At 65.7% G+C, this 52,253-nt stretch carries 67 protein-coding genes (1 of these 67 running past the window's edge); 52 read left to right on the plus strand and 15 right to left on the minus strand.

Annotated features, from left to right (window positions below):
- Window position 1: 1 nt before the first annotated feature.
- From tuf to MWU52_RS00015, 3 genes are all read left to right on the plus strand, one after another.
- Window positions 2–1,177 carry an elongation factor Tu gene (tuf, locus tag MWU52_RS00005; protein ID WP_246947855.1) on the plus strand — a complete coding sequence of 392 codons (1,176 nt, stop codon included), beginning with the start codon at window positions 2–4 and terminating at the stop codon, window positions 1,175–1,177.
- 317 nt (window positions 1,178–1,494) lie between these two features.
- On the plus strand, window positions 1,495–1,665 hold the full coding sequence (locus MWU52_RS00010; RefSeq protein WP_246947857.1) for a hypothetical protein: 171 nt from the start codon (window positions 1,495–1,497) through the stop codon (window positions 1,663–1,665).
- Window positions 1,665–1,853: a hypothetical protein gene (locus MWU52_RS00015; protein WP_246947860.1), complete on the plus strand. Its 189-nt coding sequence runs from the start codon at window positions 1,665–1,667 to the stop codon at window positions 1,851–1,853. The genes MWU52_RS00010 and MWU52_RS00015 overlap by 1 nt, the downstream gene beginning before the upstream one ends.
- Window positions 1,854–2,005: 152 nt before the next feature.
- On the opposite strand, the gene MWU52_RS00020 is transcribed toward MWU52_RS00015, so the two are convergent.
- Both MWU52_RS00020 and MWU52_RS00025 read right to left on the minus strand, forming a co-directional pair.
- A complete protein-coding gene (locus tag MWU52_RS00020) occupies window positions 2,006–2,572 on the minus strand; it encodes a peptide-methionine (R)-S-oxide reductase (RefSeq protein ID WP_246947863.1) in 567 nt (188 codons plus the stop codon).
- Window positions 2,573–2,705: 133 nt separating this feature from the next.
- Entirely contained in the window at window positions 2,706–2,966 is a 261-nt protein-coding gene (locus MWU52_RS00025) for a hypothetical protein (RefSeq protein WP_246947865.1), read from the minus strand.
- A gap of 403 nt (window positions 2,967–3,369) precedes the next feature.
- Between MWU52_RS00025 and rpsJ the strand changes: the two genes are divergently transcribed.
- From rpsJ to MWU52_RS00045, 4 genes are read left to right on the plus strand one after another with little or no spacing between them, the layout of a single operon-like run.
- Window positions 3,370–3,678 carry a 30S ribosomal protein S10 gene (gene rpsJ, locus MWU52_RS00030; RefSeq protein WP_246947868.1) on the plus strand — a complete coding sequence of 103 codons (309 nt, stop codon included), beginning with the start codon at window positions 3,370–3,372 and terminating at the stop codon, window positions 3,676–3,678.
- Window positions 3,679–3,691: 13 nt separating this feature from the next.
- On the plus strand, window positions 3,692–4,564 hold the full coding sequence (rplC, locus tag MWU52_RS00035) for a 50S ribosomal protein L3 (protein WP_246947871.1): 873 nt from the start codon (window positions 3,692–3,694) through the stop codon (window positions 4,562–4,564).
- Window positions 4,561–5,181: a 50S ribosomal protein L4 gene (rplD, locus tag MWU52_RS00040; protein WP_246947874.1), complete on the plus strand. Its 621-nt coding sequence runs from the start codon at window positions 4,561–4,563 to the stop codon at window positions 5,179–5,181. The genes rplC and rplD overlap by 4 nt, the downstream gene beginning before the upstream one ends.
- Window positions 5,178–5,462, plus strand: coding sequence for a 50S ribosomal protein L23 (locus MWU52_RS00045; RefSeq protein WP_246947876.1), 285 nt, complete (start codon window positions 5,178–5,180; stop codon window positions 5,460–5,462). Before rplD ends, MWU52_RS00045 begins: the two co-directional genes overlap by 4 nt.
- 87 nt (window positions 5,463–5,549) lie before the next feature.
- On the opposite strand, the gene MWU52_RS00050 is transcribed toward MWU52_RS00045, so the two are convergent.
- The gene (locus MWU52_RS00050) at window positions 5,550–6,161 is read right to left on the minus strand and encodes a hypothetical protein (RefSeq protein ID WP_246947878.1); all 612 of its coding nucleotides are present in this window, start codon (window positions 6,159–6,161) and stop codon (window positions 5,550–5,552) included.
- 958 nt (window positions 6,162–7,119) lie between these two features.
- Here MWU52_RS00050 and rplB point away from each other — a divergent pair.
- From rplB to rpmD, 18 genes are all read left to right on the plus strand, one after another.
- Window positions 7,120–7,962 (plus strand): 50S ribosomal protein L2, encoded by an 843-nt coding sequence (gene rplB / locus MWU52_RS00055; protein WP_246947880.1) that lies wholly within the window; start codon window positions 7,120–7,122, stop codon window positions 7,960–7,962.
- A 1-nt stretch (window position 7,963) separates the two neighbouring features.
- Window positions 7,964–8,242 (plus strand): 30S ribosomal protein S19, encoded by a 279-nt coding sequence (gene rpsS / locus MWU52_RS00060; RefSeq protein ID WP_246947882.1) that lies wholly within the window; start codon window positions 7,964–7,966, stop codon window positions 8,240–8,242.
- 3 nt (window positions 8,243–8,245) lie between these two features.
- On the plus strand, window positions 8,246–8,626 hold the full coding sequence (rplV, locus tag MWU52_RS00065; RefSeq protein ID WP_246947893.1) for a 50S ribosomal protein L22: 381 nt from the start codon (window positions 8,246–8,248) through the stop codon (window positions 8,624–8,626).
- A complete protein-coding gene (gene rpsC, locus MWU52_RS00070; protein ID WP_246947895.1) occupies window positions 8,626–9,363 on the plus strand; it encodes a 30S ribosomal protein S3 in 738 nt (245 codons plus the stop codon). The genes rplV and rpsC overlap by 1 nt, the downstream gene beginning before the upstream one ends.
- A gap of 13 nt (window positions 9,364–9,376) precedes the next feature.
- Window positions 9,377–9,790 (plus strand): 50S ribosomal protein L16, encoded by a 414-nt coding sequence (gene rplP, locus MWU52_RS00075; RefSeq protein WP_246947898.1) that lies wholly within the window; start codon window positions 9,377–9,379, stop codon window positions 9,788–9,790.
- Between the two features lie 158 nt (window positions 9,791–9,948).
- Window positions 9,949–10,569, plus strand: a complete 621-nt coding sequence (locus MWU52_RS00080; RefSeq protein WP_246947901.1) for a TIGR02466 family protein — start codon at window positions 9,949–9,951, stop codon at window positions 10,567–10,569.
- A gap of 192 nt (window positions 10,570–10,761) precedes the next feature.
- Window positions 10,762–11,424, plus strand: coding sequence for a hypothetical protein (locus MWU52_RS00085; RefSeq protein ID WP_246947904.1), 663 nt, complete (start codon window positions 10,762–10,764; stop codon window positions 11,422–11,424).
- Window positions 11,425–11,599: 175 nt separating this feature from the next.
- Entirely contained in the window at window positions 11,600–11,809 is a 210-nt protein-coding gene (gene rpmC / locus MWU52_RS00090; RefSeq protein ID WP_246952695.1) for a 50S ribosomal protein L29, read from the plus strand.
- A gap of 4 nt (window positions 11,810–11,813) precedes the next feature.
- Entirely contained in the window at window positions 11,814–12,044 is a 231-nt protein-coding gene (rpsQ, locus tag MWU52_RS00095) for a 30S ribosomal protein S17 (RefSeq protein ID WP_246947906.1), read from the plus strand.
- 73 nt (window positions 12,045–12,117) lie between these two features.
- Window positions 12,118–12,486, plus strand: a complete 369-nt coding sequence (gene rplN / locus MWU52_RS00100) for a 50S ribosomal protein L14 (protein WP_013963207.1) — start codon at window positions 12,118–12,120, stop codon at window positions 12,484–12,486.
- Window positions 12,486–12,791 (plus strand): 50S ribosomal protein L24, encoded by a 306-nt coding sequence (gene rplX / locus MWU52_RS00105; protein WP_246947907.1) that lies wholly within the window; start codon window positions 12,486–12,488, stop codon window positions 12,789–12,791. Before rplN ends, rplX begins: the two co-directional genes overlap by 1 nt.
- Complete coding sequence (gene rplE / locus MWU52_RS00110; RefSeq protein WP_246947920.1) at window positions 12,791–13,354, plus strand: 50S ribosomal protein L5; 564 nt, start codon at window positions 12,791–12,793, stop codon at window positions 13,352–13,354. The genes rplX and rplE overlap by 1 nt, the downstream gene beginning before the upstream one ends.
- 10 nt (window positions 13,355–13,364) lie before the next feature.
- Window positions 13,365–13,670 carry a 30S ribosomal protein S14 gene (gene rpsN / locus MWU52_RS00115; RefSeq protein WP_246947926.1) on the plus strand — a complete coding sequence of 102 codons (306 nt, stop codon included), beginning with the start codon at window positions 13,365–13,367 and terminating at the stop codon, window positions 13,668–13,670.
- A gap of 14 nt (window positions 13,671–13,684) precedes the next feature.
- A complete protein-coding gene (rpsH, locus tag MWU52_RS00120) occupies window positions 13,685–14,077 on the plus strand; it encodes a 30S ribosomal protein S8 (RefSeq protein ID WP_246947927.1) in 393 nt (130 codons plus the stop codon).
- A gap of 10 nt (window positions 14,078–14,087) precedes the next feature.
- Window positions 14,088–14,621, plus strand: a complete 534-nt coding sequence (rplF, locus tag MWU52_RS00125; RefSeq protein WP_246947930.1) for a 50S ribosomal protein L6 — start codon at window positions 14,088–14,090, stop codon at window positions 14,619–14,621.
- 11 nt (window positions 14,622–14,632) lie between these two features.
- The gene (gene rplR / locus MWU52_RS00130; protein WP_246947933.1) at window positions 14,633–14,992 is read left to right on the plus strand and encodes a 50S ribosomal protein L18; all 360 of its coding nucleotides are present in this window, start codon (window positions 14,633–14,635) and stop codon (window positions 14,990–14,992) included.
- A gap of 101 nt (window positions 14,993–15,093) precedes the next feature.
- Window positions 15,094–15,684, plus strand: a complete 591-nt coding sequence (rpsE, locus tag MWU52_RS00135; protein WP_246947944.1) for a 30S ribosomal protein S5 — start codon at window positions 15,094–15,096, stop codon at window positions 15,682–15,684.
- 3 nt (window positions 15,685–15,687) lie between these two features.
- Window positions 15,688–15,876 carry a 50S ribosomal protein L30 gene (gene rpmD / locus MWU52_RS00140; RefSeq protein WP_246947946.1) on the plus strand — a complete coding sequence of 63 codons (189 nt, stop codon included), beginning with the start codon at window positions 15,688–15,690 and terminating at the stop codon, window positions 15,874–15,876.
- A gap of 29 nt (window positions 15,877–15,905) precedes the next feature.
- Here rpmD and MWU52_RS00145 read toward each other — a convergent pair whose 3' ends face one another.
- Window positions 15,906–16,691 (minus strand): vWA domain-containing protein, encoded by a 786-nt coding sequence (locus tag MWU52_RS00145; protein WP_246947948.1) that lies wholly within the window; start codon window positions 16,689–16,691, stop codon window positions 15,906–15,908.
- A gap of 168 nt (window positions 16,692–16,859) precedes the next feature.
- Here MWU52_RS00145 and rplO point away from each other — a divergent pair, with 168 nt between their 5' ends.
- The 18 genes from rplO (at window position 16,860) to MWU52_RS00235 (ending at window position 32,446) form a co-directional block, all read left to right on the plus strand.
- Window positions 16,860–17,327: a 50S ribosomal protein L15 gene (gene rplO / locus MWU52_RS00150; RefSeq protein ID WP_246947955.1), complete on the plus strand. Its 468-nt coding sequence runs from the start codon at window positions 16,860–16,862 to the stop codon at window positions 17,325–17,327.
- A gap of 107 nt (window positions 17,328–17,434) precedes the next feature.
- Window positions 17,435–18,793, plus strand: coding sequence for a preprotein translocase subunit SecY (gene secY / locus MWU52_RS00155; protein WP_246947958.1), 1,359 nt, complete (start codon window positions 17,435–17,437; stop codon window positions 18,791–18,793).
- On the plus strand, window positions 18,790–19,440 hold the full coding sequence (locus MWU52_RS00160; protein WP_246947963.1) for an adenylate kinase: 651 nt from the start codon (window positions 18,790–18,792) through the stop codon (window positions 19,438–19,440). The genes secY and MWU52_RS00160 overlap by 4 nt, the downstream gene beginning before the upstream one ends.
- Before the next feature lie 167 nt (window positions 19,441–19,607).
- A complete protein-coding gene (rpsM, locus tag MWU52_RS00165) occupies window positions 19,608–19,976 on the plus strand; it encodes a 30S ribosomal protein S13 (RefSeq protein WP_246952697.1) in 369 nt (122 codons plus the stop codon).
- 11 nt (window positions 19,977–19,987) lie between these two features.
- The gene (rpsK, locus tag MWU52_RS00170; protein WP_246947965.1) at window positions 19,988–20,380 is read left to right on the plus strand and encodes a 30S ribosomal protein S11; all 393 of its coding nucleotides are present in this window, start codon (window positions 19,988–19,990) and stop codon (window positions 20,378–20,380) included.
- 115 nt (window positions 20,381–20,495) lie between these two features.
- The gene (locus tag MWU52_RS00175) at window positions 20,496–21,512 is read left to right on the plus strand and encodes a DNA-directed RNA polymerase subunit alpha (protein ID WP_246947967.1); all 1,017 of its coding nucleotides are present in this window, start codon (window positions 20,496–20,498) and stop codon (window positions 21,510–21,512) included.
- Window positions 21,513–21,627: 115 nt separating this feature from the next.
- The gene (rplQ, locus tag MWU52_RS00180; RefSeq protein ID WP_246947968.1) at window positions 21,628–22,047 is read left to right on the plus strand and encodes a 50S ribosomal protein L17; all 420 of its coding nucleotides are present in this window, start codon (window positions 21,628–21,630) and stop codon (window positions 22,045–22,047) included.
- 195 nt (window positions 22,048–22,242) lie between these two features.
- Window positions 22,243–22,857, plus strand: coding sequence for an autoinducer binding domain-containing protein (locus MWU52_RS00185; RefSeq protein WP_246947969.1), 615 nt, complete (start codon window positions 22,243–22,245; stop codon window positions 22,855–22,857).
- 73 nt (window positions 22,858–22,930) lie between these two features.
- Complete coding sequence (locus tag MWU52_RS00190; protein ID WP_246947970.1) at window positions 22,931–23,518, plus strand: acyl-homoserine-lactone synthase; 588 nt, start codon at window positions 22,931–22,933, stop codon at window positions 23,516–23,518.
- A gap of 66 nt (window positions 23,519–23,584) precedes the next feature.
- On the plus strand, window positions 23,585–24,910 hold the full coding sequence (locus MWU52_RS00195; protein WP_246947971.1) for a replication-associated recombination protein A: 1,326 nt from the start codon (window positions 23,585–23,587) through the stop codon (window positions 24,908–24,910).
- 31 nt (window positions 24,911–24,941) lie between these two features.
- A complete protein-coding gene (crcB, locus tag MWU52_RS00200; protein ID WP_246947972.1) occupies window positions 24,942–25,307 on the plus strand; it encodes a fluoride efflux transporter CrcB in 366 nt (121 codons plus the stop codon).
- Window positions 25,304–26,347, plus strand: a complete 1,044-nt coding sequence (locus MWU52_RS00205; RefSeq protein ID WP_246947975.1) for an RluA family pseudouridine synthase — start codon at window positions 25,304–25,306, stop codon at window positions 26,345–26,347. Before crcB ends, MWU52_RS00205 begins: the two co-directional genes overlap by 4 nt.
- Window positions 26,340–27,002, plus strand: coding sequence for an HAD-IA family hydrolase (locus MWU52_RS00210; RefSeq protein WP_246947977.1), 663 nt, complete (start codon window positions 26,340–26,342; stop codon window positions 27,000–27,002). Before MWU52_RS00205 ends, MWU52_RS00210 begins: the two co-directional genes overlap by 8 nt.
- Complete coding sequence (locus tag MWU52_RS00215) at window positions 26,999–27,709, plus strand: ATP12 family protein (protein ID WP_246947978.1); 711 nt, start codon at window positions 26,999–27,001, stop codon at window positions 27,707–27,709. Before MWU52_RS00210 ends, MWU52_RS00215 begins: the two co-directional genes overlap by 4 nt.
- 232 nt (window positions 27,710–27,941) lie before the next feature.
- Window positions 27,942–28,961, plus strand: a complete 1,020-nt coding sequence (locus tag MWU52_RS00220; protein WP_246947979.1) for an amino acid ABC transporter substrate-binding protein — start codon at window positions 27,942–27,944, stop codon at window positions 28,959–28,961.
- A 162-nt stretch (window positions 28,962–29,123) separates the two neighbouring features.
- Entirely contained in the window at window positions 29,124–30,353 is a 1,230-nt protein-coding gene (locus MWU52_RS00225; RefSeq protein WP_246947980.1) for an ABC transporter permease subunit, read from the plus strand.
- A 2-nt stretch (window positions 30,354–30,355) separates the two neighbouring features.
- Window positions 30,356–31,654 (plus strand): amino acid ABC transporter permease, encoded by a 1,299-nt coding sequence (locus tag MWU52_RS00230; protein WP_246947981.1) that lies wholly within the window; start codon window positions 30,356–30,358, stop codon window positions 31,652–31,654.
- Window positions 31,655–31,696: 42 nt separating this feature from the next.
- Window positions 31,697–32,446 (plus strand): amino acid ABC transporter ATP-binding protein, encoded by a 750-nt coding sequence (locus MWU52_RS00235; RefSeq protein WP_246952699.1) that lies wholly within the window; start codon window positions 31,697–31,699, stop codon window positions 32,444–32,446.
- 423 nt (window positions 32,447–32,869) lie between these two features.
- Here MWU52_RS00235 and MWU52_RS00240 read toward each other — a convergent pair whose 3' ends face one another.
- The 3 genes from MWU52_RS00240 to phaZ all read right to left on the minus strand — a co-directional run bounded on the left by MWU52_RS00240 (window position 32,870) and on the right by phaZ (window position 36,194).
- Window positions 32,870–34,162 (minus strand): MFS transporter, encoded by a 1,293-nt coding sequence (locus tag MWU52_RS00240; RefSeq protein WP_281493965.1) that lies wholly within the window; start codon window positions 34,160–34,162, stop codon window positions 32,870–32,872.
- Between the two features lie 137 nt (window positions 34,163–34,299).
- A complete protein-coding gene (locus MWU52_RS00245; protein WP_246947984.1) occupies window positions 34,300–34,872 on the minus strand; it encodes a DUF6151 family protein in 573 nt (190 codons plus the stop codon).
- Window positions 34,872–36,194: a polyhydroxyalkanoate depolymerase gene (gene phaZ, locus MWU52_RS00250; protein WP_246947987.1), complete on the minus strand. Its 1,323-nt coding sequence runs from the start codon at window positions 36,192–36,194 to the stop codon at window positions 34,872–34,874. Before phaZ ends, MWU52_RS00245 begins: the two co-directional genes overlap by 1 nt.
- Window positions 36,195–36,318: 124 nt before the next feature.
- On the opposite strand from phaZ, the gene phaC reads away from it, so the two are divergent.
- The 3 genes from phaC (at window position 36,319) to phaR (ending at window position 39,427) form a co-directional block, all read left to right on the plus strand.
- Window positions 36,319–38,157: a class I poly(R)-hydroxyalkanoic acid synthase gene (gene phaC / locus MWU52_RS00255; RefSeq protein WP_246947994.1), complete on the plus strand. Its 1,839-nt coding sequence runs from the start codon at window positions 36,319–36,321 to the stop codon at window positions 38,155–38,157.
- A gap of 147 nt (window positions 38,158–38,304) precedes the next feature.
- Window positions 38,305–38,751 carry a Phasin gene (locus tag MWU52_RS00260; protein ID WP_246947997.1) on the plus strand — a complete coding sequence of 149 codons (447 nt, stop codon included), beginning with the start codon at window positions 38,305–38,307 and terminating at the stop codon, window positions 38,749–38,751.
- Between the two features lie 115 nt (window positions 38,752–38,866).
- Window positions 38,867–39,427 (plus strand): polyhydroxyalkanoate synthesis repressor PhaR, encoded by a 561-nt coding sequence (phaR, locus tag MWU52_RS00265; RefSeq protein ID WP_246948005.1) that lies wholly within the window; start codon window positions 38,867–38,869, stop codon window positions 39,425–39,427.
- A 1-nt stretch (window position 39,428) separates the two neighbouring features.
- Here phaR and MWU52_RS00270 read toward each other — a convergent pair whose 3' ends face one another.
- A complete protein-coding gene (locus MWU52_RS00270; RefSeq protein ID WP_246948012.1) occupies window positions 39,429–40,661 on the minus strand; it encodes a hypothetical protein in 1,233 nt (410 codons plus the stop codon).
- 71 nt (window positions 40,662–40,732) lie between these two features.
- Window positions 40,733–42,103 carry an aminotransferase gene (locus MWU52_RS00275; protein WP_246948013.1) on the minus strand — a complete coding sequence of 457 codons (1,371 nt, stop codon included), beginning with the start codon at window positions 42,101–42,103 and terminating at the stop codon, window positions 40,733–40,735.
- 166 nt (window positions 42,104–42,269) lie between these two features.
- Between MWU52_RS00275 and otnK the strand changes: the two genes are divergently transcribed.
- From otnK to MWU52_RS00305, 6 genes are read left to right on the plus strand one after another with little or no spacing between them, the layout of a single operon-like run.
- The gene (otnK, locus tag MWU52_RS00280; protein WP_246948014.1) at window positions 42,270–43,535 is read left to right on the plus strand and encodes a 3-oxo-tetronate kinase; all 1,266 of its coding nucleotides are present in this window, start codon (window positions 42,270–42,272) and stop codon (window positions 43,533–43,535) included.
- Between the two features lie 17 nt (window positions 43,536–43,552).
- Window positions 43,553–44,167 (plus strand): DUF4178 domain-containing protein, encoded by a 615-nt coding sequence (locus MWU52_RS00285; RefSeq protein ID WP_246948015.1) that lies wholly within the window; start codon window positions 43,553–43,555, stop codon window positions 44,165–44,167.
- A complete protein-coding gene (locus MWU52_RS00290) occupies window positions 44,164–45,450 on the plus strand; it encodes a DUF4178 domain-containing protein (protein WP_246948016.1) in 1,287 nt (428 codons plus the stop codon). Before MWU52_RS00285 ends, MWU52_RS00290 begins: the two co-directional genes overlap by 4 nt.
- Window positions 45,450–45,632 carry a hypothetical protein gene (locus MWU52_RS00295; protein WP_246948017.1) on the plus strand — a complete coding sequence of 61 codons (183 nt, stop codon included), beginning with the start codon at window positions 45,450–45,452 and terminating at the stop codon, window positions 45,630–45,632. The genes MWU52_RS00290 and MWU52_RS00295 overlap by 1 nt, the downstream gene beginning before the upstream one ends.
- Window positions 45,633–45,646: 14 nt before the next feature.
- Window positions 45,647–45,871 (plus strand): DUF350 domain-containing protein, encoded by a 225-nt coding sequence (locus MWU52_RS00300; protein ID WP_246948020.1) that lies wholly within the window; start codon window positions 45,647–45,649, stop codon window positions 45,869–45,871.
- Entirely contained in the window at window positions 45,871–47,379 is a 1,509-nt protein-coding gene (locus tag MWU52_RS00305; protein ID WP_246948026.1) for a polyamine aminopropyltransferase, read from the plus strand. The genes MWU52_RS00300 and MWU52_RS00305 overlap by 1 nt, the downstream gene beginning before the upstream one ends.
- On the opposite strand, the gene dtd is transcribed toward MWU52_RS00305, so the two are convergent.
- The 6 genes in view from dtd to MWU52_RS00335 are tightly spaced (at most 43 nt apart) and all read right to left on the minus strand, a layout consistent with a single transcriptional unit that may run on beyond the window.
- Window positions 47,376–47,813, minus strand: coding sequence for a D-aminoacyl-tRNA deacylase (gene dtd, locus MWU52_RS00310; protein WP_246948032.1), 438 nt, complete (start codon window positions 47,811–47,813; stop codon window positions 47,376–47,378). The two genes, MWU52_RS00305 and dtd, sit on opposite strands and share 4 nt — an antisense overlap.
- A complete protein-coding gene (locus MWU52_RS00315) occupies window positions 47,810–48,691 on the minus strand; it encodes a carbohydrate kinase (RefSeq protein WP_246948035.1) in 882 nt (293 codons plus the stop codon). The genes dtd and MWU52_RS00315 overlap by 4 nt, the downstream gene beginning before the upstream one ends.
- A 12-nt stretch (window positions 48,692–48,703) precedes the next feature.
- Complete coding sequence (locus tag MWU52_RS00320) at window positions 48,704–49,828, minus strand: TFIIB-type zinc finger domain-containing protein (RefSeq protein WP_246948038.1); 1,125 nt, start codon at window positions 49,826–49,828, stop codon at window positions 48,704–48,706.
- Window positions 49,825–50,361 (minus strand): cytochrome b/b6 domain-containing protein, encoded by a 537-nt coding sequence (locus MWU52_RS00325; RefSeq protein WP_246948041.1) that lies wholly within the window; start codon window positions 50,359–50,361, stop codon window positions 49,825–49,827. The genes MWU52_RS00320 and MWU52_RS00325 overlap by 4 nt, the downstream gene beginning before the upstream one ends.
- A 4-nt stretch (window positions 50,362–50,365) precedes the next feature.
- Complete coding sequence (locus MWU52_RS00330; protein WP_246948043.1) at window positions 50,366–51,469, minus strand: SPFH domain-containing protein; 1,104 nt, start codon at window positions 51,467–51,469, stop codon at window positions 50,366–50,368.
- Window positions 51,470–51,512: 43 nt separating this feature from the next.
- Window positions 51,513–52,253: the 3' portion of a DUF2927 domain-containing protein gene (locus MWU52_RS00335; protein WP_246948046.1), read on the minus strand. 210 nt of this gene lie beyond the right edge of the window; only the last 741 of its 951 coding nucleotides appear in the window; its start codon lies off the right edge, out of view; the stop codon is at window positions 51,513–51,515.

The following is a 52,253-nucleotide window of genomic DNA, read 5'->3' on the forward strand; positions in this document are numbered from 1 at the left end:
CATGGCGAAGGCAAAGTTCGAACGCACGAAACCGCATGTGAACATCGGGACGATTGGTCATGTCGATCACGGCAAGACGACGCTGACGGCGGCGATCACGAAGTATTTCGGTGATTTCCGGGCCTATGACCAGATCGACGGCGCGCCGGAGGAGAAGGCGCGCGGGATCACGATCTCGACGGCGCATGTGGAGTACGAGACCGAGAGCCGGCATTACGCGCATGTGGATTGCCCGGGCCATGCGGACTACGTCAAGAACATGATCACCGGGGCGGCGCAGATGGACGGCGCGATCCTGGTGGTGAACGCGGCCGACGGCCCGATGCCGCAGACGCGCGAGCACATCCTCTTGGGTCGTCAGGTCGGCATCCCGACGATGGTCGTGTACATGAACAAGGTCGACCAGGTCGACGACGAGGAGCTGCTGGAGCTCGTCGAGATGGAGATCCGCGAGCTTCTGTCGAGCTACGAGTATCCGGGCGACGACATTCCGGTGATCCCGGGCTCGGCGCTGGCGGCGATGGAGGGCAACAGCCCGGAGATCGGCGAGGAGTCGATCCGCAAGCTGATGGCGGCGGTCGACGAGTACATCCCGACGCCGGAGCGCGCGGTGGACCAGCCGTTCCTGATGCCGGTCGAGGACGTGTTCTCGATCTCGGGCCGGGGCACGGTGGTGACGGGTCGCGTGGAGCGCGGCGTGATCAACGTGGGCGACGAGATCGAGATCGTGGGCATTCGCGACACCAAGAAGACGACCTGCACGGGCGTCGAGATGTTCCGCAAGCTTCTGGATCGCGGCGAGGCGGGCGACAACATCGGCGCGCTGTTGCGCGGGATCGACCGCGAGGGCGTGGAGCGTGGGCAGGTTCTGTGCAAGCCCGGCTCGGTCAAGCCGCACACGAAGTTCGAGGCCGAGGCGTACATCCTGACGAAGGAGGAGGGCGGTCGCCACACGCCGTTCTTCGCGAACTACCGTCCGCAGTTCTATTTCCGCACGACGGACGTGACGGGGACGGTGAACCTGGCCGAGGGCACGGAGATGGTGATGCCGGGGGACAACGTGTCGTTCGGTGTTGAGCTGATCGCGCCGATCGCGATGGAGCAGGGGCTTCGCTTCGCGATCCGCGAGGGTGGCCGCACGGTCGGCGCGGGCGTGGTCAGCAAGATCGTGGAATGATCTTTCCGACACGCGACCGGGGCGTCCGCATCGCGGGCGCTTCCGAGAGCGTGGCGTCGAAGATCGTGGCGTAGGTCGAGGCCCGGCGGACGACGTCCGCCGCAGCCCCGGAGAAGCGAAGGCCCCCCAGCGGGGCCTTCGGCGTTCGGGGGGGTGGCAAAAACCACTGCTTCCCGCCAGCTGGATGGTCTTGCGAACGACCTGTGGCGGCCCATTTCCCGGGGCTGACCGTTACGGAAGCCCCCCGCATCCTGCGCGACCCCGTGGCGGTCTTACGGTGTCGCGCAATGGTTCACGACTCGCATAAGTTTCCGATCGTGCGGGTCGCGGCAGCCCTGCGCCGGAACGGCCTGCCGGGCAACGAGATGCCGGACGCCGATCCGCTGGATGGCGGGACAATGGCGCGGCTGCTGTTCCTGCTGGAGAATCCCGGACCCGGGAACGTCGCCCACGCGCGGTGGCGCGGGTTTCGTCAGCCGGAAAAATGATGATCCTACGGCCGAAGCTTCCCGGTATTTTTCTCCGGACAGCCGGGCTGGTGCGCGCCGACGTGATCTTCCGGAATACCGTCCCATGGGGGAACGGCACCATCGCCTTCACTGCCGCAGAGAGGGTGCGCGGGCTTCAGCACCTGCCGGCGTTCCTGAAACTGCTGCCCGGCTCGAAGCCGTCGTGATGCTCGGCGTCAACTCAAACGGGTTCGGCCACCTTCGGCGCAGCGGGGACTGCGACTGCATGTCCCGGCCCATCCCTCGCCGCCGGTTCGTACCGGGAGCGCCATGCGTTGGCGTGGAACCGCCAAGCGGTGGGCCGAAGCGGGCGCCGCACTCAGGCGAGCGTGAGCGATGTGCCGTTAATGCAGTGCAGCCACATGCCGGCTACCTTGATGTGATGGCCCAGGTGCGAGCCGCAGCGGCGGCAGTGCACCTCGGACATGGCGAAATTCTCGCCGGTCATGCCGGCCTGCCCATAGGCCCGGACCGCCCCATCGAGACCAAACATCACGCTGTTCGGCTCGGCGTGGTGAAAGAAGACCCATCCCTTGTCCAGCGGTTCGAACCATCCGGCGTCGTAGACCGGCAGGTCGCAGCCGCGGCAGAGATATCCGCCCGGATGCGCCTCGCGCCACATCTCGGTGGTCTTCGGCCATTCGGTATTGGCCTTCCGCAGGATGCCGTAGGCTTCCTCGTTCCCGTCGAGATGGTCCATCCATTCGGCCTCGGTGCGCTGGACCTCATAAGGGAAGTCCGACTCTTCGGGAACGTATTTGGTTATCGTCCGACCGGAGGGGGCGACAACTGTCTCGGCGCGGGCCGATCCGGCGAGGGCGGTCCCGGCGGCAAGCGTGGCAGCGGAGGTCAACAGGCCGCGGCGGGTGAAATCGGTCGGGGTCATGGTGATTCCTCGTGTAACTGATCCATTCAGTATCGAACCATAAGGCCGCCGTGCGCGACTGTCGCATCACGATCGCTCGCGCGCGGCGGAGCGGCTGCGCGGGCGAGGGTTGGTCCCGCCCGCGCCGGGCCGGTCAGTTGTTGTCGATGATGGCCTGGATCCGGTTCTTCTTCTGCGACTCGTTCTCGTTGCTGTCGATCACGGATTTGATCGAGGCGATTTCACCCAAGGTCAGGTCGTCGCCCATCGAGGATGGGTCGATACCCAGGCGCTCCAGGTCGTTCATCAGTGCGGTCTGCAACATATTGAAGCCCTGTCCGGCATGTCCGTCGGCAAGGGCTGCGCCCCCGAAGGCCATCGTTGCGGCAAGGACCACGGCGCTCAACTTGTTCATGGTAGTCTCCGTTCTTTTTCATTCGAGGCCGGGTCCGGTTCATCCGGGGCCCTTCGACCTCGAATGTCAGAAACACCGCTTCACCGATCACGGTCGCCCGACGAGGGTGTGAGCGCACGATTATATGATTTGCGCCCCGCAACGCGTGATCGGCCCCGTCGGAACTGTAACGAAGTGGCACTGCGGACGGGTGGATCGGCGGGTCCGGCGCGCGGTTCTGAAATGTCGCGTCAGGGGTTGCGACGCCGTCCGAGTCGGTCTAGACGCGCGCATCTGCGGACGGGGTCGCCACAAGCGGCCACGCTTCCGTTCGGGTTCGACGAGGGGGCGGGGTGGTCCTGTCTCCTCCTCTCAACTTGGGTCCTGACCCCGCGTCGCGGGGCAGGTAGTCATCGGACATGACATGAAAAGCCAGAATATCCGTATCCGGCTGAAGGCGTTCGATTACCGCGTTCTGGATGCCAGCACGCAGGAAATCGTCAACACCGCCAAGCGCACGGGTGCCCAGGTTCGCGGGCCGATCCCGCTTCCCAACAAGATCGAGCGTTTCACCGTCCTGCGCGGTCCGCACATCGACAAGAAGTCGCGCGACCAGTGGGAAATCCGCACGCACAAGCGGATGCTCGATATCGTCGACCCGACGCCGCAGACCGTGGACGCGCTCATGAAGCTCGACCTGGCCGCGGGCGTCGACGTCGAGATCAAGGTCTGAGGAGGGCACAGATATGCTGCGTTCCGGAGTGATCGCCAAGAAGGTGGGCATGACCCGCCTGTTCATGGAAGACGGCAAGCAGATTCCCGTCACCGTGCTGCAACTCGACGCGCTTCAGGTCGTCGGTCAGCGCACCGCAGACAAGCACGGCTACACCGCCGTCCAGCTGGGTGCCGGCACGGCCAAGGCCAAGCGCACGTCCCAGGCGATGCGCGGCGTCTTCAAGGCCGCCAATGTTGAGCCCAAGCGCAAGGTCGCCGAGTTCCGCGTGGACGAGGATGCCCTGATCGAAGTCGGCGAGGAAATTATCGCCGACCACTATTTCGAGGGTCAATTCGTCGATGTCAGCGGCACCTCGATCGGCAAGGGTTTCGCCGGCGCGATGAAGCGTTGGAACTTCGGCGGTTTGCGCGCCTCGCACGGCGTGTCGATCAGCCACCGCTCGCACGGCTCCACCGGTCAGTGTCAGGACCCCGGCAAGGTGTTCAAGGGCAAGAAGATGGCCGGTCACATGGGCGCCGCCCGCGTGACCACGCAAAACCTGCAGGTCGTCCGCACCGACACCGACCGTGGCCTGATCATGGTCAAGGGCGCCGTTCCCGGCTCCAAGGGCGGATGGGTCACGATCAAGGATGCGGTCAAGAAGCCGTTCCCCGAGAGTGCCATCGTTCCTGCCGCGCTGATGTCGGCGAAGCGCGAGGCCGCGAAGGCCGCCGAAGAGGCCGCCGCCGCCGCCGAGGCCGAGGCCAAGGCCGCCGCCGAGGCGCAGGCCGCCGAGCAGGCCGCCGCAGAGGAAGCCGCGCTGAAGGAAGCTGAGGCGCAGATCTCGGAAGAGAGCGCGTCGACGGACAATTCGGACGCCGAGAAGAAGGAAGGTGACGAATGAAACTCGATGTCATCACCCTGGACGGCGGCAAGGCCGGTTCGGTCGAGCTGAGCGACGACGTTTTCGGACAGGAACCGCGCCGCGACATCCTGTTCCGCGTTGTCCGCTGGCAGCGCAACAAGGCGCAGCAGGGCACGCACAAGGTCAAGACGCGCTCCGAGGTCAGCTATTCGACCAAGAAGATCGTCCGCCAGAAGGGCTCCGGCGGTGCGCGCCACGGCTCGCGCAAGGCGCCGATCTTCCGCAAGGGCGGCGTCTACAAGGGCCCCACGCCCCGCAGCCACGCCCACGACCTGACCAAGAAGGTCCGCGCCATGGGGCTGCGTCACGCGCTGTCGTCAAAGGCCGCGTCCGGCAATCTGGTCGTTGTCGACGACCTTGCCGCCGCGAACGCCAAGACGTCCGCGCTGGCCAAGCAGGTCGCGGATCTCGGCTGGAAGCGCGCGCTCGTCATCGACGGCGCCACGGTGAACGAGGACTTCGCGCAAGCCGCGCGCAACCTCGGCAACGTGGACGTCCTGCCGTCGATGGGCGCCAACGTCATGGACATCCTCAAGCGTGACACGCTCGTGCTCACGAAGGCGGGTGTCGAGGCCCTGGAGGCACGACTGAAATGAACACCTACGACGTGATCCGCAAACCGATCATCACCGAGAAGGCGACCATGGCGTCCGAAGCCAACGGCGTGGTCTTCGAGGTGGCGATCGACGCCAACAAGCCGCAGATCAAGTCCGCGGTCGAGGAACTGTTCGGCGTGAAGGTGAAGGCCGTGAACACGACCATCACCAAGGGCAAGGTCAAGCGCTTCCGCGGCCAGATGGGCCGCCGGAAGGACGTGAAGAAAGCCTACGTGACCCTTGAAGAGGGCAACACAATCGACATGACGACTGGGCTGTGAGCCGTAGGGTTGGTGAAACCCACCGCTCGTTGTGATATAAGCCCCGCCGGAGACGGCGGGGCTTTTCTTGTAGAGGTCAGGTTCTATCTAGATCCCGTGGGAGTCATAGACGCTGCACGAAATCCAGTCTTCCCGTTCAAAATCACCCTGGTCGATGGACACAATGAGATTGGAAACATCGCCGAAGCTCAATCCAAAAATCTTATTTGATGGCATCTCTAATAGCTTGATGCCGCGATCCTCGTAAGCCTCCATCACGTAGTTGGGTGATCCACCAATGTGTCCGAAAACGGTTTCGGCCGCCCTTTTCCAGATGCCCTCGTAGGCTTCCCTGACATCCGAACGTAATTTTGACGGCGTCTGAAGATAGGTTTGTCGAGCTAGGTATTCATGGAGATCCATGTACTCAAATAGATTCGCATGCCTCAACGTACTGATGGGCTCGACAGTTGGACCCGCGTAGAGGCGGGGATATGTGATCGCGGCAAGGTCCTCAACTTCGCGTGCCGCAACCTCACCTGGTATCAGGCCCGTATCACTATGGCGATTGCGGCGATCTCTTAGTTGTACGATGACCGATTGGCATTCGTCGATGCTACTCTGACGAGACAACTTCGATACGTCTTCGCTATCCTCTGCTCTCAAGTTTCTTATATTTCCTTCGATGGTCGATATTAGGCAATCAATCATCGCGTTCATTGTGTGAGTTTCGAACGGCTGCCATCGTGACTGAAGTATATCAAAGTTCCCATGAAGACCGTCTCCGATAACGTTACTACCAGATGGTGATTGCGGAGTGTTATCAGGAATAATTTGAATCGGCCATTTCGCAGGCTTAAAGAATTCTGTCTCTCCCTCCGTGCCTCGTCGATCGTATCGACATCCTAGACGTAGAGATGCCGGGTATTTCTTCGGGACCGGCCGCAGGGATCCTAGTTCTTTGGTGTGTAGAAGACGGACAAGCGGCCCACACTCTTCGTCCTCCTCTCGATAGAAGATGACGAACCATCCGTTCCTTGGGTGCAGGCCGCCCCAGGTGTCTCGCGGGACATCACGGAGATTGATTTGCGCAAGAAAAGTAAGGTGTTCACCTCGAAAAGTCGGCCAATCCACGCTGCTGGGAAGGCTTGGAGTGCCGGATAACCAGCTACCGGTTTCCTCCGGCGGAAATTTACACACTAAGCGACACGCGCCGCCATGGATCGGTCCGCTTGTGGTTCGCACCACAGGCTTCTCAGGACGTGGTTTGACCCTCCCTAGGCCAACGCGTTGAAATAGTTCTTCCAGAGACTTTGAAGTGTCGCTCATCGACTTTTTCTTCGATCCGTTCTAAAGGCATTACATGCAGAGAGAACGGGACATGATTGCGGCTATTTTGGTGCCGAAGTAGGTGGAGCAAGCGTGGGGTAGGTGATAACCCACCATCCCGGCAGGCCAAACCGGGTGCGGGCGGTGGGTTATCACCCATCCTACATTTCGGCGCGCCCAACCCTTGACCCCACCCCCCAACCCTTCTACACGCCCCCATCCCGACCACCCCGGACCCGTCCGGGGTGTCTCTTTTCGGGGTATCGAACCGGGGACCTTCGGGGCCCTTACATCCAGGGCGGGGCCGTCATGCGGGGCCGTCCGACACACAACGGAAGACAGGTAAACAATGGCACTCAAGTCGTACAAGCCGACGACGCCGGGCCAGCGTGGGCTGGTTCTGATCGACCGTTCGGAGCTGTGGAAAGGTCGCCCCGTCAAGGCGCTGACCGAAGGCCTGACCAAGAATGGCGGCCGGAACAACACCGGACGGATCACGATGCGCCGCAAGGGCGGGGGCGCCAAGCGCCTCTATCGGATCGTCGATTTCAAACGCAGCAAGCTGGACGTGCAGGCGAACGTCGAACGGATCGAGTACGATCCGAACCGGACCGCCTTCATCGCGCTCATCCGCTATACCGATGGCGAACAGGCCTATATCCTCGCCCCCCAGCGTCTCGCCGTCGGCGACCGCGTCGTGGCGAGCGCCAAGGCCGACATCAAGCCCGGCAACGCGATGCCTTTTCAGGGCATGCCCATCGGCACGATCGTTCACAACATCGAGCTGAAGCCCGGCAAGGGCGGCCAGATCGCGCGCGCGGCAGGCACGTATGCCCAGTTCGTCGGGCGTGACGGCGGCTACGCCCAGATCCGGCTCTCCTCGGGCGAGCTTCGCCTGGTGCGCCAGGAATGCATGGCGACCGTGGGCGCGGTCTCGAACCCCGACAACTCGAACCAGAACATCGGCAAGGCCGGCCGCAACCGGCACAAGGGCATCCGCCCGTCGGTCCGCGGCGTCGTGATGAACCCGATCGACCACCCGCATGGTGGCGGCGAAGGCCGCACCTCGGGCGGCCGTCACCCGGTCACGCCGTGGGGCAAGCCCACCAAGGGCGCCCGTACCCGCAACAAGAACAAGGCGTCCAGCCGACTGATCGTCCGGTCGCGTCACGCCAAGAAGAAAGGCCGCTGATATGAGCCGCTCCGTCTGGAAAGGCCCGTTCGTGGACGCCTTCGTGCTGAAGAAAGCCGAAGCCGCCCGCGAATCCGGCCGAAACGACGTGATCAAGATCTGGTCGCGCCGCTCCACCATCCTGCCGCAGTTCGTCGGCCTCACCTTCGGCGTCTACAACGGGCAGAAGCATATCCCCGTGAACGTGTCCGAAGACATGATCGGTCAGAAGTTCGGCGAATACTCCCCGACGCGCACCTATTACGGGCACGCGGCCGACAAGAAAGCCAAGAGGAAGTAAGTCATGGGCAAGGAAAAGAATCCCCGCCGCGTGGCTGACAACGAAGCCATGGCGAAGCTGCGGTCGCTGCGCACCAGCCCGCAGAAGCTGAACCTCGTGGCCGCGATGATCCGCGGCAAGAAGGTCGAGACCGCGCTGAGCGATCTGACGTTCTCGAAGAAGCGGATCGCGGTCGACGTCAAGAAGTGCCTGCAATCCGCGATCGCGAATGCCGAGAACAACCACAATCTCGATGTCGACGAACTGATCGTGGCCGAGGCGTGGGTCGGCAAGAACCTGACGATGAAGCGCGGACGCCCCCGGGCCCGCGGCCGTTTCGGGCGCATCACCAAGCCCTTCGCGGAACTGACGATCAAGGTGCGGCAAGTTGAGGAGCAAGCCTGATGGGTAACAAGGTCAACCCGATCGGCATGCGGCTCCAGGTCAATCGCACCTGGGACAGCCGCTGGTACGCCGATACGAAGGATTACGGCAATCTCCTGCTCGAGGACCTGCGCATGCGCGAGTTCATCGAGGAGGAGTGCAAACAGGCCGGCGTCAGCCGCGTCATCATCGAACGTCCGCACAAGAAGTGCCGCGTGACGATCCACACGGCCCGTCCGGGTGTGATTATCGGCAAGAAGGGTGCGGATATCGAGGTTCTGCGCAAGAAGCTGGCCGCGATGACGGATAGCGAGCTTCACCTGAACATCGTCGAGGTGCGCAAGCCCGAGCTCGATGCCGCGCTGGTCGGCGAGAGCATCGCCCAGCAGTTGGAGCGTCGCGTCTCGTTCCGTCGCGCGATGAAGCGTGCGGTCCAGAACGCCATGCGGATGGGTGCGCTCGGCATCCGGGTGAACCTGGCGGGCCGTCTCGGCGGCGCCGAGATCGCACGGACGGAGTGGTATCGCGAGGGCCGCGTGCCGCTGCATACGCTGCGCGCCGACATCGACTTCGCGAATATCGAGGCCAAGACGCCCTATGGGATCATCGGGATCAAGGTCTGGATCTTCAAGGGCGAGATCATGGAGCACGATCCGTCGGCCCGTGACCGCAAGGCCCAGGAACTTCAGGACGGCCCCGCCCCGCGCGGCGCGGGTGGACGTCGCGACGATCGCCCCCGCGGCGACCGTCGGCGCTGAGGAGGCATAGATCATGTTGCAACCGAAACGGACGAAGTTCCGCAAAGCCTTCAAGGGCCGCATCAAGGGCGACGCCAAGGGTGGCTCGGATCTGAACTTCGGCACTTATGGCCTGAAGGCGACGCAACCCGAGCGGGTCACCGCCCGTCAGATCGAGGCTGCCCGCCGTGCCATGACGCGCCACATGAAGCGTCAGGGCCGTGTCTGGATCCGGATTTTCCCGGACCTGCCGGTGACGTCCAAACCCACCGAAGTGCGGATGGGTAAGGGCAAGGGTTCGGTCGATTACTGGGCTTGCAAGGTCAAACCGGGCCGCGTGATGTTCGAGATCGACGGCGTCAACGAGACCGTCGCGCGCGAGGCGCTGCGCCTGGCCGCGATGAAGCTGCCGATCAAGACGCGCACGGTGGTCCGAGAGGATTGGTGACGCAAACATCGCCTTGGGCGATCCCCCGCAGTTGGGCATAGGCGGTTTGCCTGCAAACCGTCCGGGCTCCACCCGGTAGAGAGCAGATGGAACCCCCGCCGAACCGGCGGGGGTTTTTCGTTTTGACAATGGATGTCCACGCGGATCAAACCGGCGGCATGTCCGACATCCGATCCCTCTTCGCGACCCGCCTGTATCGCGCGCCTCTCTCGGCCCATTCCCCCGCCATCGACGCGGCCGAACTGGAAGGCTCCTGCTATTCGATCGCCGAGGATGACGAGGCCGGGAAGCGCTGGTGCGAGGAGAATAGCTATCCGGGCTATACCAGCTATGCCTCGCTGACGGATTTGCCTTGGCGCTTTCCCATCTTCGCGGACTTGGTGAAATCGCTGGACCGGCACGTGTCGGCCTTCGCCGGGGATCTGGCCTTTGACCTGGAGGACAAGCGGCTTGCGCTGGAGGATATCTGGATCAACATCCTGCCCGAAGGCGGTGCGCATTCCGGCCACCTTCACCCGCATTCGGTGATCTCGGGCACGACCTACATAGCCATGCCCGAGGGGACGAGCGCCATCCGTTTCGAAGACCCGCGCCTGCCGATGATGATGGCCGCCCCCATCCGCCGCAAGGATGCACCGGCCGACCTGCGGATGTTCCACTATGAGGCGCCCGAGGTCGGCGACGTGCTGCTCTGGGAAAGCTGGCTGCGCCATGAGGTGCCGATGAACATGGCTGAGACGGAACGCGTCTCGGTCAGCTTCAACTATGCCTTGAACTGAACCGGCATACATGGCCCCCCGCGTCGAAACTTTTGACGCATATCGAATTTTCTGGAATCGTTAACGGCTAGGGCCCGCGGCCTCCCGGTTCGGGGGCCACGGGGGCGGGTCCATGGTTTGATTCTTTGGGGGCAGTTCATGGACGACGAGGGGCCGGATGACCGGATAACGATGTGCGCGACGCGGATTCCGATGATCTTGTCCGGATGGGTCCTGGTCATCGTAGCCAGCTACCTGGTGGTCGAGTGGCTGGACGGCGAATGCCAGGAAGGGCCCTGCGCGGCGGTTTCGCGGTTCTTCGACCTCGACGGAGAGGCCAACCTGCCGGCCTGGTTCTCCAGCATGATCTGGCTCGGCGCCGGGGCCTTGGCCGCGCTCCTGAGCCATAGCGATGTGCCGGATCGCCGACGCTGGCGGCTTCACTGGATCGGCATCGCGGTAATCAGCGTGTTCTTGTCGCTGGATGAGGCCGCGTTGTTTCACGAGCGGTTCGGCTCGACCCTGGGCGGACTCGTCGGGGCCGAACGCGTCCTGTTCTACAACTGGATCTTCTACGGCCTGGCGATGGTGGCGCTGGTGGCCCTGATCTACCTCCCGTTCCTGCTGCGGATCGACCGCGGCACGGCGCTTCGCATGATCCTGGCCGGCATCGTCTTCGTTTCCGGGTCGCTCGGGCTCGAGATGCTGGGGGCGGCATCGCGCGTGGGCGCGATCTCTCTCATCGAGGGGCGCATGTGGCTCGTGGAGATCACGCTGGAGGAGACGCTGGAGATGCTGGGCGTCATCCTGTTCATCCACGCGCTGTTGTTCGAGTTCCAGCGCGGCGGCCGGGCGATCCGTATCTCCACGCGCTAGCCGCCGTCGGATCCGTATGGCACGTCGGGCGACGGGGCCGCGCGAAGGCCCTTGCGCCCGAGTCGATCCTCGTCTATGCGGCGCCCTCTACCGTTGATCTCCACCGGAATCAGCCGTCACTCGCGGGCCCATGGCCCTGCCGAAGCGGCCCGGTGATGTTGCAAAGGAAAAGGCGATGAACGCCAGCGAACTCAGAGACAAGACGCCGGACGAGCTCCGTACCAAGCTGACCGACCTCAAGAAGGAGGCGTTCAACCTGCGCTTCCAAGCGGCGACGAGCCAGCTCGAGAACACCGCGCGGATGCGCAGCGTCCGCCGTGACGTGGCCCGTGTGATGACCATTTTGAACCAGAAAGCCGCCGACGCGGCCAAGTCGGAGGCCTGAGCCCATGCCCAAGCGCATCCTCACCGGTGTCGTGACGTCGAACCAGAACGCGCAGACCGTTACCGTCAGCATCGAGCGTCGCTTCAAGCACCCGCTGCTGCAGAAGACGGTTCGGAAGTCCAAGAAGTACCGTGCCCACGACGAGGCCAACCAGTTCAAGGTCGGCGACACCGTGCGCATCCAGGAATGCCCGCCCAAGTCCAAGACCAAGCGGTGGGAGGTCATCGCCGAATAGTCGGCGCTGACCAGCAATTCGAAACCCTGGGGAGATCGGCAAGCATCGCCGCCCCAAAGGTCGGGAGAAACCAATGATCCAGATGCAAACCAACCTGGATGTTGCTGACAACAGCGGCGCACGCCGTGTTCAGTGCATCAAGGTCCTGGGCGGGTCCAAGCGGAAGTATGCCTCCGTCGGCGACATCATCGTGGTGTCGGTGAAGGAGGCCATTCCGCGGGGCCGCGTCAAGAAGGGCGACGTCCGCAAGGCCGTGGTCGTGCGCACCGCCAAGGAAGTGCGTCGCGACGACGGCACCGCGATCCGCTTCGACCGGAACGCCGCCGTGATCCTCAACAACAACAACGAGCCGATCGGCACCCGTATCTTCGGGCCGGTGGTTCGCGAACTGCGCGCGAAGAACTTCATGAAGATCATCTCGCTCGCGCCGGAGGTGCTGTGATGGCTGCCAAACTCCGCAAGGGTGATACGGTCGTTGTTCTGTCCGGCCGCGATGCCAGCAAGCAGGGCGAGATCGTCTCGGTCGATCCCAAGGCCGGCAAGGCGGTCGTGGAGGGGGTCAACATGGCCATCCGCCACACCCGTCAGAGCCAGGCCAGCCAGGGTGGCCGCATTCCCAAGGCGCTGCCGATCGATCTGTCGAACCTGGCGCTGGTGGACGCGAACGGCAAGGCCACGCGCGTCGGCTTCCGCATGGAAGACGGCAAGAAGGTGCGCTTCGCCAAGACCACGGGAGACGTGATCTGATGCTCGACCAAGCGAACTACACGCCCCGGCTCCTCACCGTCTATCGCGACACCATCAAGGGCGCGATGAAGGAGGAGTTCGGCTACAAGAACGACATGATGATCCCGCGTCTGGACAAGATCGTCCTGAACATCGGGTGCGGCGCCGAGGCGGTCCGTGACAGCAAGAAGGCCAAGACGGCGCAGGAAGACCTGTCGACCATCGCCGGCCAGAAAGCGGTCGTGACCAACGCGAAGAAGTCGATCGCCGGCTTCCGCGTCCGCGAAGGCATGCCGCTGGGCACCAAGGTCACGCTGCGCGGCGCGCGGATGTACGACTTTCTGGATCGCCTGATCACCGTGGCCATGCCGCGCATCCGCGACTTCCGCGGCGTGTCCGGAAAGAGCTTCGACGGCCGCGGCAACTATGCCATGGGCCTGAAGGAGCACATCGTGTTCCCCGAGATCAACTTCGACAAGATCGATGAGATGTGGGGCATGGATATCATCATCTGCACGACGTCCGAGACGGATGCAGAAGCCAAGGCGCTGTTGAAGCATTTCAACATGCCGTTCAACAGCTGAGGGGAAGAGCATGGCCAAGGAATCCATGATCGAACGCCAGAAGAAGCGCGAGCGGCTGGTGAAGCAATACGCCGCCAAGCGCGCGTCTCTGAAGGAGATCGCGAACGACGAGTCCAAGCCGATGGAAGAGCGTTTCAAGGCCCGGCTGAAGCTGGCCGAATTGCCGCGCAACTCCTCGCCCACCCGTCTCAACAACCGCTGCCAGCTGACCGGTCGGCCCCGTGCCTATTATCGCAAGCTCAAGCTGTCCCGCATCATGCTGCGCGATCTCGCATCGCAGGGGAAGATCCCCGGCATGGTCAAGTCCAGCTGGTAAGGGAGGTCAGATAGATGAACGATCCCATCGGTGATATGCTGACCCGCATCCGCAATGCGCAGATGCGTGGCAAGTCCACCGTCTCCACCCCCGCCTCCAAGCTGCGGGCCCATGTCCTGGATGTCCTCGCAGACGAGGGCTACATCCGCGGCTACGAGTCCGCCTCGGACCGCCAGGGCCATCCGACGCTGGAAATCTCGCTGAAGTACTACGAGGGCGTGCCCGTCATCCGCGAAGTGAAGCGGATCTCCAAGCCTGGCCGTCGCGTGTATCTCGGTGTCGACAACCTGCCTTCGGTCCGCCAGGGCCTTGGTGTCTCGATCGTCTCGACGTCCAAGGGCGTCATGTCCGATGCAGCCGCTCGCTCCGCCAATGTCGGTGGCGAAGTGCTCTGCACGGTATTCTGAGGAGGGTAGTATGTCTCGTATCGGCAAACGCCCCGTCGAACTGCCTTCGGGCGTCGAAGCCTCGGTCTCGGGCCAGACGGTCTCGGTGAAGGGGCCCAAGGGCACCCGTGAGTTCACCGCGACCGACGACGTCACGCTGACTGTCGCGGACAACGCCGTGAAGGTCGAGCCGCGCGGCAAGTCCAAGCGGGCGCGCCAGCAGTGGGGCCTGTCCCGCACCATGGTCGAAAACCTGGTGACCGGCGTGACCACCGGCTTCAAGAAGGAACTGGAGATCACCGGCGTCGGTTACCGCGCACAGATGCAGGGGAACACCCTGAAGCTGGCGCTCGGCTATAGCCACGACGTGAACTTCGACGTCCCCGAGGGCGTTACCGTCACCGCGCCCAAGCAGACCGAAGTGGTCGTCGAAGGCATCGATCAGCAGCTCGTCGGCCAGGTCGCGGCCAACATCCGCGAATGGCGCGCGCCGGAGCCCTACAAGGGCAAGGGCATCCGCTACAAGGGCGAGTACATCTTCCGCAAGGAAGGCAAGAAGAAGTAAGGACCAGTCAGATGGCAAACAGCAAACGGGATCTGTTCCTCAAGCGCCGCCTGCGCGTCCGGAACAAGCTTCGCAAGATGGCCGCCGGGCGTCCGCGCCTGTCGGTGCATCGTTCGAACAAGAACATCAGCGTCCAGGTGATCGACGACGTGGAAGGGCGGACCCTCGCGTCCGCCTCGACCATGGAGAAGGACTTGGGCGTCGTCGGCAAGAACAACGTCGAGGCGGCCACGAAGGTCGGCGCGGCGATCGCCGAGCGTGCCAAGAAGGCCGGGGTCGAAGATGTGTATTTCGACCGGGGCGGCTTCCTCTTTCACGGGAAGGTCAAGGCCCTCGCCGACGCCGCCCGCGAAGGTGGCCTGAAGTTTTGAGTGTTGTGGGGCGCCTGAACGGGCGCTCCCGATGATCCGGGGGCCGTGCGCCCACCGAGGATCGAGAAAACCGGGCAGCCGCCCGAAACAGGAGATGCCGCATGGCAGAACGTGACAACAATCGTGGGCGGGGCCGTGGCCGCGACCGCGACGAAACCCCGGAATTCGCCGACCGCCTGGTCGCCATCAACCGCGTCTCCAAGACGGTGAAGGGCGGCAAGCGCTTCGGTTTCGCGGCGCTCGTCGTCGTGGGCGACCAGAAGGGCCGCGTCGGCTTCGGCAAGGGCAAGGCCAAGGAGGTCCCCGAGGCCATCCGCAAGGCCACCGAACAGGCCAAGCGCCAGATGATCCGCGTTGCCCTGAAGGACGGCCGGACGCTGCACCACGACATGAACGGGCGTCACGGCGCCGGTCGCGTCGTCATGCGCACGGCACCGGAGGGCACGGGCATCATCGCCGGCGGCCCGATGCGTGCCGTGTTCGAGATGCTGGGCATCAAGGATATCGTGTCGAAGTCGATCGGCTCGCAGAATCCCTACAACATGATCCGCGCCACGCTCGATGGCCTGCAAAAGGAATCGAGCCCCCGTTCGGTCGCGCAGCGTCGCGGCAAGAAGGTCGCCGACATCCTGCGCAAGGACGACGGCCCGAAGATGGACGGCGAACAGGCGCCCGTCGCCGAGGAGGCCTGATCAATGGCTAAGACGATCGTCGTGAAGCAGATCGGATCCCCGATCCGACGCCCCCAGGATCAGCGCGCGACGCTGATCGGCCTGGGCCTGAACAAGATGCACAAGACGCGCGAGCTGGAGGACACCCCCAGCGTGCGCGGCATGGTCAACAAGATCCCGCATCTCGTGGAAATCATCGAAGAACGGGGCTGAACTCCCTCGGGGGCGCTTGCACCTCCGAGCTATCGCCTCGAACGCCCCGGCCCGGAAACGGCCGGGGCGTTTGCGTTCGCGGCGACCTGCGCCGTCCGGAGGGCGCGTTCTACCGGCAAGGAATCGGGGTTGATGCCTGCGACGGCGCAGCCGAGGACCTGCCGCAGGACTTCCACCAGCGCATCGACGGTCTCGGGCAGTGCGTAGTGCCCGCCGGTCAGATCGGCGAGACATCGTGCCGCGACCTCGCCTCGGGGGAAGGGGCGCTGAAGCACCGTATGCCCGCCAGATATGTCGCCGACGACTTTGAATCCGATCACGTGGATCGTCAGATCGGCCGCATCCCGCGCGAGGCGTTCCGCCAGGACGCAAGGGCGGCCGGCGCATGTATCGTTGCCGTCGGTCACGACGACCACCATTCCGGGCCGGGTTCTGAACCGCAGCGTCTCGGCCGCCCTGGTCGTGGCTTCGGCAAGCGGCGTAAGGCCGATCGGTTCGAGCCGGTCGATGACCTCGAGGATGGGGGCCGCAGCCTCAGGCATGGGCGCGAAATGCGTCCGCACGCTGTCGCAGGACCCCTCGGGCCCGGGGCCGTAGGTTACGAGCCCGATGCGCCGGGTGTCCTCGACGGCCGGCAGCACGCGCCGCATTGCTTCGCGCGCATCTCGGATCCGAGGTGGATCGCCGGCATTGATTCCGATTTCGGCCATGGAGGCCGATCCGTCGAACACGATCATCGCATCCGTATCGCAGGCGGCGGACGCCGTGCGAGCGGCTACGGCGAAGACGAGCAGGGCGGCGACGGCGCTGTTCATGACCGATGATCGCAGCCCCCGGGCAACCGATCAAGTGTCGCAGCGCGGACTTGCATCGTGCGGGGACCGGGTGTAGTGCCGCGCGGTGCCTACGGGCGCACAAGGAATCGAAACGCCGTGTCCGCCCATTTTCGCTTCGGGGGCGCGTCCGGCAGGAAAGGAAGCGACATGAAACTCAACGATCTTCGCGACAATCCCGGCGCGACGCACAAGCCCAAGCGGGTTGGTCGCGGCGCCGGTTCGGGCATCGGCAAGACCGGTGGCCGCGGCATCAAGGGTCAGAAGTCCCGCTCGGGCGTGGCGATCAACGGCTACGAGGGCGGCCAGATGCCGCTCTACCAGCGTCTGCCCAAGCGCGGCTTCAACAAGCCGAACCGCAAGGCTTTTGCCGTCGTCAACCTGTCCAAGCTGCAGGAGTTCATCGACAACGGCAAGCTCGACGCCAACAACGTGACCGAGGACAGCCTTGTCGAGGCCGGCGTGGTGCGCCGCAAGCTGGACGGCGTTCGGCTTCTGGGTAAGGGCGAGCTTTCCGCCAAGGCCACGATCACCGTGACCGGCGCCTCGAAGGGCGCGGTCGAGGCGGTCGAGAAGGCTGGCGGATCGGTCACGGTCGCCGAGCGCGCCGAAGCCTGATCGGTTGTAGGCGGGCGCCGGTCCGCTTACATGAACCCAAGTTTTCCTAGCGCCGCCTGACGGGAAAGCCCGGCGGGCGGCGTTTCAGTTATCCAAGAGGGGCTCGCATGGCTTCAGCTGCGGAGCAAATGGCCGCGAACATGAGCTGGGGGGCGTTCGGCAAGGCGAAAGAGCTGCGCCAACGCATCCTGTTCACGATCGGCCTGCTGATCATCTATCGCATTGGCACGTATATTCCGGTTCCCGGCATCGACGCGGTCGAGCTGCGCAACTTCGTCGAACAGGCGAGTGCGGGTCTGGGGGGCGTGCTCAACATGTTCACCGGCGGCGCGATCGGCCGGATGGGGGTCTTCGCCCTGGGCATCATGCCCTATATCTCGGCGTCGATCATCGTGCAGCTGATGACGGCGATGGTCCCGCAACTCGAGAACCTCAAGAAGGAGGGCGAGCAGGGGCGCAAGAAGATCAACCAGTACACCCGCTACGGCACGGTGGCGCTTGCAACGTTGCAAGGCTACGGCTTGGCGGTATCGCTGCAATCGGGCAATCTCGTCCATGATCCGGGCTGGTTCTTCATAGCGTCCTGCGTGATCACGCTGGTCGGCGGCACGATGTTCCTGATGTGGCTGGGCGAGCAGATCACCGCGCGCGGCATCGGCAACGGCATCTCGCTGATCATCTTCGTGGGCATCGTCGCCGAACTTCCCGCCGCCTTTGCCCAGTTCTTCGAAAGCGGTCGTACGGGCGCGCTGTCGACGCCTGTGGTTCTCGGCGTGATCCTGATGTTGCTGGGAACGCTTCTTTTCGTCGTGTTCATGGAGCGCAGCCTGCGCAAGATCCACATCCAGTACCCGCGCCGGCAGGTCGGCATGAAGGTCTATGACGGCGGATCCAGCCACCTTCCCATCAAGGTGAACCCGGCCGGCGTCATCCCGGCGATCTTCGCTTCGTCGCTCCTGCTGCTGCCGACCACGATCGCGACGTTCTCGGGCCAGAACACCGGCCCGGTCATGTCGACGATCCTCGCCTATTTCGGTCCCGGACAGATCCTCTACCTGCTGTTCTTCGCGGCGATGATCATCTTCTTCGCGTATTTCTATACGCACAACGTTGCCTTCAAGACGGATGACGTGGCCGACAACCTGAAGAACCAGAACGGATTCATCCCCGGCATCCGGCCGGGCCGGCGCACGGCGGAGTATCTGGAATACGTCGTCAACCGCGTGCTGGTCCTCGGCTCCGCCTATCTGGCCCTGGTCTGCCTGATCCCCGAGATCGTCCGGCAGGAGCTTGCCATCACGGCCTATTTCGGCGGAACGTCGATCCTGATCATCGTGTCCGTGGGAATGGATACGATCCAGCAGGTCCAGTCGCATCTGCTTGCCCATCAGTACGAGGGGCTGATCGAGAAATCGCAGCTGCGCGGCAAACGGCGCGGACGGAATAAGGGGACGGCGCGTCGATGAACATCATACTGCTGGGCCCGCCGGGGGCGGGGAAGGGGACCCAGGCCAGGCGACTGGAGGTCGAGCGCGACATGATCCAACTTTCGACCGGTGACATGCTGCGCGAGGCGCGGTCGTCGGGAACCGAGATGGGCGAGCGCGTCGCCGCGATCATGGATGCCGGCCAGCTCGTGACGGACGAAATCGTCATCGGCCTGATCGAGGAGAAACTTCGTGGCGATCGGGCCGGCGGCTTCATCTTCGACGGCTTCCCGCGCACACTTGCCCAGGCGGACGCGCTGTCGGAGATCCTGGCCAAGCATGATGCGACGCTGGATGCTGTCGTGGAGATGCGCGTCGACGACGCCGCCTTGGTCGAGCGGATCGTGGCGCGGTCGACCTGCGCTAACTGCGGCGAAGTCTACAACGACATCACCAAGCCCATCCCGGACGACGGGAAGTGCACGAATTGCGGCGGCACGGAGTTCAAACGTCGCGCCGACGACAACGCCGAGGCGCTGACCACGCGGTTGATGGAATACTACAAGAAGACGTCGCCGTTGATCGGGTACTACTATGCCAAGGACCAGCTCCGGCCGGTCGACGGTCTGGGCGAGATCGACGCGGTCGCGCAATCGATTTCGGCCGTTCTGCAAGAAACTTCTTGACAGGGCGTTGCGCACCGCTTGACGCCCCTATCGGAAGGCCTTAGGTCGCAGTCTCCACCGGGAATCACCTCGATTCCCGGTGATCTGTTTTGGCCCCGCCGATCGGCCCGGGCCGTTGTGAAAAAAGGTTCTGGGACTACGGAACCGCAACGAAAAAGGAAGCACACTTGGCTCGTATTGCTGGCGTCAACATTCCGACGGGGAAACGTGTTCCCGTCGCACTCACCTATATCACGGGCATCGGTCCGTCGAAGGCGAAGGAGATCATCGAGGCGGTCGGTATCGACGGTGGCCGTCGGGTCAACGAACTGTCCGATGCCGAAGTCCTTTCGATCCGCGAGTTCATCGACGCCAACGTCACGGTCGAGGGCGACCTGCGCCGCGAGACGCAGATGAACGTCAAGCGGCTGATGGATCTGGGTTGCTACCGCGGCCTGCGCCATCGTCGCAACCTGCCCGTTCGCGGTCAGCGCACCCACACCAACGCACGCACGCGCAAGGGCCCCGCGAAGGCCATTGCCGGCAAGAAGAAGTGAGGGTCTGACAGATGGCACGTGATACCCGTCGCGCCCCCAAGCGCAAGGAACGTAAGAACATCGCCGCCGGTGTGGCGCATGTGAATTCGTCGTTCAACAACACCAAGATCCTGATTTCCGACGTTCAGGGCAATGCCATCAGCTGGTCCTCGGCCGGCACGATGGGCTTCAAGGGATCGCGCAAGTCGACGCCCTATGCCGCCCAGATGGCTGCCGAGGACGCCGGCAAGAAGGCGCAGGAGCACGGCATGAAGACCCTCGAGGTCGAAGTGCAGGGCCCCGGTGGCGGTCGCGAGAGCGCGTTGCGCGCCCTGGCCGCCGTCGGCCTGCAGATCACCGCGATCCGCGACGTGACGCCGATCGCGCATAACGGTGTCCGTCCGCCGAAGCGTCGCCGGGTCTGACCCGCACAGTCTTACAGGGCAGGGGCCGTTCGCGCGGCCCCTGTCACGCCGTTTAATCACCTCGGGGTTCCTGCGCCATCCGCCCCGGCGCAGGACGGGAATGGAGGGACAGGGCATGATCCACAAGAATTGGCAGGAACTCATCAAGCCGTCGCAGCTTGAGGTCCGTCCGGGCAACAACCCGGCACGTCAGGCGACGGTCGTCGCCGAACCGCTCGAGCGGGGCTTCGGCCTGACGCTGGGCAACGCGCTGCGGCGGGTGCTGATGTCGTCGCTGCAGGGCGCCGCCGTGACCAGCGTCCAGATCGACAACGTCCTGCACGAGTTCAGCAGCGTGTCCGGCGTCCGCGAGGATGTGACCGACATCGTGTTGAACCTCAAGGGCGTCAGCCTGCGCATGGATGTCGAGGGGCCGAAGCGCGTCTCGATCAGCGCGAAGGGTCCGATGGTCGTCACCGCCGGCGACATCTCGGAGACGAACGGGATCGAGGTGCTGAACCGCGACCACGTGATCTGTCACCTCGACGACGGTGCCGATCTCTATGTGGAACTGACGGTCAACACCGGCAAAGGCTATGTCTCGGCCGACAAGAACAAGCCCGAGGATGCGCCCATCGGCCTGATCCCGATCGACGCGATCTATTCGCCGGTCAAGAAGGTCTCCTACGAAGTGCAGCCGACCCGCGAGGGGCAGGTGCTGGACTACGACAAGCTGACCCTGAAGCTGGAAACGGACGGCTCGCTCGCGCCCGACGATGCGGTGGCCTATGCGGCCCGCATCCTGCAGGATCAGCTTCAGATCTTCGTCAACTTCGACGAGCCCGAAGCCGCGCGCGGTGCCGAGGCGGCGGACGACCTGGAGTTCAACCCGCTGCTTCTCAAGAAGGTCGATGAGCTGGAATTGTCGGTCCGGTCGGCGAACTGCCTGAAGAACGACAACATCGTCTATATCGGCGACCTGATCCAGAAGACCGAAGCCGAGATGCTGCGGACGCCGAACTTCGGCCGCAAATCCCTGAACGAGATCAAGGAGGTGCTCTCGGGCATGGGCCTGCATCTTGGCATGGATATCGTCGACTGGCCGCCGGAGAACATCGAGGATCTGGCCAAGAAGTTCGAAAACGAGTTCTGAGTTTCGTCGCGGGCGTCGCGAGGCGCCCCCGGCCCCCTGGGTATCCTGCCCCAATAGGTGAGGGGATCGCACGCACGATCCCCCGGACAAAGCACAAGCAAACGGAGATGAACCAATGCGCCACGCCCGCGGATACCGCCGCCTGAATCGAACCCACGAGCATCGCAAGGCGATGTTCGCCAACATGGCCGGCTCGCTGATCGAGCACGAGCAGATCAAGACGACCCTGCCCAAGGCGAAGGAACTGCGCCCGATCGTCGAGAAGATGGTGACGCTGGCCGGCCGCGGCGACCTGCATGCGCGCCGCCTGCTGCGTTCGCGCCTGAAGGAGGACCGCCATCTGGCCAAGCTGATGGACATCCTTGGGCCGCGCTACAAGGATCGTCAGGGCGGGTACGTCCGGATCCTGAAGGCCGGTTTCCGCTATGGTGACATGGCGCCGATGGCGATCATCGAGTTCGTCGATCGTGACGTCGATGCCAAGGGTGCGTCTGACCGGGCCCGCCTCGAGGCCGAGGACGCCGCCGAGGCGTGATTGCCCGCCGCGCGCCAAGAACGGGCCCCGTCGGAAACGGCGGGGCCTTTCGTTTGCCACGGCCGCGGATCTCATGGTCGACGTACCGCTGTGAAACGCCGCGTCACCCGGTGATGTTAGCACTTCTTTAACCACCAGCGCTCTTTACTGGGGCAGGCGGTTGCCGAAGGCCCAGCCAACGAATGGAAACATCCGATGTCCGAGAGACGACGCAAGATGGTCGAATACCTGCAGCGGCTGGGAACGCTTGCCCCCATGGGATATTCCGCCGGGATTCAGATCCGCTTCGCCACGCCTCTCTACATGCGCAGCACCTATCCGCAGGCCTGGCAGAACGAATATGCCGAAAACGCCTATTCCCTGCGCGATCCGCTGGTGTTCTGGGGCATCAGCAAGACAGGCAGCATCCGCTGGAGCGAGATCACATTGCCCGATCCGTTCGGCGTCCTTGCCAGCGCACGGGCCCACGGGCTGACCTATGGCGCCGTCACCTCCTGCGGCAAGATCACCTCGCGGACGATCGTGGGGATCGCCCGGGCCGACCGCGAGTTCGAGGACGATGAAATCGCCGAGGCCGCCGCGATCGCCGCTGCGCTGCACGAGGTGACGGATGCGCCCAAGGAGCTGACCCCGGTGACAGCGGAGGCGCTGTCGCTGGTCAGCGATGGGATGACATCGGGTGCGGCGGCGGCCCGCCTGGGCATTTCCGAAGGGGCGTTCGAGGCGCGCCTGAAATCCGCCCGATCCGACCTTGGTGTCGCGACCACGGCCGAGGCCCTTAGAATGGCGAGAGAGTTCAAGCTGATCTAACCCCCACATTTCGAATGATGAGCAGACCAAGGCCCCCGGCGTCCCCGACGACCGGCAAAGAGAGATATCGCCCATGCAAGTGACGACCCTATCCTTCGACAACCTGCATGCCCATGGATCGCTTTTCGCCGACCTGTTGCGCGCCCGGCACCGGACGTTCATCGAACAGGCCAAGTGGGATCTGCCCGCCGCCGACGGGATGGAGTTTGACCAGTACGATACCCCCGCCAGCCGCTGGGTCGCGGTCCATGATGGCGGGCGGATCCTGGCCGGCGTCCGTCTGACGCCGACGACCCACCGATGCGGCATCTATTCCTACATGATCCGGGACGCGCAGCGGGGTCTGCTCGAGACGATTCCCTCAACCCTGCTGTTCGACGCCGCCCCGGTCGCGCCGGATGTGTGGGAATCAAGCCGGGTGTTCGTCTGTCACGACGTCCCGGCCCGGCTGCGCATGCGGGTCCAGATGCAGTTGATCAGCCGGATGGTCGAAAGCGGCCGCGCCCTCGGCGCCTCGCGCGTTCTGGGGCTGATCCCCGCGAACTCGCCGCGTCTGGCCCGGCGGGTCGGGCTCGACTGCGTTCCCGCGGGGCCCGTGATGGATATCGGCGGGTCGGACAGTGTCTGCGTGAACATCTCGATGGCAACGAAGATGCACTGACAATCGGCTTCGGCCACCCTGGACCGGCGGGTTTATCCGCAAGCCTTTCCGCAGTAGATGACGGGGATGGCAGACCTTTTCGACAGTGCGGGGCCGCCCGCAAATGGCGGCCCGAACCGCGATGTGCCGCTGGCGGACCGGCTGCGCCCGACCGGTCTGGATCAGGTGATCGGACAGGGTCACCTGCTTGGGCCGGATGGCGCGCTGACGGTCATGCTGCGGGGGACCTTGCCGAGCCTGATCCTCTGGGGGCCGCCGGGTGTGGGCAAGACCACCATCGCACGTCTGCTGGCAGACCGTTCGGGGCTGCATTTCGTCCAGATCAGCGCGATCTTCACCGGGGTCGCCGACCTGCGGAAGGTGTTCGAGACCGCGCGCCACCGCCGGGCGAACGGGCAGGGGACGCTGCTGTTCGTCGACGAGATCCACCGGTTCAACAAGGCGCAGCAGGACGGCTTCCTGCCGCATATGGAGGACGGGACGATTACCTTGGTCGGCGCGACCACCGAGAACCCCTCCTTCGAGTTGAACGCCGCCCTGATGAGCCGGGCGCAGGTCCTCGTGCTGCAGCGCCTGACCTTGCGCGACATGGAGCTTCTGACCCAACGGGCCGAGAAGGAACTGGGCGCCAAGCTGCCGCTGAACGGCGAGGCGCGCGAGGCGATGCAGGAGATGGCCGATGGCGACGGGCGCGCGCTTCTGAACCTGGTGGAACAGGTCGCCGCCTGGGGCGCGGCGAAGCCCGTGGATCGCGACACGCTGGCCACGCGGCTGCAACGGCGCGCCGCGCAATACGACAAGTCGGGCGACAGCCATTTCAACCTGATCTCGGCGCTGCACAAGTCGGTGCGGGGATCGGACCCGGATGCCGCGCTCTACTGGCTGGCAAGGATGCTGAAGGGGGGCGAGGATCCACGCTACCTCGCCCGGCGCGTGACCCGGATGGCGGTCGAGGATATCGGCCTCGCCGACCCGCAGGCGCAGGGCATCTGCCTGCAGGCGTGGGAGACGTTCGAGCGTCTGGGCAGCCCCGAGGGCGAGCTGGCCATCGCGAACGCCGTCGTCTACCTGGCGCTCGCCCCGAAGTCGAACGCGGCCTATGCAGCCCACAAGGCCGCGATGCGCCAGGCCGGCGAGACCGGCTCGGAGCCACCCCCCAAACACATCTTGAACGCGCCGACCAAGATGATGAAGGAGCAGGGCTACGGCTCCGGCTATGCCTACGATCATGATCAGACGGACGGCTTCTCGGGTCAGAACTACTTCCCCGACGGCTTGAAGCGCCCGGTCTATTACGTGCCCGTCGACCGCGGGTTCGAGCGGGAGCTGGGGCGCCGGCTGGACTGGTTCGTGGAACAGCGCGCCAAGCGAGGCGCGAAGGGCAATGGTTGACACCGCGCCCGCGAGGTTCGACAGCACGCACATGACCTTTCCCCTGATCTCCGTGGCCCTGGGCGGCGCAATCGGCGCGTCGCTGCGTTTCTTGCTGGGGTTGGCGCTGATGCGTCCGGGCTTTCCGGTCGCGATCCTGACGGCGAATGTCCTCGGCTCCTTCTTGATGGGGATTGCCGTCGTGGTGCTGGGGCGCGCGGGGCTGCCGGAATGGCAGCCCTTCGTGCTGACGGGGCTCCTTGGCGGGTTCACCACGTTCTCGGCCTTCTCGCTGGAGACGGTGACGTTGTTCGAACGCGGCGCGGTCGGGCAGGCGACGCTTTATGTCGGGCTGTCGGTCGGCCTTAGCCTCGCGGCAATCGTCCTCGGCGTGACGCTCGCGCGGGGTGTGGCATGAGCGGCGTGCAGACGATCGACGTGGGCGCGGGCGAGGGGGACCAGCGGCTGGACCGATGGCTGCGGCGCCGGTTTCCGAATGTGAGCCAGGGCCAGGTCGAGAAGATGTGCCGCAAGGGCGACCTGCGCGTCGATGGCGGTCGGGTCAAGGCGAACACCCGTGTGCAGGTGGGACAATCCGTTCGCATCCCGCCGCTGCCGGACGATCGCGGCCCGGCGGCCCCGCGCCGCGACAAGGTGATGGCGGCCGATGCCGAGATGATCCGGGCCTGCGTGATCTATCGCGACGAACATATCATTGCGCTGAACAAGCCGCCGGGGCTCGCCTCGCAGGGTGGGTCGGGACAGGTGCGGCATGTTGACGGGCTAGGCGACGCGCTGCGCTTCGACAGCGAGGAGCAGCCGCGGCTGGTGCATCGTCTCGACAAGGACACGTCCGGCGTCATGATCATGGCGCGCAGCCGCCTGACCGCCGCGCAGCTGTCCGAGGCCTTCCGCGCCCGCGATACGCGCAAGATCTATTGGGCCGCCGTCGCGGGCGTGCCGCACCCGCGGATGGGCACCGTCCGCTACGGGTTGGTCAAGGCCGGCGGGGGCGGTGACGGGGGCGAGAAGATGCGCGCGGTCCACCCCGAGGAAGTCGACGACGTACCGGGCGCAAAGCGTGCGACGAGCGATTATGCCATCCTGGAGAACCTCGGGTCGCGCGGGGCGTGGGTCGCGCTCGTGCCGGTGACGGGGCGTACGCACCAGTTGCGCGTCCACATGGCCGAGATCGGGCACCCGATCGTCGGCGACGGTAAGTATGGCGGCGCGGGGCAGGAAAACCAGGGCGACGGCTGGGGCGCGTCCTTCGGCGGCGAGATCAGCCGCAAGCTGCACCTGCACGCGCGGTCGCTGTCGTTGACGCATCCGATCACCGGCGCGCGCCTGAACCTGACGGCGCCGCTGCCGGAGCACATGCAGCGCACGTGGGAGATGTTGGGCTGGAACGGTATGGACGTGCCCGCCGACCCGTTTGCGGAAGACGGCCTTGGCTGAGGGATTGGTTCTGTTCGATGTCGACGGGACGCTGGTCGATGGCGAGGGCCAGATCAGCGACACCATGGCCGCCGCTTTCGCCGCGGCGGGCCTGCACCCGCCGACGCGCGCCGCGGTGGCCTCGACGATCGGATTGTCCTTGCCCGAGATGGTCCAGGCGCTGATTCCCCCGTCCGAAGCGGGCCTTCGCGACAAGGTCATCGCGGGTTACCGTCTTCGCTACATCGATGCGCTAAACCGCCGGGAGGAGCCGCCGGTCTTCGATGGGGCCGAGACGACGCTGTTGCGGCTGCGTCGGTCGGGCTGGACTCTGGGCCTCGTGACCGGAAAATCGCGGCGCGGCGTGGACTACCTGCTCGACGCGATGGACTGGCGCGGGCATTTCGCAACGGTCCAGTGCGCGGACGACAACATCTCGAAGCCGCATCCCGAAATGGTTCTGCGCGCGCTGTCGGAGACCGGCACGACGGTCGATCGGACAGTGATCGTTGGCGACACCACATACGACATGGAGATGGGCCGCGCCGCGGGCATTCGGGCGCTCGGGGTGGCCTGGGGATACCACACAGCGGACAGGCTGATGCGCGCCGGGGCGGAGGCCGTCGCAGCCGATTTCGCAAGCCTCGCCCTCTGGATCGACGGAGAGAAAACATGAGCGAGTGGGCGACCAAGCGCTTCTGGAAGGACGCGACTGTCGAAACGGTTGCCGACGGATTCGCCATCCGTCTGGACGGGCGCCCGGTGCGAACCCCGGCCAAGACGGAACTGGTCGTGCCGTCCCGCACGCTGGCCGAAGGGATCGCCGAGGAATGGCGTGCCCAGGGCGAACGGGTCGATCCGATGACCATGCCGCTGACGCGGGCGGCCAACGCCGCGCTCGACAAGGTCGTCCCCCAGCATGCCGAGGTGGCGTCGAACCTCGCCGAATATGGCGGCTCCGATCTGATCTGCTACCGCGCGCCGGGCCCCGAAGGTTTGGTCGCGCGGCAAGTCGCGGCTTGGGACCCGCTCGTCGCGAAGGCGGCGGAGCGGTTCGGCGCCGAACTTCGGGTGACGCAAGGAATCGTTCCCGTCCCCCAATCCCCCACCGCCCTTGACGCACTTCGCGCGCGGGTGGCCGCGATGGATGCCTGGGAGTTGACGGCCTTGTCCGAATTCGTCTCGCTGTCGGGCAGCCTGATCATCGGACTGGCCGCGATGGAAGGCGACCCGCCCGAGCCGCTCTGGCAGGCCAGTCGCGTCGATGAGGATTGGCAGGCGGAGCAGTGGGGCGTCGACGAGGCCGAGGCCGGACGCGTCGACGCGAAACGCGCGGCGTTCTTTCAGGCGCATTGTTTCCTGACCGCATTGCGCGCCGGCTGACGCCTGTCGGACCAGGGGCGCTGCTCATCCGGGCATCCCGGGCCGGATGTCCCGTCTGATCGGGTGATTCACGGGGAAACCGGCATCCTCCCTTGACGTTCGCGGTCCCATCTGGCCTGTTTCCGGGCAGTGAGGGGGATGAACATCCTCACGTCAAAACCAGCCGGTCCGGCACAACGGGTTCGGCGCCGCGCGTCGCAGAGACGCGGGGTTCATCAGGAAGAGGTAAACAATGAAGAATACTGTCCTTCTCGGCACGCTGGCGGTCGCCGGTCTGGCCGCCGCGGGTGCATCTGCCGCGACGCTGGACGACGTCAAGGCACGCGGCACGCTGAATTGCGGCGTGACCACGGGCGTCCCCGGCTTTGCCGAGCCCGATGCCGACGGCGTCTGGCAAGGTTTCGACGTGGCCGTCTGCCGCGCCGTCGCTGCGGCCGTTCTGGGTGATCCGAACGCCGTGACCTTCGTGCCGACCACCGGCAAGACGCGCTTCACCGCGCTCGCCTCGGGCGAGATCGACATGCTGGCCCGGAACACCACCTGGACCTTTTCGCGCGACACCGATCTCAAGTTCGATTTTGTCGGCGTGAACTACTACGACGGCCAGGGCTTCATGGTCCCCGCCGATCTGGGCGTGTCCTCGGCGACGGAACTGGACGGCGCGACCGTCTGCATCCAGACCGGCACCACGACCGAGCTGAACCTCGCGGACTTTTTCCGTGTGAACAACATGTCCTACGAGCCGGTGCCGATCGAAACGGGCGCAGAGGCCGTTCAACAGTATCTGGCCGGCGCTTGTGACGTGTACACGACCGACCGTTCGGCGCTCGCCGCGCAGCGCGCGGGCTTCGAGAACCCGGACGATCACGTGCTTCTGCCCGAGGTCGTCTCGAAGGAGCCGCTGGGCCCCCTCGTGCGTCACGGCGACAGCGAGTGGGCGGACATCGTCCGCTGGACGCTGAACGCGCTGATCTCGGCCGAGGAGCTGGGCGTGACCCAGGCCAACGTCGAGGAAATGGGGTCGGCCCCCGGCGACAACCCGGAGATCAACCGGATGCTCGGCACAGAGGGTGAACTGGGCGCGATGGTCGGCCTCGACGCCGATGCCTTCAAGAACGCGATCGCGGCCGGAGGCAACTACGGCGAGGTGTTCGACGGCAACATCGGCGATGGCACGGCCATCGGCCTGTCGCGCGGCCTCAACGCCCAATACACCGATGGTGGCCTGATCTACTCGCCGCCGTTCCGGTAAGACGACTAGGGGAAGGGCGCGGGCCACGGTCCGCGCCCTTCTTCGATCACGACAAACGATAAGCCCGCGGGAAGGGCTGGCCGTACGATACGCGGCCGCGACGGACGAGAAGGCGGAAACCGCCCTGTCCGGTAAACCCGACGGGACACGGGGAAAAGATAGATGACCACGATGACCGACCCGCCCAAGGCGGAAGGCTTCCGCATCGGGCAGCTGATCAACGACACGCGCTATCGATCCTACACCTTTCAGGTCATCGCGCTGGCCCTGATCGGCCTGGCCTTCTGGTGGTTGATCGGCAACGCGCTCGAAAACGAGCAGTTGCAGTCCAACGGCTTCAGCTACGATTTCATGTTCGCGCCCGCCGGCTACGACATCAACCAGCAGCCGATCCCCTATACCAGCCAGGACACCCATCTGCGCGCCACCGTCATCGGGGCGATCAACACGCTGATCGTCGCCTTTCTGGCTTGCGTCACGGCCACGATCTTCGGCGTGATCGCGGGGGTGCTGCGCCTGTCGAACAACTGGATCATCTCCAAGCTGATGGCCGTCTATGTCGAGATGTTCCGCAACATCCCGGTACTGATCTGGATCATCATCATCTTCACCGTCGCGGCGAACACGTTCCCGCCGATCTCGGAATTCCGGCTTCCGCGCGACGGGACCGACCCCGAACGCGGCTTGCTGTTCGGCATGTTCGCGGCGACCAACCAGGGCGTGTTCGTGCCTCGCCTCGTCTTTCAGGACCTGGGCTGGGTCGTCGCCGCGGTTTTCCTCGCCTCGATCGCCGGGGTCTTCGGATGGCGCGCCCATGCCCGCAGGAAGCTCTATGACGAGGGCCGGGTCGTGCCGGTCCTATGGCCGGCGCTCGCGATCCTGATCGTGCCGACGGTGATCGCCTATTTCCTCCTCGGGGCGCCGATCTCGATCGAGAACCCGGCCATGGGCCGCTTCCGCTTCGAGGGCGGGTTCCTGCTCCGCCCGTCGCTGATCGCGCTCTGGTTCGCGCTGTCGATCTACACCGGCGCCTTCATCGCCGAGAACGTGCGCGCGGGCATTCTCGCCATCAGCCGCGGCCAGACCGAGGCGGCCGCCGCACTGGGCCTGCGTCCCGGACGCATCATGTCGCTGGTGGTGCTGCCGCAGGCGCTGCGGGTCATCATCCCGCCGCTGATCTCGCAATACCTCAACATCACCAAGAACACCTCGCTGGCCATCGCCGTGGGCTACATGGACCTGACGGGCACGCTGGGGGGCATCACGCTGAACCAGACCGGTCGGGCGCTGGAATGCATCCTTCTGCTGATGCTGTTCTATCTGACCTTCAGCCTCGTCATCTCGGCGATCATGAACGTCTACAACAACTCCGTCCGCCTGAAGGAGCGCTGAGCATGAGCGACACGCACGCCCAGTCCGTCGCCTTCGTCCGCGAAAGCGAGATTCCCCCGGCTCCGCCCCCCGCGGCCGGGACCGGTGCACTCCTGTGGGTTCGCAAGAACCTGTTCTCGGGGCCGTTCAATACGATCATGACCATCCTAGGGCTCCTGATCGTCTTCTACCTCCTCTCCGGGCTGATCCCCTGGATCCTGAACGGGACGTGGGAGGGCGGTGACATCCGCGAATGCCGCGAACAGCTGCAGGGCAATGGCGGCGGCTGCTTCGCCGTCATCGCCGAGCGCTGGCCGCAGCTTCTGTTCGGCTTCCAGTATCCGGACTACCTGCGCTGGCGCCCCACCGTGGCGTTCCTTCTGTTGTTCCTCGCCGTGCCCCCGGCGCTCTTCGTGATGTTCCTGCCGCGTTGGACCTTGGTCGCAACGGCACTTTATCCGTTCGTCGCGTATTGGCTGATCTGGGGTGGAACGGCCCTGGCGCCCATCTTCGCGGCCGTGGGCCTATTGGTCGGCTACCTCGTCTTCTCGCGCGTCGAGAAGCGGGGTTTCGTGCAGGGCCTCGCCGCCGGCATCGTCGCGGCCGTCGCGGTCTGGTGGGTCGGCGGAACCATCGCCGAGGAATTCAGCCGCACCCTTCGCCTCGAGGCGGTTGAGAGCCGTTCGATGGGGGGGTTCATGCTCAACATGATCCTGGGCATCGTCTGCGTCTCGCTGTCGATCCCCCTGGGCATCCTGCTCGCGCTCGGCCGCCAGTCGCGCCTGCCGATCGTCAAGGGGTTCTGCGTCGTCTTCATCGAGTTCGTCCGCGGCGTGCCGCTGATCACGCTGCTCTTCGTGGCGAACGTGGTGCTGGCCTATTTCCTGCCGCCGGACGCGAATTTCGACCTTATCATCCGGGTGATCATCATGATCACGATGTTCTCCTCGGCCTATATCGCCGAGGTCATCCGGGGCGGGCTCGCCGCCCTGCCCAAGGGGCAGTACGAGGCCGGGGACAGCCTGGGTCTCGACTATGCGCAGTCCATGCGGCTCATCATCCTGCCGCAGGCACTCAAGATCTCGATCCCGGGCATCGTCAACGTGGCGGTGGGCCTGTTCAAGGACACGACGCTGGTCTCGGTCATCTCGATGTTCGACCTGGTGGGCATGATCCGCGGGCCGATCCTGTCCTCGACCGACTGGGCCGGCGTCTATTGGGAGTTGTGGGCCGCGGCCTGTGTGCTGTTCTTCGTGGTCTGCTACGGCATTTCGCAATACTCGCAATGGCTCGAACGCCAGCTGCGCACCGATCACCGCTGAGGGAAAACTGACATGGCAATGATGGACACCAACCCTGGCGGGATGACGATCTCCGACGAGATCGCCATCGAGATCAAGAACATGAACAAGTGGTACGGCTCGTTCCACGTGCTGCGCGACATCGACCTGACGGTGCAGCGGGGCGAGCGGATCGTGATCTGCGGGCCGTCCGGCTCGGGCAAGTCGACGCTGATCCGCTGCATCAACGCGCTGGAGGAGCATCAGCAGGGTTCGATCGTCGTCGATGGGACGCCGCTGTCGTCGGACCTCAAGAACATCGACAAGATCCGGTCCGAGGTCGGTATGTGCTTCCAGCACTTCAACCTCTTCCCGCATCTGACGATCATGGAGAACTGCACCCTCGCGCCGATCTGGGTCCGCAAGATCCCGAAGAAGGAGGCCGAGGAGACCGCGATGTTCTTCCTCGAGAAGGTCAAGATCCCGGAGCAGGCGGACAAGTATCCCGGCCAGCTCTCGGGCGGACAGCAGCAGCGGGTGGCCATCGCGCGGAGCCTTTGCATGCGCCCGCGGATCATGCTGTTCGACGAACCGACCTCGGCGCTCGATCCCGAGATGATCAAGGAGGTGTTGGACACGATGATCCAGCTCGCCGAGGAGGGGATGACCATGCTCTGCGTGACCCACGAGATGGGCTTCGCGCGGCAGGTGGCGAACCGGGTCATCTTCATGGATGCCGGCCAGATCGTGGAGCAGAACGAGCCGGAGCCGTTCTTCCAGAACCCGCAGAACGAACGCACCAAGCTGTTCCTGAGCCAGATCCTGGGTCACTGACATCGGAGAGTCGGAGGGCGTTCGCAGCCCTGTTACAGACTTTTCTCGCACCGGGCGTCGGAAGGCGCCCGGTGCCTTGTTTAACAGGGCGAAACGGACGCCACCCCCTGTGCACCCCGCGTGCACCCCCTGTGCATACGGTCGGTGCGTCTTGTAGGTTTGTTAACAGGTTGGGGATACGATCGCCTGTCCGCCGCGCATGTCGCCCGCAACGATCTCTGGCGTTCCCGTCTTGTAGATGCGGGCGATCTCGTACTGCTGGATTGATGCCGTGCAGTACGGCTGCGGCTTTGGTCGGCCGGCCGAAACCAGGAAATAGGTGAAGCCGTGCGCGTGGCGAGGGGCTTGGACGAGTCTGGTTTCAGATGGGGTGCAAGGTCAGCCACGAGCCCACATCAACCCATGCTGCGTGACGCGGGAGCGTCAGCTATCGGTTTCAGCGATTAACCTTTTGAACAACACCAAGGTCAGCATCGCAGCAATAGAGAGAAACGCCGCACCCACAATCCATGCGATAGGTGTGGAGTAGATCTCGGCGAGGAGTCCGGCCAACACAAGACCCAGCGCAGCGCCCAACTGTTGTATCAGCGACCTCAGAGACAGCATGGTCGACCGCTGACGGTCTCCTACGCAACGATGCAGAATGCTGCTGGCTGGTGTTTCGCTGATGCCAAGGAACACGGAATACAGGATAAAGACGGCCACGAAGCCGATGATATTGCCCTGTAATGCCAATCCGATCTGAACAGCTGCCAAGCCGGCAAAAGTCGCCGCAAGCGTCAGTGCGTGCTGCCGCCTGAAAATCCGGTTGACGTACGGAGACAGAAACGCGCCAAAGGCGATGGAGAAGAAATAGGTCGCAGTCACCGTACCAATGACGGTGTTTGCATAGCCTTCGTCCAGCATGGGCTTTGCGTGGGTTGGCCAGACCACCTCGACCGGGTTGGTCGCCATCAAGACGAACGCCAGCGCTGCCAAGAGGACGGATAAGGTGGGGTGCTTCAGAGCAAGGAGGCCCGCGTCCCTGACCACCGACGGAACGTTTGCAAACCCCTGTCCGAGTGCACCGGGGTCCACCGAACGTGGTTTTTCGACAATGGCCAACATCGTGAAAACAAGCACGCCCAGCATCACGCCGAAGCTTGCCGCATAGGACACATCATAGATACTGAACCCGAGGCTTTCCGCGACCGAGCCGAAAATATCGGGCAAAAGACCTCCGATGACGGCGCCAATTGCCAACCCCACGGCATTGGCCCACTGCGCTTTGGCCAGTGCAGGTTGCACATCCACATTTGGCGCGGCGGCCTTGAAAGTTTCGACAAACCACGCATCAAGCGTTCCTGACCTGAGCGCCCGTCCAAAACCGATGAACGCAAATGAAAGTGCGAGAACTTGGAAATCGCTGGATGAGAGAAAGAGCGCGAGCGAAATCAAGCTGGCGACGACTGCTGTCAGAAAGACGGGCTTGCGTCCGATACTGTCTGCCAAGCCGCCGAAAGGCAGCTCCATCGCCATGGTCGTGAGCGAGTAGACCCCGAAGAGAAGCGAGATTTGAAAGAGGTCCATGCCTCGGTCGGCTAACGCCAGCGCAACGACGGCAACCGTCAAACCCATCGCGAAACGATCAAGAAACTGGTGTATCTGAAACACCCGAATGTGCCGTTGCGTCGAACCGGTCAGCGCAGCGAAGGAAAACTCTGTTTCGGTTGCCATGCCTGCAACATCGACGTTGCCGCCATCATGCACAACGCCTCAGAGGAATTGGCATCTAGTCGGCGCAAGCCAGGGCGGCCGTCCGAACGAGCGCCGCAAAGGGTCGCTCCGTCCCCGCACGGCAGCCGCGCCAACCGCTACCCACCAACACCCATCAGCGCGGCGGCGCGCTGTTCGCGCGTCAGGACCTGCGGTGAGACTGTCGGGGTGCCCGCGTCGTCGAAGAAGGGCGTGTCCCGCCAGTCGCCGTTCAGGTTCTTGGCCACCATGCGCGAGACCATTCCGCCGACCATGCGGGCCGTTCCCTTGTGGCGTTGCTTGCCGCCGGGGGCGGGAATGAATGCCTCGGCCACGACCGGGCCCGCGTCGTCGGGCGTGTCGAGGCGGTCGGCATTGACGCCGACATGGACCAGCCGGGCCTTGAGCGGGGTGAAGAACAGCGGCGTGTCGCAGCAGGTCGCGTACCAACGGAGCGCGCCACGAGGCGTGTGGCGGAATACGCGCAGCTTCTCGCCGCCCTGGGTGATCTTTACGCGGTCCTGCGTCGTCTGCAGGATCCCGACCTTTTCGGGGTCGGCGAGGCCCAGATGCGTATAGGCCGCCCGGCAGTCGTGGCAATGGCAGATGATATGGGTGTAGGCGGCGGGCGAGACGTCGGCGATCTCGCCCCGGAGCGTGCCACAGGTGCAGGCGAAGCCCAGCGAGGGCATCAGACTGCGATCCGGCCGTCGCCCAGAGCTTCGGGCGCGGGGGTGGCGGCGGCGCGTCGGCCCCGGCGGCGTTTGGGCGCGGCATCGGCATCGTCGGAATTGGCGTCGATGAAGTCGAGCACCAACGGCCGGATGTTGCGCCGCCAGGAACCGCCGGCGAAGATACCGTAATGGCCCGCCTCGGGTTCGAGGTAGCTGGCCTTCTTGGCGTCGGGCAGCCCGGTCAGCAGGTCGAGCGCCGCGACGCATTGGCCCGGGGCCGAGATGTCGTCCTTGCCGCCCTCCACCGTCTTGACCGCGACGGAGGTGATCTTGCCGATATCGACCTGGTGGCCGTCGACGATGAAGCGGTTTTGCGCGATCTCGAGGCCCTTGAAGACGCGCTCCACCGTGGAGAGGTAGAATTCGGCGGTCATGTCCATAACCGCCAGGTATTCGTCGTAGAACCGGTTGTGCCTGTCGTGGTCGGAGGCGGCGCCACGGGCGACGGCCATGATCTGGTCGCGGAAGGCGCGGCCATGCGTCTCGGCGTTCATGGAGATGAAGGACGATAGCTGCAGCAGGCCGGGATAGACCATGCGGCCCACGCCCGGGTACTGGAAGCCGACGCGCTGGATCATCGACTGCTCCAGCTGGCCCATGGTCACGCGGCGGCCGAAATCGGTGACGTCGGTGGCGGCGGCATCCGGGTCGATCGGGCCGCCGATCAACGTCAGCGTGCGCGGCTGCGCGGCGGGGTCGCGTTCGGCCAGGAGCGCGGTCGCCGCCAGCGTCAGCGGCGCGGGCTGGCACACGGCGATGACGTTCAGGTCGGCGCCCAGGTGTTTCATGAAGTCGGCGAGGTAGAGGGTGTAATCCTCGACGTCGAACTTGCCGGCGCTGACGGGGATGTCGCGGGCATTGTGCCAGTCGGTGATCCAGACGTCGGCATCGGGTAGGAGCGAGGCGACCGTGGAGCGCAGGAGCGTGGCGTAGTGGCCGGACATCGGGGCGACCAGCAGGATGCGCCGGGTCCGGGGCGGGCGGCCAGAGACCGAGAAGCGGACGAGGTCGCCGAAGGGGCGGCTGATCTCGACCTCGGGCTCGACGAGCATGTCGTGGCCCTCGTGGGCGGTGATGGGCGGGATGTTCCAGTCGGGCTTGACCACCATGCGGGCGAAGCTGCGCTCGGTGACCTCGCCCCAGGCGGCGAGCATCTTGAACATCGGGTTGGGCACCATCGCGGTGGCGGGATAGCTGGCCCAGGTGCGGGCCGTCGCCCCCAGCCAGGCATTGGTGTTACGGGCGGCTTCCATCATGTCGTAGGCGGCCATGTATCGCATCGTCGAACCCCTTCGTCTGCGGGCGGCGCCGGTTGGATCCGGCAGGCCCTGTTCTCCGGCCACGCATCGCGTATGGTGGGGGAACGCAGTTAGCAGTTGCAGCACGATCGCGGGAAGGCAAGGCATGAGCGCAGAGGATCACGCGAACGGAACGGCCAGTGATCGGGCGGACACGGCTGCCGAGGCCGCGGCGCTGGAGCGTCTGAACGCGAACCTGGTGCGCATGGACGAGCTGACGAAACGGCTCGTCGCGGCGTTGTCGCAACGGCGCGGGGCCGATCACGGACTGCAGGGGCCGGGGGTCGATCTCTATGCCAAGGCGATGGCCGCCTACTGGGCCGAGATGGCCAGCAACCCCGGCAAGCTGTTCGAGCAGCAGGTCGGATATTGGGGGCAGGCGCTGCGGCACGCGATGGAGGCGCAGACGGCGCTGGCCAGCGGCAAGCCGGTGCCCGCGCCAGACGACCAGCCCAAGGACCGGCGTTTTGCGAACCCGCTGTGGCAGGAGCATCCGTACTACAACTTCCTCAAGCAGCAGTACCAGATAAGCGCCTCGGCCATCCGCGACACGGTGGCGGGGCTGGAGGGGCTGGAGGCGGCCGACAAGCGGCGGGTGGAGTTTTTCAGCCAGCAGATCGTGGATCTGTTCGCGCCCACGAACTTTCTGGCGACCAACCCTGAGGCGATGCAGAAAGCGGTCGAGACCGAGGGCGACAGCCTGGTAAAGGGGCTGGAGAACCTCGTGCGCGACATCGAGGCCAACCAGGGCGACTGGCTGGTCACGCTGTCGGACCCCGACGCATTCCAGATCGGCGGCAACATCGCCACGACCGAGGGCAGCGTGGTCTATCGTAACCGGATGTTCGAACTGATCCAGTATGCGCCGACGACCGAAAAGGTGCGCGCTGTGCCGGTCGTACTGTTCCCGCCCTGGATCAATAAATTCTACATTCTGGACCTGAAACCGCAGAACAGCCTGATCAAATGGATCGTCGATCAGGGATACACGCTGTTCGTGGTCAGCTGGGTGAACCCGGACGCGTCCCATTCAGACGTGGATTTCGGCACCTATGTCGACGAGGGGTTCCTGACGGCGATCGACACCGTGAAGGCGATCACCGGGCAGTCCCAGGTCAACGCCATCGGATACTGCATCGCCGGCACGACGCTGGCGGCCACGCTGGCGCTGATGTCGCGGCGGGGTGACGAGTCGGTCCGCTCGGCCACGTTCTTCACCACGCTGGCCGATTTCGAGGACCCGGGCGAGATGGGCGTGTTCCTCGGCGAGGATTTCGTCGAGGGCATCGCCCGCGAAAGCGCGGCCAAGGGCTATCTGGACAAGTTCTTCATGGGGCGGACGTTCAGCTATCTGCGCTCGAACGACCTGGTCTATGGGCCGGCGATCAGATCCTACATGCTGGGCGAGGCACCGCCGGCCTTCGACCTGCTCTACTGGAACGGTGACGGGACGAACCTGCCTGGCCCGATGGTGACGGAATACCTGCGCCGCTTATGCAACGACAACGAGCTGGCCACGACCGGGTTCGACCTGCTGGGCGAGGCGGGGCTGACGCTGGCCGACGTGCAGGTGCCGCTTTGCGACATTGCCTGCGAGACGGATCACATCGCGCATTGGCGCGGTGCCTGGCAGACCGCCCGCAAGTTCGGAGCGAAGGACAAGACCTTCATCCTTTCGCAGTCCGGGCATATCGCGGGGATCGTGAACCCGCCGTCGAAGAAGAAGTACGGCCATTATACGAACGACGACATGAAGCTCGCGACGCCCGAGGACTGGTTCGCGGGCGCCATCTTCCACGAAGGATCCTGGTGGCCCCGGTGGGAGGAGTGGCTTCGCGGGCGGTCGGGCCGACAGGTGGCTGCGCGCGCGCCGGGTGGACCCGATCATCCTGTCCTGCAGGCCGCGCCGGGCAGCTATGTGCTTCCGAAGGGCCGCGCCGCCTGACACTGACCCAGGGGAAAGAATTTTTGCTGCAGTGCAGAAATCGGGGTTGCAATGCCGCGGTGCAGCATCTATTTCACTCTCAGCCGCTGAGGAGCCGGCCCGATGGTCGGGCAGACCTCGCGACGATGAGACAAACGGAGAGATACCATGACCAACCCGCAAGACTTCACCAAGTACATGTCCGACATGATGGGCTCGTTCCCCGTCGACACCTCGGCCATGAGCGAAGCGTTCAAGACCCAGGCCGCCTTCGCCGAGAAGCTGAGCCGCGTCGCGCTGAACGCAGCCGAGCAGTCGGCCGAGATCAGCCACAAGTGGACCCGTGAGACCCTGACCAAGATGGGCCCCGTTGCGCAGGTCAAGGACGAGCCGGCCGACTACGCCAAGTCCGTCACCGATTTCGCCTCGGCCTCGGCCGAAGTCGCCGCCGAGAACATGGCCGCCTTCGCCGAAGTCGCCAAGAAGGTGCAGATGGAAACCGTCGAGCTGATGATGGCCGCCGGCAAGGAAGCGCAGGAAGATGCGACCGCCGCCGTCAAGAAGGCGACCGCCGACGCGACCACGGCCACCAAGAAGGCCGCGACCGCCAAGTAAGGTCGGGACCGTTCAGGTTCGGGGCGGGGCGCCATGGGGCGCCCCGCCCCTTTTCGTTTGCGCTTTCCCTCTGCGGCGTTACGCTTCCGCTGCACCGCAACAAGAGGGATCGGACATGCCGGACGAATCGAAGCCGCTGCTGGTCAAGCGCTACGCGAGCCGCAGGCTCTACAACACCGAGACAAGCGACTACGTGACGCTCGAGGACATCGCGGGGTTCATCCGCGCGGGGCGCGAGGTTCAGATCGTCGACCTGAAGTCCGGCGACGACCTGACGCGCTCCTACCTGCTGCAGATCATCGCGGAGCACGAATCCAAGGGCGAGTCGGTGCTGCCGCTGGGGGTGCTGACCGATCTGGTGCGGTCCTATACCGGCGCGGCGCAATCCGTGGTGCCGGAATTCCTGGCGTCGAGCTTCGAGGTGCTGCGCTCGGGTCAGTCGAAGATGGTGGAGAACATGACGGCCATGAACCCGATGGCGCAGATGCCGGGGTTCAAGGCCATGCAGGAGCAGCAGGCCGCGTTCTTCAAGGCGATGACCGGCGGCTGGAAGGCCCCGGAGGAAGCGTCCGACTCCCCGCCGCAGCCCACCGAAGGCCAGTCGCGCGAGGAACTGGACGCGATCCGCAAGCAGCTGGCCGAGATGCAGGCCATGCTGTCGCGGATGAACAAGTAGGCTAGCGCGCCGGGACGTAGCGTTCCATCAACAGGCGCACCGGCGCGCGGGCGTTGCCGTCGACCAGCCGCAGGGCCAGCGTGTAATCGCCCGGCAGCAGACGCATGGCGAGGAAGCTGTCCAGCCCGTCGGGGCCGTCGTCGTTCATGCCGATCTGCCGGCCGACGCGGTCGAACAGGGTGACGACCGGATCGGCCCCATCGCCGATCGCTTCCACCAGCAGCAGGCCGCCTTCGGGCAGGTGGACCCGGAACCACTGCGCCGCACCGGAGGCGCGCACTTCGTGCAGCAGCGTCGCATCGAGCGTGCCCAGATCGGTGATCGCGACGTCGTCGTCCGCGGTGGGCGCGAACTCCGCCATGTCCAGTCGTCGCGCGCGATCGTCGGCGGGGTCGAAAGGGGCAAGGGTCACGGTAACGTCGTTGCCGGCGCCGTTCAGGTCCTCGACCTCGACGCAGTATTCGCCGGCCGGCACGGGGTCCGCCATGTCGATGCGGGCGTTCAGGCCGTCATAGTCGTCGTTTTCGTTCAAGATCTGGCCGTCGCCCCCGACCAGCCGGATCAGCGGATCGCCAGCCTGGCTGGTGGCGATGATCGAAAGCGGGTGCGCCTCGGCGAGGGTGAAATCGTAGGCCGGAACGCCTGCGGTCGTGGCCGTGGCCGAGGGCTGCGCCTCAAGTCCGGCGGCATCGAGATCGTCTGCCAGACGTGCCGTGCCCGCCCCGAAGCAGCCCGCACCGCTGCCCGTCACGGGGGCGGTGGCGGGCGGGGATGCGGGCACCGGGTCGGGCCCGAATTCGTGATCCGCGCGACCGATCACCGCGGCCACGTCGGTGACGCCGGAATCGTAGCTGCGCGCCGCCAGACAATAGGTGCCGGCACCGAGCATGGTCTGGACACGGCTGCCGAAGTTGGACCCGGAATCGTCATCGGCGGCCACCTCGGCGCCCTCCGCGTCATAGACCGCGATATAGGGGTCGCCCGCCGGCAGGGCATCGACATCGATGCGGATCTCGGCCGGGGCCGACAGCGTGAACATGCGGACCAGGTGCCCGGCGATGGGAACCTGGCCCTCCATCTCGAACGGCGCGTCGGCGGTGGCCACGTCGGACGCATCTTCGGCGCCGCCGGCCCATTCGCCCACCAGGCTGATACCGCCGCAAATCGATTCCTGCGCGAGGGCAGGGGTGACGGCCAGGAAAAGCAGGCCGGAAAGGGCAAGAAGACGCGTCATCGAAAATCCTGTGTGTCGGGGCATTGCGGGAGTGGTAGGCGACGGCGGCCGCAGGTCCAAGGACCGGCCCATCAGGCGATCTCCGCGAAGACCTGATCGAGCGCGGCGGAGAGCTTGTCGAACATCTCGTCCATCTGCGCGTCGTTCATGATGAAGGGCGGGCAGAGGACGATGGACTGGCCCAACGGGCGGCAGATCAACCCGTGATCGGTGCAGGTGTTGGCGATGCGCTCGCTGACCGAAAGATCGCTCTCGAACGGGGTCTTGGTCGATTTGTCGCGCACCGCCTCCAATGCGCCCATCAGGCCGCGGCCGCGCCACTCGCCGATATGGTCATGTTGGGCGAGCTTGGCCAAACCGGCTTCGAACCGCGGGATGATGCGGTTGACGTTGTTCAGCAGGCCACCATTCAGCACGAGGTCGATCGCGGCAAGGGCCACGGCGCAGCCGACCGGGTGGCCGGAGGCGGTGAAGCCATGGGGGAATTCCTCGATCGCCTGGGTCGCGCGCTGCAGGCGGTCCGACAGGTCGGGGCCCAGGATGACGGCCCCCATGGGGAAATAGCCGGCGGTCAGGGCCTTGCTGCTGATGATGGCGTCGGGGACGAAGCCATAGCTTTCGCAGCCCCAGACGGCGCCGGTGCGGCCGAACCCGGTGATGACCTCGTCGGCGATGACGGGGATGCCGTGCGCGCGCAGGACGGGCAGGATCGCGTCGAAATAGCCGTCCACCGGGGGGATCACGCCGCCCGCGCCCTGCACCGGCTCGGCAAAGAAGCCGGCGATGGTGTCGGCGCCTTCGTTCGCGATCAACTCCTCGAGTTCGGCCACGAGGCGGTTCAGGAAGTCCGCCTCACTCTCGCCCGGCAGCCCCTCGCGCCAGTAATGCGGACACGTCAGGTGCAGGAATCCGGGCAAGGGCAGGCCGAACACCGAATTGTACGGCTTGCCCGTCATCGACGCGCTGACGGCGGTGACGCCGTGATAGGCATTGCCCCGCGTGACGATCTTGCGGGCCTGCGGCCGACCTTCGGCGGCATGCAGGAACCACAGCATCTTGACCATGGTGTCGTTCGCTTCGGACCCCGAATTGGTATAGAAGACACGCCCCTGGTCGAAGGGCGAGACGTGGATCAGCGTCTCGGACAGCATGACGGCCTGATCGGACATGCGCCCGAAGAAGGCGTGGTAGCCTGGGAAGCGGGCGTATTGATCCTGCGCCGCGCGGGTGAGGTCTGGATGGTCGAAACCCGCGACCATGTTCCACAGGCCCGAATTGGCGTCGAGATAGCGCCGCCCCTCGGTATCGATGACGTAGGGCCCCTCGCCATGGGTCAGCACGACGGTGCCGCGCGCCTCGATCGACGGCAGATCGGTGAAGCCGAAGAAGCTGTGTGCCTTGGCGCGGGCGTCCCAGGAATTGGGAAGGGTGGTATCGGGCATGTCGGACCTCTGGGAGTATCGGGCGAAGGCTACGCCTGCCGGGCGCCCGCGTCCATCGGGCGCGGCCTTCCTGCATCACCCGCCGCGCAAAAAGACCGGCTGCCCCGGCGGGATCCTTTCGCGGCCACGGACCCGCGGGGCACAGTGACGGCGGGGGTTGCATGCCATGAGCGGAACATTCTTCGGCGCCATCGCGGACGATTTCACCGGCGCCACCGACCTGGCCGCGATGCTGTCGCGGGCCGGTGTGCCCGTGACGTTGCGGATCGGCGTGCCCAAGGGGCCGGAAACCGCCACTGCGTTCGAGGTGGTCGCCCTGAAGATACGGACCATCCCGCCCGAGGATGCGGTGGCCGAGGCGCGCGCGGCGTTGAAATGGCTGCGCGGCCAGGGCGCGCGGCGGATATTCTGGAAGTACTGCTCTACTTTCGACAGCACGCCGCGCGGAAATATCGGCCCGGTCGCCGACGCGCTGATGTCCGATCTGGATGTCGACCGCACCGTGCATTGCCCGGCCTTCCCCGAGAACGGGCGCCGGGTCTTCATGGGCAACCTGTTCGTCGGCGATCAGCCGCTGGACGAAAGCCCGATGAAGGATCATCCGCTGACGCCGATGCGGGACGCCGATCTGCAGCGCCTTCTGCAACCACAGGTGCAGCGGCAGACCGGCCTGATCGCGTTTCCCACGGTCCGCGCCGGGGCCGGAGCGATCCGGGACGCGATCGCACGGCAGGCCGGCCATGTCGTGGTCGACGCGGTCGAGGATGCCGATCTGGATGTCATCGCTGCGGCCATCTCGGACATGGAGCTTGTTTGTGGCGGGTCCGCGGTCGCGCGGCCCCTGCCGGCGCTCTGGGCCGAGGCCGGAGAGCTGAACCGGGGCGAGAACGAACCTGCGCCGGATGTCTCGCCCGGGCGGATCGTGCTGTCGGGGTCGTGCTCGGCCATGACGCGGGCGCAGGTGGGGGCCTATCTCGACGCGGGCGCCATCGGATACCGGCTGGACCCGCGCGACCTGGCCCAGGACGGCGTTCGGGACGCGCGCGCCTGGCTGGCCGCGCAGGACCCGGAGGCCGACAAGATCGTCTTTGCAACCGCCGAACCCAAGGTGGTGCAGGCCGCGCAGGAGGCATTGGGCGTGACGCGGGCCGGCACGCTGGTCGAGGAGGCGATGGCCGTGCTGGCGCAGGACGCCCGCGCGATGGGCATCGGCCGGATCGTGGTCGCGGGTGGTGAGACCTCGGGCGCGGTGACGCGGGCGCTGGATGTCGACCGGCTGCGTATCGGTCCCGAGATCGCGCCGGGGGTGCCCTGGTGTTTTGCCGGCAACGGATCCGCGTTGGCGCTGAAGTCGGGGAATTTTGGTGCGGCGACATTCTTCGCCGATGCCTTTTCCCTGCTGGACAAGGGGGCTGCCGTCGCCGCGCGCTGACGGCTAGGGTCGATGGGATGACCGACCGATCCTGTCCGAACTGCGGTGCCGCGCTTCCGGCAATCCTCGCCCACGCGCGGATGGTGAATTGCGCGTTCTGCGGCAGCTCGATCGTGCTGGATGACGCCACGCTGCGGCTGGCCGGCCGGGCCGGAGAGATGCTGGACGCGCCCGAATTGATCGAACTGGCCCGGCCGGTGCGCCTGCCGCAGGGCGTGTTCACGGCCCGGGGCCATGTCCGCTATGACTACGGGCGGGGACATTGGGACGAGTATCACGGCGATCTGGACGGCGATCTGGTCTGGGTCTCGGTGGACGAGGGCGACGTCGTTCTGCAGCGCCCCCTGGCCGACCCGCCGCAGGGGGCGCGCACGCTGTTTCGCCTCGGGGCAACGTTGCGCGTGATGGGCCTCGACTACACCTGCACCGAGGTGGCGACGGCCCGCGCGGCCGCCTTCCGCGGGCAACTGCCCGAGGCGATCGTGGTGGGCGAGGCGCATCTCTATGCCAACTTCGCCGGTCCGCGCGGGGCCATCTTGTCGGGCGAGGCCTGGACCCTGCCCGGCGGCGAGGAGGCGATCGCCTGGTTCCATGGCCACTGGATCGACCCGTTCGCGGTGAGGCCGGCATGACGGGGCAGGTCCGGTCGATCGATTGTCCGAATTGCGGCGCGGGTCTCGACGTGCTGGGTGGCGGTCGGGTCACCACCAAGATCTGCAGCTACTGCGGGGCGTCGCTGGACGCCACCGACGCGTTCCGCGTGATCGAGGTGTTCGGCAATATGGATCGACCCGAAAGCCCATTTCGCCTGGGCATAACGGGTTCGCTGGACGGCGCGCATTTTACGGTCATCGGCACATTGGGTCAGCGCGAGGCCGCCGATGATGGCGTCTGGTTCTGGGTGGATCACCAGATCTATTCCCCGACGCATGGCTATGCCTGGCTGACGGTCGAGGACGGCCATGTATTGCTGACGCGCAAGGTGCGCGACTGGCCCGAGGGGACGTTCCTGACCGCCGACATGGTGGAGCGGGCCGAGAGCCGGCCTTCGCGGACCTGGCGCGGGCGAACCTATCGCTACTACGCGTGGTCGCGGAGCGAGGTCCATTTCGTCGAGGGCGAATTCAACTTCCGGCCCCGGAAGGGTGACATGGCCCACAGCGTCTCGCTGATGCCGCGCGGCGCCGGTGGCGACATGCTGCAGTTCGTCGAACCGTTCGAGGGCCGAGAGCGCGAGGTCGAGGTGACGACCTATCGGCCCGACGCGGCCGCGGCCTTCGGCGCCCCGCCGCCCACGCCCGAAGGCGTGCATCCGCTGCAGCCCTATCTGGCACCCCGGACACGGGCATTCCGGACCGGATTCTTCGCCGCGATGACGGCGGTCGCGGTCGCGCTCGCCCTTCTGGCCTGGGCCGCGCAACCACCGGCGCAACAGGTCTATGCCGGGCCCCCGGCCGGGTTCCCCGAAGTCGGAACCTTCGAGGTCGAACGGATCGACCGGCCCGTTCGGGTGGAATTGCACCAGGACCTCTCCAACGATTTCGCCGATTACGACCTGACGCTGACCGATCCCGCGGGCGAGGTTCTGGCCGAGACCTATCGCGGCATCAGCTATTACAGCGGCGGATCGGGCGCCGACCGCTGGAGCGAGGGCAGCCGCTATGCCCGCTTGGGCTTTGCCCCGACGGTGCCGGGGATCTATTCGCTCTCGCTTCTGGGCGACGCGTCGCAGGGCGGGGCGGCATCGGATCCGAACGCGCGTTTGCGTGTGACGGTGCAGACCGGGCAGACCAATCCGATCTGGCTATGGTGCGCGGCGGGCCTGTTCGCGCTGGCCTTCCTGTGGCAGGCCTCGGGCGGGTGGCGGCACCGATGGGCGCGCTGGCGCGGCAGCGACTGGACGGAGGACGATTGATGGCCCTACGCGCACTCATCGTGATCGGATCGCTGGCCCTGCTGGGCGGGGCGGGCTGGGCCAGTTGGACGGGCGTGGGCATCGTCAGCGCGGATACCGGCCGCGCCGCCGTGATCGCGGGACGGTCGGTGCGCAGCGGCTCCGTCGGAACGGGCGGCGTCGGCCGCGTGCGCGTGAAATAGAACGAGGAGATACCATGACCGCCTTCGAGAACATCGTCTTCGCCGAAATCGTCTCGACGATCTTCTACACCTTCTTCGGCCTGTCGTTGATGCTGGCCTGCTGGTGGCTGATCGAGCTGTTCACGCCGTTCTCGCTCCGCAAGGAACTGGAGGAGGACCAGAACACGGCGATCGCGATCGTCATGGGCGCGATGTTCATCGCCCTTGCCATCATCATCGCCGCCGTCATGCGGAGCTGATGCACCCCCATCCGCGCGCCACGCGCATCTGGCTGCTGGCGGCGACGCTGGTCGTCGCCGTCGCGGGCCTGATCTACGAGTTGATCGCGGCCACGGTGTCCAGCTATCTGCTGGGCGACAGCGTCCGACAGTTCAGCTTCGTCATCGGTGTCTTCCTGTCGGCGATGGGCGTGGGCGCCTGGGTCTCGCGCTATGTGCGCGATCCGGTGGCGGGTTTCGTGCGCGCGCAGATCGGGCTGGGCGTGATCGGCGGAACGATCGCGCTTCTGACGTTCTATACCTACGCGGCGGCCGAGACGGTGGCGATCCCGCTCTATGGCGGGTTGATCGCGGTGGGCGTGTTGTCGGGGCTGGAAATCCCCCTCCTGGCCCGGATTCTGAAGCGGATCGGGGCGGGCCGCTTCCGGTTCGAGGATGTGCTGTCCTTCGACTATCTCGGCGCGCTGCTGGCGTCGCTGGCGTTTCCCGTCCTGATCCTGCCGCATCTCGGGCTGATCGCCGCGGGCCTTGCGTTCGGACTGCTGAACCTCGGCGTCGCGGGCGTGACACTGTGGCTGTTCCGCCGCCAGGTCGGCGCCGGCACGCGGGTCGCCTGGGCCGGGGCGGTGGTCGTCGTGGCCGGCGCGCTCGTCTGGTCGGGGCCGGTGACGGCGGCGCTGGACGCGCGCCTCTATGAGGAGGAAATCGTCCTGTCGCAGCGGAGCGCCTATCAGCAGATCGTGCTGACCCGGCACCGGGGCCGCACCCGGTTGCATCTGGACGGCGCGATCCAGTTCGATACGGCCGATGAAGCGCGATATCACGAGCCGCTGGTCCACCCGGCCATGGCGCAGGCGCCCCGTCGCGCGCGCGTCCTGATCCTGGGCGGGGGCGATGGAATGGCCGCGCGCGAAGTGCTGCGCTGGCCCGGCGTGGAAAGGCTCGTGCTGGTCGATCTGGACCCGGCCGTGACGGGTCTTTTCCGCGACCGCGACGACCTGGCGGAACTGAACGACGGGGCCCTGCGCGACCCCAGGGTGACGATCGTGAACACCGATGCCTTTGCTTGGGTCCGATTGGGCGAGGACGCGTTCGACGTGGCGATCTTGGACCTGCCAGATCCGAAGAACCTCTCGCTTTCCAAGCTCTACACGGTCGAGTTCTATCGCCTGCTCTCGCGGCGCCTGTCGGCGCAGGGCGTGATGGTCACGCAGGCCGGATCGCCGTTGTTCGCGCCGGATGCGTTCTGGATCGTCGCGGCCACGATGGACCGGGAATGGGACGTGGTGCCCTATGCGTCCTACGTGCCCAGTTTCGGGCAGTGGGGGTTCGTGATGGGCCTGCCCCGCGGCATGCGGCACCGGATGGAAGAGCTTCCCCGGGGTCTGCGATACCTGACGCCGGCGGTCTGGCAGGCCGCGCAGGTCTTCGACCCGGGGACGGGCCCGCGCGACGCGGCGGTCAATACCCTGTCCGCGCATCCGCTGCCCCGGGCCTATCGCGACGGGTGGGACGCCTGGTTCCGCTAGCGTTCGATCGGGATCGTGACGGGGCCGTCATTGACCAGATGCACCGCCATCTCGGCACCGAAGCGGCCGGTTTCGACCGCGATCCCCTGGCCGCGCAGGGCTTCGGCGAAGCGTTCGTAAAGGCGTTCGCCATCCTCGGGCGGGGCGGCTGCCGAGAAGCCCGGCCGGTTGCCGCGCGACGTATCGGCGGCCAAGGTGAACTGGCTCACGACCAAAGCGGCGCCTCCGCTGTCGAGGATCGAGCGGTTCATGCGGCCGTCTTCGTCGCGAAAGATGCGCAGCTTCGCGATCCGCGCGGCCAAGGTATCGGCATTGTCTTCGGTATCGCCCTGCATGGCGCAGACCAGGATCATAAGGCCGGGCCCGCAGCGGCCCATGGTCGTGCCGTCGACCTCCACCCGGGCCTCGGTCACGCGTTGAACGACGGCCTTCACAACTCGTCGCGACGCGGCGGGTTGGCCCCGGCGCGGCCCACGGTGACGGCCGCCGCCGCGACGCCCAGCTCCAACGCGGCGCGCAGGGCCGCGTCGGGGGGCACGTCGTCGGACAGGGCGCCCGTTTCGTACAGACCCGTCACGACGCCCGCATTGAACGTGTCGCCCGCGCCGACGGTATCGACCACCTCGACCTTGCGGGCGGGGACGGCGACCTCGCCCGCACGGGTGATCGCGCGCACGCCCCTGGCCCCTTCGGTCAGGCACAGGACATGCGCGCCGTGATCGAGGACGTCCTGCGGCGACATGCCCAGCCAGTGGAGATCCTCGTCCGAGAGCTTGACGATGTCGGCGACCCCCAGCAGCCGGTCGAGGCGCGCGCGGAAGGCGGCTTCGTCGCGGATGAAGCCTGGCCGGATGTTCGGGTCGATCATGATCGGCAGGTGCGAATGGGCGAGGGCCAGCGCCTCGTAGGCCTGCGCGCAGGGATCGACCGCGAGCGAGATGCCCCCGATGAACAGCGCGTCGATCCCGGTCATGTCGGGCGCGTCTTCGGGCGACAGCATCCGCCCGGCGGTGCCTTCGTCGTAGAAGGCGTATTCAGCCTGTCCGTCGGTCAGCGTCACGAAGGCGAGCGTCGTCGGCCGGTCGGAAATGGCGGCGCGGCTCTCGACCCCCGAGGCGACGAGCGCGTCCGAAAGGCGCGTGCCGAACAGGTCCGACGACAGCCCCGTATGCAGCGCCACCGGCGCGCCGAGACGGCCGAGGGCGATCGCCGTGTTGAACACCGCGCCCCCGGTCGCCGGGTAGAAGCCTGGCCCGTCCGCGGTGTCGCGGGGCAGCATGTCGATCAGGGCCTCGCCCGCGCAGAGGATCATGGCGTGGTCTTCCTATCCGGATTGCGAGGCGATGAAGCCGACGATGGCCGCCAGGATCAAGCCCGCGATGACGGCCAGCGCGATCTTCCAGGCGGAATAGGGGCGTTCGCCCCGCACGCGCCCGGTCTGGCCGTTGACGACGAAGCGGAACGTGTCGCCCCGATACTTGTAGGCGGCGATCCAGACCGGCAGCAGGACATGCTTGAACGTCACGTCCGAGATGCGCGTGTCGAGCGAGGTGATCCGCTGCTGGTCGCCGCCGATATCCATGCGCACGTCGCGCGCGATGACGGCATCCATCCGGGCGCGCGCCTCGGTCAGGCCGTCGCGCAGTTCCATCTGATAGGCCTCGGCCCGGAACCCGGCCAGGTATTGCGGCGCATAGGGGGCCAGGTCGGCCATGTCCCACGGCTCCAGCGCGTCGGTATGGGTCTTCGGCAGCGAGCGGGACGCGAGGATCACCACGTCGTCGAAAAAGCGCGCCACCCGGCCACGGCGCGGGCTCCAGCGGACCTTGGGCACCTGGACCTGCACGGGCTTGCCGTCGCGCATCACCGTCCGTGTCACGAAATAGGTGTCGCCGCGCTGGCCGGCATAGCGCGTCTCGGTCTGGGCGTCGAAGGTCCAGAACGGCACATAGACGCCGGACAGCTTGCGCCCCTTGCGGGCGTATTGCTGTAACCCGTTGGGCGCGAACCAAAGGCTGCCCAGCCAGTCGTTCATGGCGTCATGCGCCTGCTTTTCTTCGAGCGCGAAGGGGATGACGGCGGCGGGCTTGATGTGGCGGTTGATGCCGGTGCCGGTCACGACGGGGGTCGCGCAGAACGGACATTCGGCGGCGTGGACGTCGGGGTCGAACTCCACTTGCGCGCCGCAGTTCGGGCAGTCGAGGACGCGGGTCTCCTCCTGCTCGGCGCCGGCGCCGGTCAGCCCCTCGTCGATGGCGATCTCGCGGATGGGGGCGCGGGCGCGGGGCAGGGGCATCGTGTTGCCGCAATGGTCGCAGGTCATCCGGTCGTCGCCGGGATCGAAACGCATGTCGCCGCCGCAATTGTCGCAGGGGAAGCGGTGCTCCTCGGTCTTCGGGATGCCCTCCGGGCGCTCCGGCTCGTCGCGCGGGATCGTCGGCACCTTCATAGAAACCTCTGCAGGGCTTTCGGCGCCATGATGCGCAGCGCGTTGTCGTGCAGGCGGTAGTGGCGCCAGATATGGAACCCCGCGTGGAAGGCCACGATCACGGCCAGCACGTAGAATTCGACGGTGTGGATCGTGCCGGCCCAGCGGTTCGCCTCGGGCAGGCCCAGTGGTGGCGCGATCGGAAGGATGGTGCCCGCGAACAGGACGCGGCTAGCCGTCAGGCCCAGCAGGAATCCGGTCAGCGCGACGCCGAACAGGCCCCATATGATCGTCAGATGCAGCGGGCGATGGATCCGGCGCGGCCAGCCCCGCAGTTTGGGCCCCGGCCGCCCGGCCAGCCCCGCCGCGATCAGCGTGCCGGTCCAGAAAAGGGCCAGCGTCACGAAGACCAGCCCCAGGACGGAATGCAGCGCGACGGCCCAGTCACCCCAGCGGGCGACGTCGCGCGGCTCCACCAGCAGGAACCACACGAACAGGGGCACGACGGCCCAGTGCAGCGCCTTGAGCCAGGTGCGGCGGGCCGGCAGGCGCATGGTGCTAGACGCCCGGCGGCGGGGGCGGCGGCATCACGGTGAAGAGCTGGGCCAACTCGGCCACGTCCTCGGCCCGCATCCAGCCGTCCTGGCCCTGCGTCCAGACCATCGTCTCGCGCGTGACCTCGCCATCCGTGACCATCCGGCCGAGCCGCGCCTTGGAGAACGGGCCACTGGTCTGGCCGTTCTTGGCGACGTGCCAGACATGCTCGACCGGGGGCGGGGGCGGCGGGGCGGGTTGCGCGGGGCGGGCACCCCAGGGGCCGGCCTGCATCATGTTGCCCATGGCCATGCCCATTCCGGCGCCGAGACCCATGCCCATGCCGCCGCCCGGCGTCGTCGCCGCATCCTGCATGGCTTCGGCGGTGGCGTATTGCTGATACTTGTCCAGGTCGCCCAACACGCCCATCGACGTGCGCTTGTCGAGCGCCTCCTCGACCGCGGGCGGGAGCGAGATGTTCTCGATATAGAGTTCCGGGACCGTCAGGCCGTATTCCGCGACGATCGCCGTGACCTGTTCGGCCACGATCTTGCCCAGCCCATCGGTGTTCGCCGCCATGTCGAGGACCGGAATGCGGCTGGAGGCGAGGGCGCGGGACGCGGCCTGGACGATCATGTTGCGGATCTGGAACTGGATCTCGTCGCGGGTGAACTCGCCGTCGGTGCCGACGATCTCGGTCATGAACTTCGCGGGGTCGCCGACCTTGATCGCGTAGGTCCCAAAGGCGCGCAGGCGGACCGGCCCGAATTCGGGGTCACGCAGCGTGACCGGGTTCTTGGTGCCCCATTTCAGGTTGGTCATCCGGGTGGTCGAGACGAAGTAGATCTCGGATTTGAAGGGCGACTTGAAGCCATGGTCCCAGTGCTGCAGCGTCGTCATGATGGGCATGTTGTTCGTCTCGAGCATGTAGAGCCCGGGCAAGAACACGTCGGCCAGCTGTCCTTCGTGGATGAAGACGGCGGCCTGGCCCTCGCGGACGGTCAGCTTGGCGCCGTACTTGATCTCGTGGCCGTGCCGCTCGAACCGGTAGACGAGCGTGTCACGGGTGTCGTCCGTCCATTCGATGACGTCGATGAACTGGCCGGAGAGGAAGTCGAGGATGGACATGGCAGTCTCCTGAATCAGAAGGGGGGCGTGGGCGTGGCGGACATCAGACCGGCCCGGGTGGGCCGATCAGCTCGACCGCGATCCGCTGGATGATCGGGCGGGCCTCCTCGGCGGACATGCCGACATTCAGCCGGTCGTCGTAGAGCATCCGCAGCAGCAGCTCGTCATGGCGGGTCAACAGGGCGAACTCCTCGTCGTCGTTGAAGATCGACGGGCGCGCGGCCGGGCTGTCATTGGCGAGGCCCAGACCCTGCGCGATCTCTTCGTGATAGCAGGACTGACGGAACAGGTCGGGATGTTCGGACCGGACGAAGGCGATGGCCGAGACGTAGGAGTTCGGCCGCTCCGAAGAGGAGGAGGCGTAGACCGCGCAATAGGTCGAGCGGTCGAGCGAGGTGATCTCGCGGATGGTGGACCGGCTGAGCGCGGGTTCCACCGCGGCGATGGCAGGCCCCAGGTCGCGCTGTTCGTCGACCGAGGCGACGAAGACGTGATAGTTGCCGTTGGATCCCACGACGCTGATCGGGTGGCCGGTGATGCGGCGCAGGCGGCCGACATAGGTCTGGATGCGCAGACGGTCGGCGCGCTGCGTCTCGGGCGGGACGGACTCGCCGAAATGCAGCTGGATGCGCACCGGGCGTTCCCAACGGCGCAGCTGGGCGCGGTTCTGCTGCGCGACATAGCGGCCGCCGACCTGGATATACTCCGAGAAGAGCGCGATGCGTTCGAAATTCCGGGCCAGTTCGCCCGCGCCGAAGGTCGCGTCGGGGCCGCCGCCATCCTG

The sequence above is a fragment of the Jannaschia sp. S6380 genome (assembly GCF_023015695.1).
Lineage (GTDB): Bacteria > Pseudomonadota > Alphaproteobacteria > Rhodobacterales > Rhodobacteraceae > Jannaschia.

What these genes read in the sequence shown, in the direction of transcription:
- tuf (WP_246947855.1), top strand. Translation starts at nt 2, where the DNA reads ATGGCGAAGGCAAAGTTCGAACGCACGAAACCGCATGTGAACATCGGG.
- MWU52_RS00015 (WP_246947860.1), top strand. Translation starts at nt 1,665, where the DNA reads ATGATCCTACGGCCGAAGCTTCCCGGTATTTTTCTCCGGACAGCCGGG.
- MWU52_RS00020 (WP_246947863.1), bottom strand. Translation starts at nt 2,572, where the DNA reads ATGACCCCGACCGATTTCACCCGCCGCGGCCTGTTGACCTCCGCTGCC.
- MWU52_RS00025 (WP_246947865.1), bottom strand. Translation starts at nt 2,966, where the DNA reads ATGAACAAGTTGAGCGCCGTGGTCCTTGCCGCAACGATGGCCTTCGGG.
- rpsJ (WP_246947868.1), top strand. Translation starts at nt 3,370, where the DNA reads ATGAAAAGCCAGAATATCCGTATCCGGCTGAAGGCGTTCGATTACCGC.
- rplC (WP_246947871.1), top strand. Translation starts at nt 3,692, where the DNA reads ATGCTGCGTTCCGGAGTGATCGCCAAGAAGGTGGGCATGACCCGCCTG.
- rplD (WP_246947874.1), top strand. Translation starts at nt 4,561, where the DNA reads ATGAAACTCGATGTCATCACCCTGGACGGCGGCAAGGCCGGTTCGGTC.
- MWU52_RS00045 (WP_246947876.1), top strand. Translation starts at nt 5,178, where the DNA reads ATGAACACCTACGACGTGATCCGCAAACCGATCATCACCGAGAAGGCG.
- MWU52_RS00050 (WP_246947878.1), bottom strand. Translation starts at nt 6,161, where the DNA reads ATGAACGCGATGATTGATTGCCTAATATCGACCATCGAAGGAAATATA.
- rplB (WP_246947880.1), top strand. Translation starts at nt 7,120, where the DNA reads ATGGCACTCAAGTCGTACAAGCCGACGACGCCGGGCCAGCGTGGGCTG.
- rpsS (WP_246947882.1), top strand. Translation starts at nt 7,964, where the DNA reads ATGAGCCGCTCCGTCTGGAAAGGCCCGTTCGTGGACGCCTTCGTGCTG.
- rplV (WP_246947893.1), top strand. Translation starts at nt 8,246, where the DNA reads ATGGGCAAGGAAAAGAATCCCCGCCGCGTGGCTGACAACGAAGCCATG.
- rpsC (WP_246947895.1), top strand. Translation starts at nt 8,626, where the DNA reads ATGGGTAACAAGGTCAACCCGATCGGCATGCGGCTCCAGGTCAATCGC.
- rplP (WP_246947898.1), top strand. Translation starts at nt 9,377, where the DNA reads ATGTTGCAACCGAAACGGACGAAGTTCCGCAAAGCCTTCAAGGGCCGC.
- MWU52_RS00080 (WP_246947901.1), top strand. Translation starts at nt 9,949, where the DNA reads ATGTCCGACATCCGATCCCTCTTCGCGACCCGCCTGTATCGCGCGCCT.
- MWU52_RS00085 (WP_246947904.1), top strand. Translation starts at nt 10,762, where the DNA reads ATGATCTTGTCCGGATGGGTCCTGGTCATCGTAGCCAGCTACCTGGTG.
- rpmC (WP_246952695.1), top strand. Translation starts at nt 11,600, where the DNA reads ATGAACGCCAGCGAACTCAGAGACAAGACGCCGGACGAGCTCCGTACC.
- rpsQ (WP_246947906.1), top strand. Translation starts at nt 11,814, where the DNA reads ATGCCCAAGCGCATCCTCACCGGTGTCGTGACGTCGAACCAGAACGCG.
- rplN (WP_013963207.1), top strand. Translation starts at nt 12,118, where the DNA reads ATGATCCAGATGCAAACCAACCTGGATGTTGCTGACAACAGCGGCGCA.
- rplX (WP_246947907.1), top strand. Translation starts at nt 12,486, where the DNA reads ATGGCTGCCAAACTCCGCAAGGGTGATACGGTCGTTGTTCTGTCCGGC.
- rplE (WP_246947920.1), top strand. Translation starts at nt 12,791, where the DNA reads ATGCTCGACCAAGCGAACTACACGCCCCGGCTCCTCACCGTCTATCGC.
- rpsN (WP_246947926.1), top strand. Translation starts at nt 13,365, where the DNA reads ATGGCCAAGGAATCCATGATCGAACGCCAGAAGAAGCGCGAGCGGCTG.
- rpsH (WP_246947927.1), top strand. Translation starts at nt 13,685, where the DNA reads ATGAACGATCCCATCGGTGATATGCTGACCCGCATCCGCAATGCGCAG.
- rplF (WP_246947930.1), top strand. Translation starts at nt 14,088, where the DNA reads ATGTCTCGTATCGGCAAACGCCCCGTCGAACTGCCTTCGGGCGTCGAA.
- rplR (WP_246947933.1), top strand. Translation starts at nt 14,633, where the DNA reads ATGGCAAACAGCAAACGGGATCTGTTCCTCAAGCGCCGCCTGCGCGTC.
- rpsE (WP_246947944.1), top strand. Translation starts at nt 15,094, where the DNA reads ATGGCAGAACGTGACAACAATCGTGGGCGGGGCCGTGGCCGCGACCGC.
- rpmD (WP_246947946.1), top strand. Translation starts at nt 15,688, where the DNA reads ATGGCTAAGACGATCGTCGTGAAGCAGATCGGATCCCCGATCCGACGC.
- MWU52_RS00145 (WP_246947948.1), bottom strand. Translation starts at nt 16,691, where the DNA reads ATGAACAGCGCCGTCGCCGCCCTGCTCGTCTTCGCCGTAGCCGCTCGC.
- rplO (WP_246947955.1), top strand. Translation starts at nt 16,860, where the DNA reads ATGAAACTCAACGATCTTCGCGACAATCCCGGCGCGACGCACAAGCCC.
- secY (WP_246947958.1), top strand. Translation starts at nt 17,435, where the DNA reads ATGGCTTCAGCTGCGGAGCAAATGGCCGCGAACATGAGCTGGGGGGCG.
- MWU52_RS00160 (WP_246947963.1), top strand. Translation starts at nt 18,790, where the DNA reads ATGAACATCATACTGCTGGGCCCGCCGGGGGCGGGGAAGGGGACCCAG.
- rpsK (WP_246947965.1), top strand. Translation starts at nt 19,988, where the DNA reads ATGGCACGTGATACCCGTCGCGCCCCCAAGCGCAAGGAACGTAAGAAC.
- MWU52_RS00175 (WP_246947967.1), top strand. Translation starts at nt 20,496, where the DNA reads ATGATCCACAAGAATTGGCAGGAACTCATCAAGCCGTCGCAGCTTGAG.
- rplQ (WP_246947968.1), top strand. Translation starts at nt 21,628, where the DNA reads ATGCGCCACGCCCGCGGATACCGCCGCCTGAATCGAACCCACGAGCAT.
- MWU52_RS00185 (WP_246947969.1), top strand. Translation starts at nt 22,243, where the DNA reads ATGTCCGAGAGACGACGCAAGATGGTCGAATACCTGCAGCGGCTGGGA.
- MWU52_RS00190 (WP_246947970.1), top strand. Translation starts at nt 22,931, where the DNA reads ATGCAAGTGACGACCCTATCCTTCGACAACCTGCATGCCCATGGATCG.
- MWU52_RS00195 (WP_246947971.1), top strand. Translation starts at nt 23,585, where the DNA reads ATGGCAGACCTTTTCGACAGTGCGGGGCCGCCCGCAAATGGCGGCCCG.
- crcB (WP_246947972.1), top strand. Translation starts at nt 24,942, where the DNA reads ATGACCTTTCCCCTGATCTCCGTGGCCCTGGGCGGCGCAATCGGCGCG.
- MWU52_RS00205 (WP_246947975.1), top strand. Translation starts at nt 25,304, where the DNA reads ATGAGCGGCGTGCAGACGATCGACGTGGGCGCGGGCGAGGGGGACCAG.
- MWU52_RS00215 (WP_246947978.1), top strand. Translation starts at nt 26,999, where the DNA reads ATGAGCGAGTGGGCGACCAAGCGCTTCTGGAAGGACGCGACTGTCGAA.
- MWU52_RS00220 (WP_246947979.1), top strand. Translation starts at nt 27,942, where the DNA reads ATGAAGAATACTGTCCTTCTCGGCACGCTGGCGGTCGCCGGTCTGGCC.
- MWU52_RS00225 (WP_246947980.1), top strand. Translation starts at nt 29,124, where the DNA reads ATGACCACGATGACCGACCCGCCCAAGGCGGAAGGCTTCCGCATCGGG.
- MWU52_RS00230 (WP_246947981.1), top strand. Translation starts at nt 30,356, where the DNA reads ATGAGCGACACGCACGCCCAGTCCGTCGCCTTCGTCCGCGAAAGCGAG.
- MWU52_RS00235 (WP_246952699.1), top strand. Translation starts at nt 31,697, where the DNA reads ATGACGATCTCCGACGAGATCGCCATCGAGATCAAGAACATGAACAAG.
- MWU52_RS00240 (WP_281493965.1), bottom strand. Translation starts at nt 34,162, where the DNA reads ATGGCAACCGAAACAGAGTTTTCCTTCGCTGCGCTGACCGGTTCGACG.
- MWU52_RS00245 (WP_246947984.1), bottom strand. Translation starts at nt 34,872, where the DNA reads ATGCCCTCGCTGGGCTTCGCCTGCACCTGTGGCACGCTCCGGGGCGAG.
- phaZ (WP_246947987.1), bottom strand. Translation starts at nt 36,194, where the DNA reads ATGCGATACATGGCCGCCTACGACATGATGGAAGCCGCCCGTAACACC.
- phaC (WP_246947994.1), top strand. Translation starts at nt 36,319, where the DNA reads ATGAGCGCAGAGGATCACGCGAACGGAACGGCCAGTGATCGGGCGGAC.
- MWU52_RS00260 (WP_246947997.1), top strand. Translation starts at nt 38,305, where the DNA reads ATGACCAACCCGCAAGACTTCACCAAGTACATGTCCGACATGATGGGC.
- phaR (WP_246948005.1), top strand. Translation starts at nt 38,867, where the DNA reads ATGCCGGACGAATCGAAGCCGCTGCTGGTCAAGCGCTACGCGAGCCGC.
- MWU52_RS00270 (WP_246948012.1), bottom strand. Translation starts at nt 40,661, where the DNA reads ATGACGCGTCTTCTTGCCCTTTCCGGCCTGCTTTTCCTGGCCGTCACC.
- MWU52_RS00275 (WP_246948013.1), bottom strand. Translation starts at nt 42,103, where the DNA reads ATGCCCGATACCACCCTTCCCAATTCCTGGGACGCCCGCGCCAAGGCA.
- otnK (WP_246948014.1), top strand. Translation starts at nt 42,270, where the DNA reads ATGAGCGGAACATTCTTCGGCGCCATCGCGGACGATTTCACCGGCGCC.
- MWU52_RS00285 (WP_246948015.1), top strand. Translation starts at nt 43,553, where the DNA reads ATGACCGACCGATCCTGTCCGAACTGCGGTGCCGCGCTTCCGGCAATC.
- MWU52_RS00290 (WP_246948016.1), top strand. Translation starts at nt 44,164, where the DNA reads ATGACGGGGCAGGTCCGGTCGATCGATTGTCCGAATTGCGGCGCGGGT.
- MWU52_RS00295 (WP_246948017.1), top strand. Translation starts at nt 45,450, where the DNA reads ATGGCCCTACGCGCACTCATCGTGATCGGATCGCTGGCCCTGCTGGGC.
- MWU52_RS00300 (WP_246948020.1), top strand. Translation starts at nt 45,647, where the DNA reads ATGACCGCCTTCGAGAACATCGTCTTCGCCGAAATCGTCTCGACGATC.
- MWU52_RS00305 (WP_246948026.1), top strand. Translation starts at nt 45,871, where the DNA reads ATGCACCCCCATCCGCGCGCCACGCGCATCTGGCTGCTGGCGGCGACG.
- MWU52_RS00315 (WP_246948035.1), bottom strand. Translation starts at nt 48,691, where the DNA reads ATGATCCTCTGCGCGGGCGAGGCCCTGATCGACATGCTGCCCCGCGAC.
- MWU52_RS00320 (WP_246948038.1), bottom strand. Translation starts at nt 49,828, where the DNA reads ATGAAGGTGCCGACGATCCCGCGCGACGAGCCGGAGCGCCCGGAGGGC.
- MWU52_RS00325 (WP_246948041.1), bottom strand. Translation starts at nt 50,361, where the DNA reads ATGCGCCTGCCGGCCCGCCGCACCTGGCTCAAGGCGCTGCACTGGGCC.
- MWU52_RS00330 (WP_246948043.1), bottom strand. Translation starts at nt 51,469, where the DNA reads ATGTCCATCCTCGACTTCCTCTCCGGCCAGTTCATCGACGTCATCGAA.